A 57,671-nucleotide genomic window follows, 5' to 3' on the forward strand; every position below is an offset into this window, starting at 1 on the left:
GATGCTGACGCTGATGCCGATGCCGATGCTGACGCTGATGCCGATGCCGATGCTGACGCTGATGCCGATGCCGATGCTGACGCTGATGCCGATGCTGACGCTGATGCCGATGCCGATGCTGATGCCGATGCCGATGCTGACGCTGATGCCGATGCCGATGCCGACGCTGATGCCGATGCCGACGCTGATGCTGATGCTGACGCTGATGCCGATGCTGACGCTGATGCCGATGCTGACGCTGATGCCGATGCTGACGCTGATGCCGATGCTGACGCTGATGCCGATGCCGATGCTGACGCTGATGCCGATGCTGACGCTGATGCCGACGCTGACGCTGATGCCGATGCCGACGCTGATGCCGATGCCGACGCTGATGCTGATGCTGACGCTGATGCCGATGCTGATGCTGATGCTGACGCTGATGCCGATGCTGATGCTGACGCTGATGCCGATGCTGATGCTGACGCTGATGCTGACGCTGATGCTGATGCTGACGCTGATGCCGATGCTGATGCTGACGCTGATGCCGATGCTGATGCTGATGCTGACGCTGATGCCGATGCTGACGCTGATGCCGATGCTGATGCCGATGCTGACGCTGATGCCGATGCTGATGCCGATGCTGATGCTGATGCTGATGCTGATCTCGAGCCGACCGACGACGTGGCGTCAGCTGGTGTGACTATCCTGCCGACCGTCACGGAGGATGTATCGCTGGGCGACGCAAGTTATGTTGCTATCGTCAACCTGCTTAATATCGACCTGCAGGTCATAGCTGATGCAATCGAATTTGAGGTCGATACTGGTCACACGCAGGATTTGCAATTTGACTTCAGCGGAATCCTCAATGTCGGCGTGCTCGGAAACTACAATCTCGTTCTGCAAAAATGGGATGCGGTAACTGAGCAGTGGACTGGCATTGATGGCCAAGGTGAATCGACACCCTTGTCCCTGTCTCTTCTGGGAGGGACCAGCGGAACCGTTACTGGGCTTGAACCCGGCGAATACCGCGCCTTTATGGGGTATAATGATGGCACTTTGCTCGGCGTTGGTGTCGGCGGTACTTTGACGCTGAATGCAACTGATTATGACTTCACCGAAATTGCCGGATATGAAGCTGTTCCGGCAACTGGCAATGTCCTTATCAACGACAATGTGCCGGTTGGCACGACGGTGCAAAGTGTTGATGGTACAACGATTGATCCGGGCGGAACGACGATCCAGGGTGACTTTGGTCAATTGACCATTCTGCCGAACGGCACGTTCACCTATACCCCAACTGCTAGCGGTGCGGGGATAGGTAAAGTCGACACGTTCGAGTACACGCTGGTCGATGCTGATGGAAAAACAGGCACTGCGACACTGAATGTCCAGATTGGCAGCGACAGTGTAACCCTCGCCTGGGATGGAGCCGATCCGAGCCAGGCAGCAACGTTTGAATTCTCCGCCACTGGCGACGATGCAAGTGCATCTGTTGTCTGGGAAAATGTCACAAACGATGCATTCTTCGATGATAGTGAAGACGTGCTAATCAGCCTTCTCCAGCCAACAACAACATATAACAGTCAAGCATTTGTCGTCACCGACAGCATGGATGTTTCCGGCACCATTGTTCTATCGGTAATCGCTGCGGCACTATCCAACGGCGAAATTGCTCTCCAAAGGGAGGTAAGCCCAGGAAACTGGCAGAATGTGCAGAGCGCACCCTTCAGCATCCTTGTTGGATTGCTTGGACCTATTGCCACAATCGATCTTTCGACAGTCGATTTTACTGCTGGAAACTATCGAGTTCATGCAACGTTGTCAGGGGTTGGTGTCGGTGTTCAGACCTCCCTTACGACAAATGTCGATGTCACCTATACCGATCAGTTCGAAATCGGGAGTGCGACTGGCGATACGGGTAACCTGCTGACCAATGACGATTTGGGCTCGGCCTTCACGTCATTCCAGATCTTTGACGGAACGAGTTATGTCAAAGTGACCGGCGCTATGAACATAGTGGGAGATTACGGCACGCTTACCGTAAACTCTGACGGGAGTTATAGTTATGTGCCGGACCCGACCCTGACGCACTTCACCGATGTTCAGACGGATACGTTTGAATATCAGTTGGTGCATCCTACAGGGCCTGTGGAACAATCATCTCTGGTTGTCACCGTCGAGCCATCTGGCGCTGGTGTTCCAGTCCAGACAATGATGATGTTTGTTGCAGACGATATTGGCGGGCTCGACCAAATCGATGCAACCCATGACGACGGTTCTTCCTCACATGCACCCACGGACAGTCATGACGATCTGTCACAGCTCATCGATGATACTGGCGATGACCTGACTATTCCTCTCGAGGGACTGGATGCGCTGTCTGCTCCGGATGATTCGGATGCTGACCTGACCACCGTCGAAGAGCGTGTGGACATGATCGATACTCCGGATCCGGTAGATTTGCCCTTTGATCCCCTCGGGCATCTCGCCACCGAAGACGACTGGAACTCTCATAACTCGCACGTAGTCTGAAAGAACTGAAGCGGCAGGTTGGCACCAACAGTCCACCTGCCGCGCAAGAGGAGCATTGATGTCTCTTTCCGATGGACAAACGGAATCCCCCCCGGACACCAACGCACCCGGCCTCGATATCGCGGGCTGGAATGAAGCTTTCCAATATGTGGCACGCCATTATGGCGTGCCTTTTTCTCCCGGTGCGGCCAAACAGCTTATCGAGACGCTGCATAATAACGGGACAGAAGAATGCCTGACCCGGATGGCAGGCAAAATGGGGCTGCGCATCAAACGGGCAGCACCGACCTCCAACCTGCTGACAAGCTGGCGACTGCCGACGATCCTGCAATTTGCGGATGGTGCAGTCGGTGTTGTCACGGCACTTTCTGCCAGCCAGGAGGTTTCCGTTGTCTTTAGCGGCGATGGTGGTTGCGCCACGACCCTGCCTCTCGACATCGTTCTGTCGCATAGTGATTTTGCCGTTGTGGCACGCCCGCAACGCGGCACAGTGGATGAACGGGTCGATAGTTACATTGCCCCGCATCGCGAACACTGGTTCCGCACCATTGCCTTCAAGGACTTAGGCGCCTACAGCCATGTCATGCTGGCGTCTCTGGTTGCCAATGTCTTGGCATTGGGAGGCGTGATGTTTTCCATGCAGGTTTATGACCGGGTGGTGCCATCAAAGTCATTCAACACGCTTTATGTGCTGTTTATCGGCGTGCTTCTTGCCGCCCTCTTTGATTTCATAATGCGGCGGCTGCGCACCCGCATTATCGATATTGTCGGCAAACGGACTGACATGCGCATATCGGATCTTGTTTTCGGTCATGCTCTTCGTGTGAAGAACCAGGCTCGTCCGACATCGACAGGCACATTCATCGCCCAGTTGCGTGATCTGGAACAGGTGCGTGAACTTCTGACCTCGACGACGGTGGCCGCGGTCGCTGACCTGCCGTTCTTTTTGCTGTTCCTGTTCATTTTCTGGATGATCGGCGGACCACTGGTATTCATTCCGATAACAGCCCTGGTTCTCCTGTTGCTGCCGGGCCTTCTTGTCCAGGGCAAACTGCGGGCGGCAGCCAATGAAGCCATGCGTGAATCCTCGTTGCGCAATGCCATGCTGGTCGAGGCGGTGCAGGGCATCGAAGATATCAAAACCCTGCAGGCCGAAGATCATTTCCAGCAGCGCTGGAACCATTACAATGCAGTTTCGGCTGAAGGTCAGCTTCGTTTGCGTTCCATCACCAACGGTCTCGCCGCGTGGAGCCATTCTATCCAGACAGGAACATTTGCCGCCGTGGTTTTTGTCGGTGCACCGATCGTAATGGAGGGTGACATGACGACCGGCTCTTTGGTTGCCTGCTCCATTCTCGGCTCACGCATGATGGCGCCAATGGCGCAACTAACTCAAATCCTTGGCAGATTTCAGCAGGCACGGGTCGGCCTCAAAAGCATCGACGCCATCCTGCAAATGCCCTCTGACCATCCGGCGACCGAAACACGCGTCAGCGCGCCAAATCTGCGCGGGGCTTACCGGATCAAGGGTGCTGTTTTCCATTATGGTGCTGGAGCCGGAAAGCCGGCGCTTGTCATTGGTGACCTTGCCATTGCCGCTGGCGAGAAAGTCGCGGTGCTGGGCAAAAACGGTGCAGGAAAATCCACACTTCTGATGGCGATGTCCGCCATGATCGAACCAGCTGCCGGAGAAATCTTGCTGGACGATCTGGCACTGTCGCAAATCGATCCATCCGATGTCCGCCGCCATGTCGGCCTTCTGACGCAGGATACCAGGTTATTTCACGGTACTATCCGTGAAAATGTGACTTTGGGTGCCCTGCATGCGCCTGAAACTGCTTTGCTTGAGGTGTTGGCAATGACAGGCGCCGATGACTTCGTACGGAAGCTGCCGCGCGGGCTTGATCATCCTATCCTTGAAGGTGGCCGGGGTCTTTCCGGTGGTCAAAAGCAGGCTTTGCTGCTGGCGCGCCTGCTCATTCGCGATCCCGCCGTCGTGCTCCTTGATGAACCAACGGCTGCAATGGATGAGGCGACGGAACGTCAGTTCATTGCACGCTTCCAGACCTGGAGTGCAGGACGGACAGTGGTCGTTGCCACCCACCGCATGCGTGTCCTTGATCTGGTCCAGCGCATTGTGGTGGTTGAGGGCGGTCAGGTTGCACTCGATGACAGCAAGGAAGAGGTTCTCAACACTTTGCGCGGCGTAACCAAGGTGGTTCCCCCGAAGGACAATCGCGCCAAGACTACCGGTAGCGTTGGTAGCAACGCAGTCGCAGGTTTTCCACTCAAGACCGTCAAGGAGGCATGAATGGCGACAATCGACGATCGTGATTTTCCCGGTCAGGGTGGATGGGCTTTCGGTGACGATGACGGACGAAAACTGAGCCGTTCGACCCGGGTGGTACAGATTTTTGTTCTCCTGCTGATCGCCATGTTGGTCTGGGCCTATTTCGCAACACTGGACGAGGTTTCCAGCGGTGACGGCCGCGTAGTTCCTACCAGCCGCGAGCAGGTCATCCAGTCGCTGGAGGGCGGCATTCTCGCAAAGCTGCTTGTGCGGGAGGACCAGGTGGTTGAACCTGGGCAGATTCTTGCCCAGCTCGACCCCACCAGAAGTGAATCGGATGTTGAAGAAACCGCGGCAAAATATCGTGCCGCACTGGCAGCTTCCGCGCGGCTTGATGCCGAAGTCAACGGCACGGCACTTGCATTTTCACCGGCATTGGACGCTTATCCTTCACTGATTGCCGCCGAGACCGAACTTTACAATGCGCGTAGCCAGTCGCTTGAACAGTCCCTGCATTGGGTGGAAGAATCGCTTGAACTGGTGCGCAGTGAGCTGAAGCTTAACGAGGAGCTGCGGGTCGTGGGGGCGGCAAGCAACGTGGAAGTTATCCGTCTGCGCAGGCAGATCGTTGAACTGGAGCTCAAGAAGGTCGAAGTCAGATCAGAATATCTTGTGCGCGCACGGGAGGAACTGGCCAAGATGAATGGCGAGGTGAATTCGCTCTCACCTGTCGTGACCGGTCGGACCGACAGTCTTTCCCGCCTGACCCGTCGTTCTCCAGTACGGGGTATCGTCAAGAATATCGAAGTTTCGACGATTGGTGGTGTGATACCGCCTAACGGCAAGCTGATGGATATCATTCCGCTGGGGGACGAGCTTCTTGTCGAAGCCCGTATTTCGCCACGTGACATTGCCTACATCCACCCCGGTCAGCGCGCGAGCGTTAAGGTCAGCGCGTATGATTACGCGATTTACGGCAGTCTCGACGGGCAGGTAACCACCATTTCGCCCGACACGATCCAAGACGAGGTTGATCGCACGATTTATTATTACCGCGTCTTCATCAAGACCGAAAAAGATGCGCTTGTGAATGCCGACGGCCGGGAACTTCCGATCGTGCCGGGTATGGTCGCAACTGTCGACATTCATACCGGGGCAAAGACCGTGCTGGAATATCTTATCAAACCTTTCAACAAGGCTCGGGAGGCGCTGCGTGAACGTTGATATAGAGGCGGTATTGCCGATAACGCCGCAGGATATGACAGAGCGGCTTTCCAGCGTCAGGTCGTATTTGCGCGGCCGAATTCACCCGCTGAAAAGACCGTTCCCGGCTGTAACTCTGTTTTTTTCCGTTTCGGATGGTGACAAAAAGGCGCGCGTGATCAATGCCTCCGGGCCATCGCTGGAATCGGCATGGCAAAAAGGCATTGAGCAGCTTTTAAACGTCATGAAGGCGAACGGCATCAAGGGGCGCTGGCTTCGTGTGGACTGGGTTGATGTTGCGGAGGCAACAACCTGGTCACGATTGAAAGCGTTGCTTGATCAGGTCAAGCGTAACTATTTTCGCTTTGGCATCGCACTTGATACGGATTTGCGATTTACGTTCACGGAACAGGAATTGAACGCGAACGCGATGCTTTATGGTGGCAACACCATTGACCATGCTGTACTCAATGAGAAAAATTTCAGTCTCTATGCCCGTACACGGTATCACGTACTCCCCGAACTGCGTTTTGCGGATGACCAGTCTGTCTATCTTTTCCAGACGAAGGGTGTCTTCTGCGATGAGGCTGGCAGGCTGCACCAGCTGGATGGAACCGGCCTTGAGGCAGGACGACGTAAAATTGAAAAGATTGACGGCGGCATAGCACTGTCGCTGATCCGCGATTCATCGACCTATCTAGCCGGACAGGTCAAGCCAGATGGTTCCTTTGTTTATGGATATCACGCCTGCTTTGATCGGCGGATTGACGCTTACAATGCGCTGCGCCACGCCAGCACGACCTATGCGATGATAGAGGCTTGGGAAGTGACGCGTGACCCAAAGCTCAAGGATGCGATCGACCGTGCCCTGACATATCTGGCTCAAATGTTGATAAAACCTGCTGTCCTTCCCGATGGGGCTGACGCTGCCTTTCTCGTTGAGGCCGACGGCGAGATCAAGCTGGGCGGCAACGCCGTCGCGATACTGGCATTTGTGAAATACATGACAGTCATGGGCAATCATGACTGGCTGGAATTGGCGGAGGGGCTGGCGCTTGGCATCCGCCACATGCAGAACGCCAAGACCGGTGCATTTGTCCACGTGCTGAATTTTCCGGATCTGAGCGTCAAGCAGCGGTATCGCACCATCTATTACGACGGTGAGGCGGCTTTCGGATTAATGCGTCTTTATGCTTTGACCGGAGACACAGTGTGGCTGGCGACGGTGGAGAAGGCTTTTGAACACTTCATAGCCAAGGAGCACTGGAAACATCACGATCATTGGCTTGGTTACTGCGTCAATGAATTGACCCGTTATAAGCCGGAGGAGCGGTATTTTCGTTTCGCCATCCGCAACATTGCCGGTTATCTCGGCTTTGTTGAAAACCGCATCACTACCTTTCCGACACTGCTGGAACTGATGATGGCGGCGCGACAGACCTTGTCACGGATCGCGGCGGAGCCACAGTTGCAGCGGTTGCTTGGCGATATCGATTTGGTGCATTTCGAGCGGGCGCTCGAAAAACGGGCGCAGCACCTGCTCAATGGGCATTTCTGGCCAGAAATGGCGATGTATTACGGCAATCCCAACCGCATTTCCGGCTCATTCTTCATCCGCCATCACGCTTTCCGGGTGCGGATTGATGATGTGGAGCATTACCTCTCCGGCTTTGTCGCCTATCGCAGCTACCTGCGGGAACGGGCAGCTTTTCGTGAACTGGTTCGCCAATCTGCAGCAGCCAAACGTCGCTCTTTACCCGTTCTGGAAACACCCAAGGTCCCGCTTCCCGATGGGCAGTGGACCGCTGCTCATGTCGAGGCCGCAACCGGTGGCCGGTGGCTTCGTCAACCGCCTGAGGGCTGGACGGCCAATGGACTTTGTATCTTCGCGCCAGCGATGCAGCCGGGTGCACTTGTTCTGGTGCGCAGCGCAGATGGGGAAACGGGCGTTGCCGTTGCCAATCTTCACGGCCTACCTTCCCCGGCGGGCCTTATTACAACGGATGCTACACTGGCGCAGCTTTATCCGGGTCCGGTCCTGCATGTAGAAGATGGTTCGCGTGCCATCCTTGATATGGGCGATTATGCGCGCCGTCAGATGACAGGTAATGTCGTTGGTGTAACCGGCAGTGCTGGCAAGACAACTGTCGTTGCCATGCTTGCACATGCACTCTCGGCCTGGGGCGATGTTGGCAAAAGTCATCACAATGCCAATCTGCCTGCCGGTGTTGGCTGGAATCTGGCCTCCATGGCCTGGAACACGCCACATGTGGTTCTGGAACTGGCGGTTGGCAAAATGGCGGTAAGCGCCCGCATGGCGCGGCCGCGGGTCGCCATTTTCACCAACGTTCTGCCGGCTCATTTGGGTCGGAATAGCACGGTCGCCGATATTGCCAGAACAAAAAGCGGGATTTTTCTTGGCATGTATCCCGGCGACGTCGCCGTGCTCAACCGGGATATGCTGGAATGGGATACGGTGCATGATGCTGCGCGCAAACGCGGGCTCGATATCATGACCTACGGGACCACTGACGACTGCGCATTTCAACTGATCCGCTATAACGCCGCCGATGGTCTGACCCATGCCCGTATTGAGGGGCGTGAGATCAGCTACCGTGTCGGTGCGGTTGGCCAGCATATGGCCTTAAACAGTCTCGCCGTGCTGGCCGCAGTGGCGTCGCTCGGCCATCCGCTGCAACCGGCCATCGCGCAGCTTGAAAGCTTTGCGGCACTGCCTGGTCGTGGCGAAGAGATTTGCCTGTCACTCAACGGTCGCCGTCTGACGGTGATTGACGATGCTTATAATGCCAATCCCGGCTCGATGCGCGCGGCGCTGGATCGTTTGAACGATCACGGTGATGGCCGCCGCCGGGTTGCCGTGTTGGGCGAAATGGCAGAGCTGGGTCCCGGTGCTGCAAGCTATCATACCGAACTTGCGGTATCGCTGCGAGAGAGCTCGATCAATCAGGTCTATGTTGCCGGTGATCTCTACAGTGAGTTCTGGGACGAACTGTCCCCGGAACTGAAAGGCGCCTATGTGCACTCGCGGCAGGTTCTCAAGGACATTTTGCGGGAAAAATTGCAAGACGGAGACGTCGTGCTGGTCAAGGGCTCACATAGTGCGGGCATGCATGAGCTGGTTGCCTGGCTGAAGAAAAGCGCTGACGGCAGCGCCGCTGCCTGACTTCGCAGGTCGTGGAAATTGACCGCTACTTGAACTGTTCCAGATCCATCTCGTTTACGGCGCGGCGAATATCGACCTGCGATTGCCCCTGAGCCAGCAGCGCGGCTGCAAGACGGCCGTGCTGGGCGAGTAGATGGCGCTGACGATCCGTGGCCTGAGCGTAGATATGGTGCGGCTCGAAACCAGCTGCGCGCAAACGTCTGACGTAATAAAGCTGGCTAAAAAACGGCACGACCCGGTCTTCCGGGTCCGATATGATATAAATATCCGGCCGTGGTTCTGTCGTGATTTTGTCGATTTCCTCAATGAGATCGTAAAAGCCGGATGCATCATAGAGAAGCTTCCCGGGCAGTTTGCGGCGTCGTTCCCAGAAATCAGAAACCTGTTTCACGGACACCAGACCGGATGTGATAACAACAGACGAAACATCATCCCGTTTGTTGAGAAGGCCCGCCACGATCTGCCCCCCGGCGGAATGACCGCTTAAAATGAAGGATGATACCCGGTGCCGTTGTTTGATCAGGTCCAGCGCATGTCCCATCAGGGCAATTTCACGCGGTTGACGACGATTGTTGTGATCACCAGAGGAGCCGTATATGCCAGGCCTCGCCATGAAGATCACCGGATGCCCGGCTTTTTGTGCCCATTCCGCCATGTCAGTCGCAATGGTCGCCGGTGATTGCCGCATATAGGATTCGGTTATGAACCGAACCCCTTTGGCACTGCGCAACATCACGTCACCGCCGAAATAAACCAGCACCTTCTGGTTCTCGCCATCCGCCAGCGCATGCGGATAATAACGAATGCAATCCCCTTGGCCATCGACCTCAACCCAAAGACCGTAGGGAATATCGCTGCAAGCTTTCTCCGTTGTGAAGGAGCCGTTGAGCGCCTCGGTCGGGTCAAAGCTTTGCTGGTCGTTAAAAACGGTCAGCTGGCGCGGTTTGGGTAATTCAAACGGTCCCAGACGCGGTGCATCCGCCAGCGCAGAATGCGATGCCCCGGGGATAGCCAGAGCCAGCAGAGCCCAGCGAATGATCCACCAGGCGAGTCTTGGTTGTTGGGTGTTCAATGACGTACTCCGCTCATGACTTCATTCGCTATGCTGATGACAATCGAGTGAGTTTCTTCGCCATCACACCAGATACCGCCCGTCTCTTGCAAGCCTGTTTGTGCATGAAGCTTAACGTGGTGGTAACGGCGCCGGTCGCATCGCGGTCACGGGTAGACAGGAGCTGTCAAAATCCTTTCACAGCTGCGGGTGTGGTGTTTCTGTCCCGTCCATGCCATAGGGGTGCGCACAATTCAGAAGGCCATTCCGTTTCATGATCCGCATCGAAAATATCAGCAAGTCCGCCAGCCATCGTATCCTCTATATCGAAGCGTCTGCTGCGCTCAATCGCGGCGAGAAGATTGGTCTTGTTGGCCCGAACGGAGCAGGCAAAACGACGCTGTTTCGTATGATCACCGGTGAGGAACAGCCGGATGAAGGTCAGGTTGCTGTCGAAAAAGGCATGACAGTCGGTTACTTCGATCAGGATGTCGGTGAAATGGCAGGCCGGTCCGTGGTCGCTGAGGTTATGGAGGGTGCTGGCCCTGTCAGCGTCATTGCAGCCGAACTGCGCGAACTTGAAGCGGCGATGTCCGATCCTGACCGCATGGATGAGATGGATGCGATTATCGAGCGCTACGGTGAAGTTCAGGCACGTTACGAAGAGCTGGATGGATATGCCCTGGAAGGCCGCGCCCGTGAAGTTTTGGCGGGCCTCAGCTTTTCGCAGGAAATGATGGATGGCGACGTCGGCAAATTGTCCGGTGGCTGGAAGATGCGCGTGGCACTGGCCCGTATTCTGCTGATGCGCCCTGATGTCATGCTGCTGGACGAACCTTCGAACCATCTTGATATCGAAAGCCTGATCTGGCTGGAATCCTTCTTGAAGACCTATGAGGGTGCGCTTTTGATGACCTCGCACGACCGCGAGTTCATGAACCGTATCGTCAACAAGATCATCGAAATCGATGCGGGTTCGCTGAATACCTATTCTGGCGACTACACGTTTTATGAAGGCCAGCGCGAGCAGAACGAAAAACAGCAGCAGGCCCAGTTTGAGCGCCAGCAGGCGATGCTCGCCAAGGAAATCAAGTTTATCGAACGCTTCAAGGCGCGTGCGTCACATGCTTCGCAGGTACAAAGCCGCGTGAAGAAGCTGGACAAGATCGACCGCGTGGAACCACCACGTCGTCGCCAATCGGTGGCGTTTGACTTCCTTCCCGCGCCCCGCTCGGGCGATGATGTTGTGAACCTCAAGGGTGTTCACAAGGCCTATGGCAGCCGTACTATCTACGAAGGGTTGGACTTCATGATCCGCCGCAAGGAGCGGTGGTGCATCATGGGCGTCAATGGTGCCGGGAAATCCACGCTGTTGAAGCTGGTGACCGGATCGACCGAGCCGGATCAGGGCGCGGTGAATTTGGGGGCTAGCGTCAAACTTGGTTATTTCGCGCAGCACTCTATGGATTTGCTGGAGGGTGAACTGACCATTCTGCAATGGCTGGAACAGAAATTTCCAAAGGCCGGACAGGCTCCACTGCGGGCACTTTGCGGCTGTTTTGGTTTCTCTGGTGATGATGTGGAAAAGCGCTGCCGCATTCTTTCAGGCGGTGAAAAAGCTCGCCTTGTCATGGCGGCCATGCTGTTTGATCCTCCAAACTTCCTGGTTCTCGACGAACCGACCAACCACCTTGATCTTGATACCAAGGAAATGCTGATCAAGGCACTGGCTGCCTACGAAGGTACCATGCTGTTTGTTTCGCACGATCGCCGTTTTCTTGCTGCCCTGTCGAACCGGGTGCTGGAGCTCACCGCTGATGGTATTCGTCAATACGGCGGCGGCTATACGGAATATGTCGAACGTACCGGCCATGAGGCACCGGGCCTGAGCAGTTGATTATTCAGGATGATCTTGGAACGTCGCTGTCACAACCGCTTTTCTCCTGCAATGCTCGCCATTGCCTCTACCAAGGAGCAGCAAGGTACTCGCTTTTGAAGCCAGCTCTTTGACTGCAATTTAGGTGTGCATGCTCAAACTTTGATGACGTCGTTTCTCGTTGTCATCAGGCATGTTTCCCTCCCGCCTGCCATGCGGCGAAGCGGGAGGGGTATTGCAGATGGAGTGATCAGGCGCGGCGGCTTGTCATTCCAAGCAGGTGGTAGAGTGCAATTGCACCGATCGTTGCAGTCCCGATGCCATCAAGCGTGAAGCCTGCGACCTGTAGCTTGAAATTGCCTGCGCCGAGAACCAGTGCGACACCAACAGTGATCAGGTTGCGTGGTTCGGAAAAATCGACCTTGTTTTCCACCCAGATACGGCCCGCAGTCGCGGCAATCAGACCGAAAACAACAATCGAGAGACCACCGATCACAGGACCGGGAATCGTCTGGATCAGCGCGCCGAATTTCGGGGAAAAGCCAAGAATGATGGCGACTGCCGCAGCAACCAGGAAAACAAGCGTCGAGAAGATCCGGGTTACCGCCATGACGCCCATGTTCTCAGCATAGGTAGTCATGCCGGTGCCGCCAAAGGCGCCGGAAAACATCGTTGCAATACCGTCACCGATAAAGGCGCGACCAAGGTAGGGGTCAAGATCGCGATCGGTCATTGCGCCGATTGCCTTGATATGTCCGAGGTTTTCCGCAACCAGAATGATCACGACCGGGGCAATCAGTGTGATTGCCGAAGCCGAGAAGGTTGGTGCGGTGAAATGAGGCCAGCCGAACCATGCGGCCGCCGCAACGCCGGAAAAATCAACCGGTGCGCCAAAGCCGAGCCCGTTGGTGACCACCATATAGGCGATATAGGCCACCGCACCACCGATCAGGATTGGCAGGCGGCGCGCCATGCCCGGCGCATAAACCGCGACGACGCCGACGGCAACAAAGGTTGTAATGGCAATCCAGCGGGAAAGCTGGTCACCATCGGGGCTTGCGAGTCCGGAACCAGAGGCGTTTGATACGGCAATCGGCGCGAGAACCAGTCCGATGGCAGCCACAATTGCACCCGTCAGAACTGGTGGCATCAGCCGCTCGATCCAGCGATGGCCAACAAACATTACCAGCAGGCCGATCAGGGTATAAAGTGCGCCTGCGGCAATGATGCCGCCAAGGGCCAGCGAAATGTCCGGGTTAACCGCCCCGGCGGCTGCGCCAGTTGCAACCAGCACCGGGCCGATGAATGCGAAGGACGAACCGAGATAGCTCGGCACCCGGCCACCCACGGCAATGAAGAAAATCAGCGTCGAAATGCCGGAAAACAGGATCGATACGTTTGGATCGAACCCCATGAGAATAGGTGCCAGGACAGTGGAACCAAACATGGCCACAACATGCTGAAAACCAAGCACAACTGTTTGCCCGGTCGGCAGCCTCTCATCGGGCAGAATGCGCCCTTCCGTCTTCAGTCGCCAACGTGGAAAATACCCGCCAGTCTCGCTCATTGCTCGCCCCGCTCTGTTTGATGCGCGCCGTGCAACCGCACGCAGATCATCCGCAGCAGGTCGCAGGCGTGAAGTAAAATTACCATTGTCTCGATATGTGACGGTGCTGGCGTCGATTCGACGCACCCGCACCGGATGTTCTTGATAATGATATTGGGCGCGACTGTCATCGGCTTGGATAAATTACCCACAACGCCGAAGTATAATAGGCAGGAAGCTGGGCGCCGCGTCTTTTGCACGCGTCAGCAAGGCAACCAAGCTTGCCGTTCGGGCAGTCTACCCGGCCGTTGTAGGCCAGGTAATTATTGATATCGGTCGTTTTAAACGACGATACTTGGGGGCAAACAGTCAGGCTGTGGCGCTGACCTGTTCTGGTTTGACCTTGTGGATGAGGTTCATGATCGCTTCACTCATGCGTTCATAAACGCCGTCGTTTTCGATTGCGCCTTGCACCTTGTAATTATCCATCACTACAATCCGGTCTGCCAGCGCGACCATTTCCGGCATGTCACTGGTGATGACAATGACGGCGGTGCCATTATTGGCAAGTTCACGCAACAAATCGTGCAGATAGGCTTTGGTCTTGATGTCGATGCCGACGGAGGGCTCATCAATGATCAGGACCTTGATGCCGGCGGCAAGCCATTTGGCGACACTGATCTTCTGCTGGTTGCCACCGGACAGGTTGCCAACCGTTTGTGCTAGGCTTGGTGTTTTGACTTCCAGCCTTTCGAGGAATGGGACAACGGCCTTGTGGATCTTGGCGTCGGACAGGCTTCCGAACAGGCCGGACAAACGTTTCCAGACGACAATGCCAGCATTGGCGAGGACCGAATGCGGCAACAGCAGGCCTTCCGTCTTGCGGTCTTCGCTGACGTAGCCCAAACCATATCGGTGAATAGCATCGCCGACCGAAGAGATGCGGGCAACCTGCCCATCGATCAGCACTTCGCCGCTGGTGACCGGAATTCGTCCCATGATCGATTTGGCGAGTTCGCTGCGTCCGGCTCCGATCAGGCCGTAAAGGCCGAGAATTTCACCCTTGCGGACTGTCAGGTCGACATTGCTATGACCGATGGCTGTCGACACGTCTTTCAGCTCAAGGGCCACCGGGTTGGTTGACGTGTCGCGCTTTTGCCAGCCGCCAGCGCTTTCGTTGCGGCCAATCATGAAACGCACGAGATCCTGACGACCAAGACCTTCGAGTGATTGGCTCTGGCAGGCATTGACGCCATCACGCAGCACGGTAACGCGGTCGCAAATCTCCAGAACTTCTTCCAGCTTGTGACTGACGAAAACCAGACTGACGCCATTGTCCCGCAATCTGCGCAAAACCGTAAACAGCGTTTTCGTTTCATTTGATGTTAGTGATGCTGTCGGCTCATCCAGCAGGAGAACGCGGCTTTGTAAGGACAGGGCTTTGGCAATTTCGACGAGCTGCATCTGTGCAACGGACAGGTCCATGACTGGTGTTGCCGGATCGATGTCGAATTCCAGTGCATCCAGCCATTTGCGTGCCGAACGGTTTAGTTCGGCATAATCAATTGGCTTGAGCGCGTGACGGGTTGTTTGTTCGAGGTGAATGTTTTCGGCAATCGAAAACCGCGGAATGAGATTGCGTTCCTGGTGAACAACGCCAATTCCTTTTGCCACGGCATCGCGCGTGCTGGAGAACTGGGCGTCCTGTCCGTTGACGAGAAGCTGGCCAGATGTTGGGCGATGAACGCCGGTGATCACCTTGATCAGTGTCGATTTGCCAGCACCATTTTCCCCAAGCAGGGCATGTATCGAGCCCGGCATAAGGGAAAGGGACACGCCGTCCAACGCCTTCACACCCGGAAAACGTTTTTCGATATTGATAGCTTCGAATACGGGAGTGACGGTCATTGTCATGCCTTTCTCGACACGGGGGCCGTGCCGCGCAGCTTGTTGACGCCAACGGCCGCAAGAATGAGTGCTCCCAACACGACCTGAACAAGGAACGGGTCGATTGAAAACAGCACCAATGCCTGAGTGATCAGCGCAACCACGACAACACCGAGGAAGGTGGCTGCAACGCTGACATGACCGCCCGCCAGAACTGCACCGCCAATGACCGGTGCGGCAAAAGACAGGATAAGCCAGTCATCACCAATCGACGGCTGTCCGATCTGCAGACGTGCGACCAGCAGCATGCCAGCACAGGCGGCAAGCAGACCCGAGATCGAGTGTGCAACGACCACGACGGTGCGGACCGAAATGCCGGACAGGGAAGCTGCGTGTTCGTTACCGCCGACAGCCAGAATGAAACGACCGATTGGGAGACGATTGAGCAGATACCAAAGGCCGATGGCGACGATGATAGTTGGCAGTGCCAGCATGGGTATTGCGCCAAACAATGTCATGGAACCAAGTTCCTTGACGCTGTCAGGAATGCCGTAAAACGGCTGGGCACGGGTAATACCGAGGTTGATGCCCTTGTAAATGGACAGTGTCGCAAGCGTGATCACGAAGGCGGATATGCCGGTGATGCTGATCAATACACCGTTGAGCATGCCGCAGAGGACGCCGATCCCAAGCGCGAGAACGGCTGCAATCGGGGCTGGAAGCCCCCATATTTCCATCAGTCCGGCAAAGGAGATTGCCGCAAGACCGCCAATTGCACCAACTGACAGGTTCATCTGTCCGATGGCGATGATGATCATCTGCGAAAACCCGATCAAGGCATTGATGGAAATGGCCAGCAGCAGTGTCTGAATGTTGAAGGATGACAGGAAGTTCGGGCTGAAGCTACGGATCACGATAATCGCAATCACCGTTGCAAGCAGCGGTCCGAACCAGTCTGCTTTGGCGAGGCGGGAAAGTTTGAAATTTGTCATCGATCGTACCTCAGGCAAGGTTATGATAGGCAAGGTAGCTGCGACGCGCCTTGTCCATGAACACTGCGACGAGAAGGAGAAGACCAAGGAAGGTCTGTACCCAGAAATCACCGATCTGAAGCAGTAGAAGGCCACCGGTCAACAACGTGACGAGGGCGGCACCCAGGCAAGTCCCTAAAACAGGTGCCTTGCCGCCGTTCAGCAGCGCGCCACCCAGCACAGGGCCGAGGAAAGCTGGCAGCAACCAGTCCTGCCCCAGCTGACCAGCCATCGATGGAATGGCGGCACCATTGCGGGCAATGAGCATCAATGCGGCGATTGCGGCGAGGGACCCCGACAGCATGTGGCACAGCACGGTGATGCGACCAACACGAACGCCGGACAGCTCTGCAGCTTCCGGGCGCGCACCTGCGGCCAACATTTCACGGCCGAGAACACTGCGGTGATAAAGCCAGGTCAGCGCAATGGCGACGGCGATGGTTATCAGCAGCAGTGGCGAGAAGTAGGTGAAAAATTTCATTTTGCCGAAGGCGGCAAATTCAGGCGGGAAATTGCGATAGGCTTCTGCTCTGGTCAGGAACACCATGACACCGAAGAATATGCTCATGGTGGCCAGGGTAATGATGAAGCTGTGCAAGCCGGTGCGAACAACGGTGAAACCATTGACGAAACCAAGCGCGGCACCCAGACCAATACCGCTCACGATGGCCAATGGCCATGGAAGTTGCAGGATCTCGATGGCGTAACCGGTAAACATGGCGGCACAAACGCCGATGGCGCCAACCGCGAGGCTCAATCCGCCGGTGACGATCACCGTCATCATGGACAGACCGATCATGATGTTGACAGCAGTGTTACGACCAAGCGTGAAAAGATTGAACGGGCTAAGGAAACCCTTCGTCGTCAGGCTGAAAACAAGGACGAAGATGGCGATCAGCAAGATCAACCCGAATTCGTTGGAGACAAAAATACTGGTGCGGGACGTTCCCGTGCCGAAGGCTGGACGGCTTGTGCCGACTTCTGAGGGTGCTGGAATTTGTTGTGATGACATGGGTGTTCCTTCGAATTCCGGTCGTGGGGACAAGGCGCAAACGCCTATGCCGGACGGGGCAGATCAGACGACGCTCCGTCGACGCAAGGAAGAGGCTTCGAGAAGCCTCTTCCCCCTTCGAACTCAAAAGTCTTAGTTGCAGCTCAGATAGGTGGCGTCGAAGCTTTCGAGCAGCTTCTTGGTTTCGTCACGCATCGAATTGACATAGCTATCAACCTGGCTGGCATCGATGAAGGCGGTGCCGGAATCGATGAATTTGCTGGTCAGTGCGTTGGTCTTGAATGGCGCGTCTGCTTTGACCGTGCAACCCGAGCGTAGCTTGTTGACGGCGTAGGAGCCGACATAAGCCTGACCATACGGGTTCTGCAGCATGGTGCCGTCGACGAAGCCGTCTTTGATGGCCTGAAGCACAACCTGGTCATGGTCGATACCAACCATCTTGATGCGCTTGTCGCCGATTTTGCGCAGCGCATTGGCGGCAACGACTGATGGTACCCAGGCAGTTGCGATAACGCCGTCTACTTCGCTGGCATGCGCTGCGAGGTAAGCATTGATCTTTTCTTCAGCCGGTTCCGGCGCGTCAATGTCGGCAATAACCTGCACGACTTCATTGCCGGTTTCTTCCGCAGCCTTCTTCACTGCGTCGATACGCAGCTGCGTATTTGGGTCAACCAGGAAGCCGGTGAGGTGCAGGATGCGCTTTTTGCCTGGCCCCAGGATGCGGGCCAGTTCCTTGGTGCCGATATAGGCCGAGTTACCGGTGTCGGTACCCAGGCAGAAGGCTGCAGATGATGGATCTTTAAAGCAGCCGCCAGCCGCGATCACTGTTGCATCGTTGGATGTCAGCTCTTCTGCTGTCGAAACGGATCCAACCGGGTCGCCCGGGAAGATCACGAAGCCATTATATCCTTGTGAAAGGAGGCTTTCGAGCAACTGGTTCTGCTGGGCGAGTTCCCATTTCTGCGGCACCTTGTAGTCAGCCGACTGCAGGCCGAATTCTTTTACAGCATCAGCGCCGCCCTGTTCCCAGGCCGCGAAATAAGGGTGTGGGCCTCCCGGCACCAGTGCAACAGTCGTGTCGCTTGCCTGTGCGATACCCGTCAGGCCGACACTCATTCCCAATGCAGTCACAGCCGCAAAGCTACGCAATCCATTCAACATGAGTTTCCTCCTCATTGTGTTGAAACCTCCTCAACTCTGTCAGGTGTCTGATTAAGCGCCCAAAATGCGGGCTGCTCCCAACTAGCCACTTGCAAGAACGGCTTGGACACTATAATACTTGTATACAAGCTGCAAATGGAATCTTTGCGGCCATCGTTTTTCAGGATGAGGTGAGATGAAGCGCACTTTGACCGAGTTGCCGCAGATGGTTGATCAAGGCTCCGTGCAGAGCGTAACCCTGGAATCTGCCGGTCTGGAAGGGCTTGAGCTGGTTCTGGATCGTCAACGTTCCGCCTCGGATCAGGTTCATGCTGCGTTGCGTCGCGCCATCATCGAAGTCCGCCTTGCGCCTGGCAGTCCAATCAGCGAAAACTCGATTTGTCGGCAGTTTGCCATCTCTCGCACACCTGTGCGCGCCGCTATCCAGAGATTGTCCGAGGAAGGGCTGGTGGATGTTTATCCGCAGGTCGGCAGCTTCGTGGCGCCGATCCGGCTAGCTGGTCTTCAGGACAGCCATTTTGTCCGGCGCTCGCTGGAAATTGCGCTGCTGCGCGAAGTTCTGCCGTTATGGACGTCGGAAATGAGCCGCGCGATGCGTCAGTTGATCCGTGAACAAGAGCAATTTATCGCCGCAGGTGACGGTGATGGATTTTTCCGCGCCGATGAGGAGTTTCACCACCTTCTGGGCACCTTTACCGGTCGCGAGGGGGTTTGGCAGGCCGTGCTGAGTGCCAAGGTTACGCTGACGCGTTTCCATCGCCTGTGGCAGACGGCCGAGCGTCTGCCGGATGTTATCGCTGAACATCTGGCAATTGTGGACGCACTTGATCGTGGCGATGGTGCTGCCGCCGAGCAGGCGCTTGTCACGCATCTTGATATGATTTTCGTCATTTTCGGACGGATGTCTGAGCAGCAAAGAAAAAATCTGGCCGTTTGATAACGGCAAGTGGAGGGGAGTTTCAATGGAATTGAAGGGCAGGATCGCACTGGTGACCGGTGCGGGAGGTGGTATTGGCCGCGCTATCGTAAAAGCGCTGGCTGCGGCGGGAGCCCATGTGCTCGCGGTCGATCGTGATGCCGCTGCAATCGAACAATTGGGCCCGATTTGTGAGCCTGTTGTCGTTGACCTCTCGGACCCTGCCGCCATTCAGCATGCGATGAAGGGTGTGCTTGAGCGCCATGGTCGCGTGGATGTTCTCGTCAACAATGCCGGCATACTTTCGCCAAACAAACTTGCGGGTACCACGCTGGAGGAATGGCATCGGTTGATGGCCATCAATCTGGATGCTGCCCTTCTGCTGACGCAGGCAACCATTCCCGCGATGAAAGAAAATGGTTGGGGACGCGTCATCAACATCTCGTCATATGCCTGGAAATCCGGTGGTCTTACTGCGGGAACGGGTTATGCGGTGTCCAAGGCGGCACTTGTCGGTCTGACCTATTCCACGGCCCGCGAGTTGGCCTCTGCTGGCATTACCTCCAATGCCATTGCGCCAGCTTACGTCGTTTCGCCCATGATCATGGAACAATTGTCGGAAGAAGATCGCAATCGCCAGCTTGCACAGATCCCGGTTGGTCGCCTGTGTGAACCTGAAGAGGTTGCCCATGCCGTGCGGTTCCTCGCATCACCTCTGTCCGGTTTCATGACCGGGGTGGTGATCGATATGAACGGCGGTTTGCAGTTCGGCTGAGCAGGCGTGTCCGCTGCTAAAGCGGGCCTGCACTCGCCGTCAGGACATAATCTTGTTATTGTAGATTGGAATTACAGTGCCGGGAAACCGTCTCTCACAAACAGCGCTTGCCACCCTGCCAGCCGATATCTCGGTTCCTGGCTATGACCGGTCGAAGGTAACACCGGGTATTGTTCATCTCGGTGTTGGCGCTTTCCACCGCGCACATCAGGCGGTCTTTGTTGATGATTGCCTTGGACGTGGTGAGACGGATTGGGGCATTGTCGCCGCTTCGATGCGCAGTGCCGACACGCGTGATGCGCTCGCACCGCAGGACAATCTCTATACCTATTGCGAACGCAACGGGCAGACCGTGACTTACCGGGTTATCGGCTCAATCCTCGAAATTCTGGTGTCACCAGAAGATCCGTCAAAACTGATCGACCGGCTTAGCGATCCTCGTGTGCGTATCGTAACCCTGACCGTGACGGAGAAAGGCTATCTCGCCAATCTGTCCGAGCGGACCTTGCTGCGCAGCCATCAGGATGTGCAGAACGATCTAGACGCTACCAAGGCACCGCGCTCGATCTATGGAGTGCTGATCGCCGCCTTCAGACGTCGCCGTGCCGAAGGTGCCGTACCACTGACACTCGTCTCCTGTGACAACCTGCCATCTAATGGCAAGGTGCTGAAAGCGCTGTTGGTGGAGTTCGCGGGTCTGACCGATTCAGATCTCGCAGATTACATAGCGCAGAATGTATCCTGCCCTTGCGTGATGGTAGACCGCATCGTGCCAGCGACCACGGATCAGGATCGTGCTGCAGTAAACCAGGCGCTCGGCGTGGACGACGCCTGGCCAGTTGTTGCAGAGCCCTATTTCCGATGGGTCATCGAGGATCATTTTCCGCATGGTCGCCCCGAGCTAGAAGCCTCAGGCGTCGAATTTGTCGACGATGTCCAACCCTACGAGCACATGAAGCTCCGGATGCTCAACGGGGCTCATACAGCGATTGCCGCCATTGGCCAAATCACTGGACTCGAAACGGTTGCCGATGTCTACGCAGATCCGCGTGTGCGCCGGTTCATCGATCGGTACTGGAGCGAAATAGACCCGACACTGCCATCGCATCTCAATGGTGCGACCTATGTCGGTGGTCTGCGTCAGCGTTTTGCCAATCCTTCGCTGCGGCACAAGGCGGTGCAGATTGCGTCCGATGCCTCGCAGAAGGTGCCGCAACGCATATTGTCGCCACTTGCTGAACTAATTGATCAGGGCAGACCGCATGGTGCGGTGCTGATCGCCGCTGCCTTGTGGATCTGCTCCTGCACGACCAAAAACGAAAATGGTGAGCCGATCATCATCAACGATCCGGCATTCAACCAGTTGCCGGTTGTCGATCAACAGGCGCTGCCGACCGAACAGGTCGTCGAACATTTCCTGAAGTTCGATCATGTTTTCTCAGCTGAGTGGAGAACCAGATCCGGCTTGACCGAGGCGCTGGCTGCTGCGTGCCACGCCATTAAGACACACGGTGCGCTTCGCGCCATTGAAGATATTGCCTAAGGGAGGAATTCATGCAGGAAACTTGGCGCTGGTACGGCCCGAACGATCCGATCACGCTCGAACATGTCCGCCAAACCGGTGCTACCGGCGTGGTGACGGCGCTTCACGAGATTCCCGATGGTACATCCTGGCCGCTTGAAGAAATCATCAAACGCAAGGAGATGATCGAGGCGGCCGGTCTTGAGTGGAGCGTTTGCGAATCCATTCCGATGGAGCAATGCGTAAAACGCGGTGACGGAGATGCGCCCAAGGCGATCGCCCGCTGGAAAGAAACCCTAGCCAATCTCGGTCGTGCCGGTATCCCCACCGTTTGCTACAACTTCATGCCTGTGGTTGACTGGACACGTACCGACCTTCGCTGGCGCACCGAACGTGGCACTGGACTGGCCCTGCGTTTCGAGATGACTGATTTCGTTGCCTATGACGTATTCATCCTCAAGCGTCCCAATGCTGCTGAAAGCTATGATGCCAACGTCGTTGCACGTGCCGAACAGCGGGCAAAAGCGATGAGTGATGATGAAAAACTGCTGCTGGAGCGCAATATCATCGCCGGCCTGCCGGGCGGTGCACTTGTGCAGACGCGGCAATCCATCAATAGGCTCTTGGAATCCTTCGGCGGTATCGATGCCGTTACAATGCAGAGCAACTTGCTGGCCTTCCTGAAAGAAGTGGTGCCTGTTGCAGAGGAACATGGTGTTTATCTCGGCATTCACCCGGATGACCCGCCATTCTCGCTTTTCGGTCTGCCGCGTGTTGTATCGACGCCGCAAGATGTTCGCAGCATCCTGTCTGCCGTCGACAGCCCTTACAACGGTATCACACTGTGCACCGGGTCTTACGGTTCACGTCCTGATAATGACCTGGTTGCCATGGCGACGGAATTTGCACCGCGTATCAACTTTGCGCATCTGCGCAATGTTACCGTCGAGGCGGATGGTTCGTTCTTTGAAGACGACCATCTGGATGGTAGTACCGACATGGTGGGTGTTGTCGAGGCGTTGTTGCGTGAGGAACGCCGTCGCGCGGCAGCCGGTGATACCCGCCGCGCAATTCCACTGCGCCCAGACCACGGGCATCTGCTCGGTGACGATATCGATAAGAAGACCAACCCCGGTTACTCCTATATCGGCCGCGTTAAGGGCCTGGGTGAGCTTCGTGGCGCGATCCGCGCAATTGAGCGCCAACTCGACAAAGAGGGGGCGGCGGCATGATCGGGCGGCCACTTGGAAACACAGGCCTTGAACTCAGTACATTTTCGTTCGGAGCCGCCGGTATCGGCAACCTCTACCGCGAAGTATCGCGTGAAGATACCATGGCCACGCTGGAAACGGCGTGGGAGGCTGGTATTCGTTATTTCGACACGGCCCCGCATTACGGACACGGCCTTTCGGAGCGTCGGCTGGGCGACTTTTTACGCGACAAACCCAAGGGGTCCTATGTCCTGTCGAGCAAGGTCGGCCGGTTGCTGAAGCCCGTCGCAGAGGAGGACATTCCCGATCACGGGTTTGTCCGTCCTTTGCCGTTCGCGGTGGTCCATGACTATACCTATGACGGTATCATGCGGTCCTATCAGGACAGCCTTGCCCGTCTCGGGTTGAATGGCATTGATATTCTTTACATCCACGATCTCGAAGCGACCACGCTCGGTGCGGATTATGATCGCCATTTTGCAGATTTTGTCGAAGGTGGTGCACGGGCGCTTGAGGAACTCAAGGCAAGCGGCGCAATCAAGGCCATTGGCCTTGGCGTGAACGAGGTGCCAGCCTGCCTCAACCTTCTTGCGCGGGTGCCGCTGGATGTCATCTTGCTTGCTGGTCGTTACACGCTGCTTGACCGTTCTGCAGAAGCCGAGTTGCTGGCGCGTTGCGAGGAAACCGGGACGCGTCTTGTGATCGGTGGCGTTTTCAACTCTGGCATTCTTGCGACCGGTGCCCGGCCGGGCGCTACCTTCAATTACGTCGAGGCATCGCCCGATGTGATGGAAAAAGTGCAGGCTATGGAAGTGGTTGCGCAGTCGGCCGGTACGACGCTTGCTGCCGCCGCCTTGCATTTTCCGCTGCGCAATTCGCTGGTGGTGAGCGTACTGATTGGCACGGCAAAACCTTCCAGCCTTCTGCGTAATGTTGAACTTTTCGACCAGACCATCGCAGAGACGGCTTGGGCGCAATTTGAAGAGCATACGATCGGTACGGAGGGGTAAATGGCAACAGAGCTGATCGATACACATCAGCATCTTATCCTGCGTGGCGATCTCGGTTACGCATGGACTGAAGAGGTCCCGGCCATTGCGTCCGGCACTTTTGACCAGAATGTCTACGCTGAGCAAGCTGCAGGCTGCAACATCACCGCCACCATCTTCATGGAAAGTGGCGTGGATGACGTTGATTACCAGAGCGAGGCGCGGCTGGTGTCAAGACTGGTCGGATCGGGTTATCCCAAAATGCTGGGTGTGATCGCCAGTTGCCGTCCTGAAACCGATGAGGGTTTTGATGCCTGGCTGGAAGAATGCGGTGACCTCAACGTGGTGGGTTTCCGTCGTATTCTTCAGGTCATGCCGGATGATCTCAGCCGCAGCGAAACCTATCGGCGCAATGTTCGCAAGATTGGCAAGGCCGGGTATCCCGTCGATCTCTGTTTCGATGGACGGCAGCTATCGATCGCCTACGATCTGGTTCGTGCTGATCCCGATACCGTGTTCATCCTCGACCATTGCGGCAGGCCGGATATTGCTAGCGGTGACTTCGCAGCCTGGCGTCAGGAGATGATCAAGCTTTCTGAATTGCCGAACTTCTGGGTGAAGCTTTCCGGTTTGCCGACATATTGCCATCCGTCCGGTTCGAAGATCGATGATGTCAAACCTTACAGCGACACTGTCCTCGAACTGTTTGGCCCGAGCCGTATGGTGTGGGGTGGTGATTGGCCGGTCATTGATGTCGGTGGCGGTTTGGCCAACTGGGTCAACATCACAACAGAACTGTTGTCAGGCCTGTCGGCCGACGAGCGGCAATTGATCGGCACGCTCAACGCGAAACAAGTTTATTTGGGCAAGCGCTGATCAATAACGACATCTGATGCCGCGTCCCAGAGGCTTTGGACTGTCGTAACATGGGGTGCGCGAGCAACGGCTTGCGTGCCCCATTGCCTATAGCGTCAACAGAAACCGTTGAGCTTGAGGATCTTGTGTGCGTCGATGGCTGCACGCAGATCGTCTTCCGAGTTGCGGTTACCCTGATTGGCATCGGGATGATGCATTTTCAGTTTTTGTTTGTAGCGAAGCCTGATTTCTTCAGGCGTTGCATCCTCTGACAGTCCAAGCGTTTCGAAAGCCTTTGCTTCCAGCACCTTCAACTTGCGCTGCTTAAGTTGAGCTTTTTCACGCTGACGCTGTTCCGCATCCTTGCGGGCATTGATGGTTTTGGCAGAGCCGGAACGGGCGGATGACGGCAGCGGAGCTTCCGACGGTTTGTTGACGGGTGTGCCAAAGGTGCGGCGACGGCCTGTCGCTGCTTCCTTCTGGTACCGCGCGACGACGGGGTCGGACAGTTCAACTGCGAAGTTATATCCGCTGTTATATTCCTTGGTGTGCTTCGGACAGAACAACAGGTAGAGTCCTTCGCCGTCCCTGCCAACGGGGGCACGGTGCGCGCCTTCGTTTTCGCAGCCGTCCCATTGGCACTTCGGGCCAAGCGGCTTGCTTGATGCAGCCTTGGTTTTTTTGGTTGACCTTAAGCCGACGAAAATTTTTGAATCAGATGTCATGAGCGCCTTATAAGTTGACTGGGATCAACTGATCAAGAAAACAGCGCGTGACATCCATCTATTTTGTTAAAATCATGTGAACCGTTGCAAATTGTCCCATGCACCATGTGCCGATCTGGAATATCCGCTCATAGAACAGCAACAAATGTAAAAAGCCCGGCGCGGCGGCCGGGCTTCGAACTGGTATTTAGTGGTGATGCTCAGGCATGTCCTTGAGCTGATCTTTTGTCCATGCCGTCACGGCGTGAATGTCACCGTCCTCGTCGCGCATGAAATCCAGATCGCTGAGCGGAACCGCAACAGGTTTTGCACCGATGCCGAGGAAGCCGCCGACGTCGATGATGGCCTTACCGCCTGCGCCTACACCGTGAATGTGGTCGACCTTGCCAACCTTGTGATCGTCAGCACCGTAGACTGTCGCGCCTTCCAAAACTGCTGGCGTGAGTTCAGTGGTCGTGAGACGAACGTGATTAGTGTGATCCATGGTCGTTTTCTCCTCTTGTTTGGAGTTAGAAAAACGTCCATGCGGGCCATCGGTTCCAAAAGTTTTCGCGTAGCCGCAGACACTAAAGGTTACGATAACCGTTATAATGTCTGTTGCACGGTCACCGTTTGATGGAAAAATTAACCGGAACTGTCGGTCTGTTTCAGGCAAATCCTGCGGATAAAAAACGTGCGACGGAGACGACAGCGTGTCGTCTCCATCCTTGTACACTCGGCTCTCATCATCAACGCTCACGGCAAAACTGCTGTCAAAAAAGTATCGGTTTAATTTTCGCCATGATGTAGATGCCTTGAATTTCAGGGGTTATGGTCTTGTTAATGATGAAATTTGCAAATTGGAGGTTTGCAGATTTTGCCGCAGACATTGTGCGCTCGGTGGGAGGAAACGCTGTGCAACCCGATCTGGAACTGGTCCATATCCGCAAAGGCGAAAGCTTCGCCGCGTGGAGACACGGCTATCCGTTTCGCACGGTTCGCTGGCACTATCACCCTGAATATGAAATTCATCTGGTTGTTGCGACCTCAGGTCGTTTTTACATCGGTGACCACATCGGTCGCTTTGAACCTGGTCAGTTGATCATGACCGGCCCCAATCTGCCTCAAAACTGGATTTCCGATATCGAGCCTGACGAAATCGTGCCTGCCCGCTCGCTGGTTCTTCAGTTCCCGCAGAAATTTGTCGACGACAGTGTTGCCGGCATGGCGGAGATGGAAGCCATTGCACCGCTTCTAGAGCGCAGCCATCGCGGCCTGCTGTTCGACAACGTCACGAGTGACAAGGTGCGCCCTTTGATCGAGAAATTGATCGAGACACGCGGCATCATGCGGTTGGCACTGTTTTGGGAAATCCTTGATGTCCTGGCAAATGCGCCCGAACCGGAAGTGCTGGCCAGTCTGAGCTATGAACTGGACCTGTCGAATATCAATGAAAGCGGCATTAACAGGGCCATCGCGCACCTGCGTGAACATCTGACCGACGATATTGATGAGCGCGATCTCGCTGACATGGTTGGGCACACCGCCAGTTCCTTTTCACGGGCTTTCAAACGCCATACCGGAACAACGCTAGTTCGTTACAAGAACCAGCTGCGTGTCGATTTGGCCTGTCTGACACTGTTGACGCGTCCCGAAGTCAAGATTGCCCAAATCTGCTACGAGATCGGCTTTTCCAATATTTCGAATTTCAACCGGCATTTCCAGAACCTGAAGGGAATGTCGCCTTCGCAATTCCGCGCGACCTTTAAAGCCAACGGAGCATTTAAAGCCGCCGGATAAGCGCCACGATCCATATCCCGTACCGGGACAATAGAATTCGGAAAGCATGGTGCTTTCCGGAAACGGCCGGGCTTTGCCTGCCGTTCAAAGGGAGGAAAAACTGACATGAAAAGAGCTTTGACAGCATTGTCGATCGCCACCGTCGCGCTGACCGCGGTGCCTGCCTTGGCGCAGGACGCCAAGTTGAAGATCGGCATGACATTTCAGGAAATGAACAACCCTTATTTCGTCTCGATGAAGGAAGCGCTGGACGAGGCAGCGAAATCCCTCGGTGCGCAGGTTATAGTGACAGATGCCGCCCATGACGTTGCCAAGCAGATTTCCGACGTTGAAGACATGTTGCAGCAGAAGATCGACATTCTGCTTCTCAACCCGACAGACTCGGCCGGCGTGGAGGCCGCCGTCAATGCAGCCAAGGCACAGAATGTGGTTGTTGTTGCCGTTGATGCCAATGCCAACGGCCCGGTTGATACATTCGTTGGTTCCAAGAACAAGGATGCCGGTTACCAGTCTTGCCAGGCTCTCGGCAAGGCGCTGAACGGCGAAGGCGAAGTCGCAATTCTCGACGGTATCCCGGTTATTCCGATCCTGCAGCGCGTGGAAGGTTGCAAGGAAGCGCTTGCCGAATTCAAGGACATCAAGCTGGTCGATACGCAGAACGGTCGTCAGGATCGCTCGATTGCACTCGGCGTTGTCGAAAACATGTTGCAGGCACGTCCAAACCTCAAGGGTATCTTCTCGGTCAACGACGGTGGTGCCATGGGCGCACTTGCCGCCATCCAGGGCTCGGGCCGCGACGTCAAGCTGACCTCGGTTGATGGTGCACCGGAAGCCGTCAAGGCGATTGCCGAAGGTACGCCATTCATCCAGACCACCGCACAGTTTCCGCGTGACCAGATCCGCGTAGGCCTTGCCATGGCGCTGGCACAGAAGTGGGGTGCGCGCGTCGTGCCGAAGGAAGTGCCAATCGACGTCCGTCCAGTCACCAAAGAAAACGCTGCCGACTTCAGTTGGTAAGCGCCTCCCGAGCGCCCTCGCCGGAGACGGCGGGGGCGACTTTTCCAATCAAACACGGGAGGAACAGATGCTACAGCTGAACGGCATCAAAAAAAGCTTTGGCAGGATCGAGGTTCTGCATGGGGTGGATCTCACCGTGCAGGCGGGTGAAGTTCACGCGCTACTGGGTGAAAACGGTGCTGGTAAATCGACACTGATGAAAATCCTGTGTGGGATTGTGAAACCCAGTGAAGGCGAAATCCGCATCAACGGCGAGGTTCGCCATTTCAGTGATTATAATGAAGCGATCGATGCCGGTATCGGTGTGGTTTTTCAGGAGTTTTCGCTCGTTCCTTATTTGAACGCGGTCGAAAACATGTTTCTGGCGCGCGAGCTCAGCAACGGGCTTGGTTTCATGAAACGATCGGCGATGCGCAAGCGCGCCGCCGAAATCATGAAACAACTCGGTATCTCCATTCCATTGAATGTGCCAATCCGCAATTTGTCGGTTGCCGAACAGCAGTTTGTAGAGATTGCCAAGGCACTGGCACTCGACGCCCGTATTCTTGTGCTCGACGAACCAACAGCGACGCTGACGCCGGCCGAAGTCGAACATCTGTTTCACGTCATGCGCAGCCTTCGAAAACAGGGTGTCGCGATCATCTTCATTTCGCACCATCTCGAAGAAATTTTCGAGATTTGCGACCGCATCACTGTGTTGCGGGACGGTGAATTTGTGGCCTCCTGTGCTGTCAGCGACGTCAATCAGGCACAGCTGGTCGAAATGATGGTTGGTCGCCGGATCGAAAACAGCTTCCCGCCAAAACCTGTCATTCCTGCCGATGCCAAGACTGTTCTTGAGGTGGAAGAGGTCAAGCTCACCAGAAGCGGACCGGTTTCCAGTTTTCACCTCAAGGCAGGAGAAATCCTCGGTTTTGCCGGTCTGGTAGGTTCGGGTCGTACCGAAACAGTTCTGGCGATGCTTGGTGCCTATCGGGCCGCGCGCTGCAAACTGTTGATCAACGGTGTCGAGATACGGTTTGCCGATCCGTCCCAGGCACTGGAGGCGGGTATCGGTCTGCTTCCTGAAAGTCGCAAGGAGCAGGGGCTGATCACCAGTTTCCCGATCATGCACAATGTCTCGCTGAACAATTACGGCAAATACCTGATCGGCCACTTCTTCATCAACCGCTCGCGTGAACTTGCCGATACTCGCACTGCCATGCAGAGGGTGCGTGTGAAGGCGTCAAGCCCGCATGCGCGCGTCGATACACTGTCCGGTGGCAACCAGCAGAAAGTGGTGATCGCCCGCTGGATCAACCACAACATGAAGGTGTTGATTTTTGACGAGCCGACCCGCGGCATTGATGTTGGCGCCAAAACCGAAATTTACCAGCTCATGCGCGAATTCACCGCCCGTGGCTATTCCATCATCATGATTTCGTCGGAACTGCCTGAAGTGATCGGCATGTCCGACCGGGTCTGTGTTTTCCGCTCAGGCGGGATTGTCGCAACGCTTGAAGGCGATGCGATCACCTCTGAGCAGATCATGACCCATGCAACAACCGGGAGGACACAACATGTCGCATGACGCGGACGCTCTTACAGGCGCTCAGGCGGAGGCCTCTGCCACGCCGATCTGGAAGACCATCATACAGTCGCCTTTGGCCTTGCCACTGGCTGGCTTGATCGTCGTTTCGATCCTGATGGGTTTCGCCTCAGATAACTTCTTTTCCGTTTCCAACATTCTCAATGTCTTGAGACAGGTATCGATCGTCGCCATTCTGGCGGTTGGCATGACATTTGTCATCTTAACCGGCGGTATCGACCTGTCGGTCGGAGCACTGATGGCGCTTGCCGGCACCATGGCGGCGGGGCTGATGGTACATTTCGGCATGCCAGGCTGGGCCGGACTGCTGTCCGGCGTCGCTATTGCCATCGGGCTTGGCCTTTTCAACGGAATTCTGGTGGCATGGGGCCGCATGCCGGCCATCATCGTCACTCTCGCCACCATGGGTATCGCCCGTGGAGCTGGGCTTATCTATTCCGGCGGCTACCCGATCTCGGGCCTGCCATCGTGGATTTCCTGGTTCGGCGTCGGTCGTGTTGGTATTATTCCGGTTCCTGTCATCGCCATGGTCATCATCTACGCATTGGCGTGGCTGCTGCTGGAGCGGACTGCATTTGGTCGCCATGTCTATGCCATTGGTGGCAATGAAACGGCAGCACGACTGTCGGGCGTCAAGATTGGTCGCATCAAAATTGCGGTTTACTCGATTTCCGGCCTCACGGCGGGACTTGCAGCCATCATTCTGACCGGGCGCCTGATGTCGGGCCAGCCCAATGCCGGCGTTGGTTTCGAGCTCGATGCCATTGCGGCCGTGGTGCTCGGCGGCACTGCAATTGCCGGTGGCCGGGGTTTCATCCTCGGTACGCTGATTGGTGCTGTCCTGCTCGGCATCCTCAACAACGGCCTCAATCTGATGGGTATCAACCCCTATCTGCAGGACATCATCCGTGGCTTCATCATCCTGCTCGCTATCTACATCGCCCGCGAATGGCGCTGACGAAATCTCAACAGCTTTTCATAACGTTAGGAGAATAATATGGCTCAATCACTGCAAGGCAAAATCGCGGTTATAACAGGCGCCGCTTCCGGCATCGGTCTGGCAACGACCGAGAAGCTTCTGGCCAATGGCTGCACGGTCGTCATGGTCGACTGGAACGAAAAAGCGCTCAACGACCTGGTCGCCAAGCTAGGTAAAAATGCCATTCCTCAGGTCACCAACTTGCTGGATGCCGACAGTTGCGCTGCGATGGTTCCCGAAATCCTCGAGAAGGTCGATCATATCGACATTCTCTATTGCAATGCCGGAACCTACATCGGTGGCGACCTGACAGAGACCTCAGCCGACGAAATCGACCGCATGCTCAACCTCAATGTCAATGCCGTGATGAAGAATGTGCATGCAGTTGTACCGCATATGAGTGCGCGCAAAACCGGTGACATCATTGTCACCAGCTCGATTGCCGGCCATTTCCCGACCTATTGGGAACCGGTCTATGCCGGTTCGAAATGGGCTGTGACCTGCTTCGTTCAGACCATGCGCCGCCAGCTCATTCCGCATGGCATTCGTGTGGCCCAGGTTTCCCCCGGGCCCGTTCTCTCGGCCCTGCTTGCTGACTGGCCGGAAGAAAACCTGCGCAAGGCCAAGGAATCCGGCAGCATCATTGAAGCGAGCGAAGTTGCAGATGCTGTGGAATACATGCTTACCCGCAACCGCAACGTCACGATCCGCGATATGTTGGTCTTGCCGACCAACTTTGACCGGGTTTGAGTCTGGTCGGACTAGTTTGCCGAGCCGTGCTTTGAACAGCACGGCTGGCTGTTTCACTCCGGCGAGGGATAGGATCGTATGAGCAGTTACTTTATCGGTGTCGATGTTGGCACAGGTTCGGCACGCGCTGGCGTGTTTGATGCGGTTGGCACGCTTTTGGCCTCCGCCAAACACGACATCCTTATCTTTCGCAATGATCATGGGCATGTCGAGCAGTCGAGCGCCCAGATTTGGGATGCGGTGTGTACGGCTGTTCGTGATGCCGTCACATCGGCGGCGATCGATCCCTCGGCCGTGGCCGGGATCGGATTTGATGCGACCTGCTCACTGGTGGTGCGGGGCGCATCCAACGGAGTGGGCGATCCTGCGCATCCTGAACGCGATATCATCGTGTGGATGGATCATCGCGCGCTTGAACAGGCACGGCGGATCAATGCCACAGGACATATGGTTCTGTCTTATGTCGGCGGTGTTATCTCTCCGGAAATGCAGACGCCGAAACTGCTTTGGCTGAAGGAACATCTGCCTGAGGTGTATTCCAGTGCCAAGCACTTCTTTGACCTGACGGATTTTCTGACCTGGAAATCGACCGGTGCATTGGAGCGATCTTCCTGCACCGTGACCTGCAAATGGACCTATCTGGCGCATGAGGACAGGTGGGACGAGACCTATTTCCGTACGATAGGGCTGGATGACCTTCCTGATGACGGTTTTCGCCGGATTGGTCAAAGTGTCGTGCACCCGGGAACGCCATTGGGCAACGGCCTGAACCAGGAAGCGGCTGATGCGATGGGACTGCGCGCTGGCATTGCTGTCGGGGCAGGATTAATTGACGCCCATGCCGGTGGCGTTGGGACTGTGGCGGCAAAAGGTGGCTTGCAGGATGCATCATCCTGCCTTGGTTACGTGTTTGGCACATCGTCCTGCACCATGACAACGACTGCCGAGCCGACATTTGTGCCGGGTGTCTGGGGCCCGTATTTTTCCGCCATGGTGCCCGGCATGTGGCTGAATGAAGGTGGTCAGTCGGCCGCCGGTGCGGCCATCGATCAGTTATTGAGCCTGCATCCCTACGCGGGCAAGGCGTCGCAGGAGGCAAAACAGGATGGTACCAGCTTGGCGCCATGGCTTGCGGCGCGGGTGCTGGCTGGCGTCGACAGACCGTCAGATGCGGTAAATCTTGCCGGACAGTTGCAGGTAGTCCCAGAATTCCTCGGCAATCGCGCACCTTTTGCCGATCCATATGCACGCGCCGTTGTGATGGGGCTTGGCATGGAAAGCGGTGCGGACAATCTTGCCGCACTTTACATCGCCGGGCTTTGCGGGCTTGGTTATGGACTGCGCCAGATCATCGAAACGCAGGCCCAAAACGGCGTCTCCGTTTCCACGATCTCTGTTTCCGGCGGGGCGGGAACACATCCGCTAACCCGGCAGATTCTCGCTGACGCAACGGGAATTCCCATTGAGGTCACGGCCTGCTCTGAGCCGGTTTTGCTGGGCGCAGCCATGCTGGCGGCCGTTGCCACCAAACTCTACCCCGATTTGCAGGCCGCAATGCCCGCCATGTCCACTGTGGCTGGGCGTAGCGAGCCGGTGCGTGATGCGGCGCGGGCGCTGCACGAGGCACGTTACCAAGCATTTCTGAGAATACAGACACTCGCCCGTGAGGTGCGAAAAGACATTGAGCCATTGTTGCCCGCAGCCTCGGGCTAAGTGGCAGGCACATATATCAGGGAGGAACCAGCATGCAGTTTTCAGGGACATCGGTCATCATCACGGGCGCGGGCAAAGGCATCGGTCGGGCTTGCGCCCGTATCATGGCTGAACGCGGTGCCGAAGTCATCGCCCTTAGCCGCACCACGTCGGATCTCGACAGTCTGCGTGACGAGATTGGAGGTCGTTCGATTACGGTTGATCTGGCTGACCCGGCTGCAACGCGCAAGGCTATGGCGGAGGCCGGCACTGCTGACTTCCTGATCAACAGTGCCGGTATCAATGTTCTCGAAACAAGCTTTGACATGACCGAAGCGGGCTATGAGGCGGTGATGGGCATCAATTTGAGGGCGGCCCTGATCACCAGTCAGGAGTTTGGCCGTGCCCGCCGTGCTGTTGGCGGTGGCGGTGCGATTGTCAACATAACCTCGATTGCCGGACATCGCGGTTTTAACGAACACTTGTGTTACGCAGCCTCCAAGGCCGGTCTTGAAGGTGCAACACGGGTGTTGGCCAAGGAGTTTGGCCCTTATGGCATAAGGGTCAATTCCGTTGCGCCAACCATCACTCTGACAGAACTTGCAATGGCTGCCTGGAGCGATCCGGAAAAGTCTGCACCGATGATGGTGCGTCATCCGATCGGCCGTTTTGCCGAGGCCGATGACGTTGCCCGCACCATCGCCACGCTGCTTTCGCCCGATACGGCCATGGTCAATGGTGCCGTTATCAATGTCGATGGCGGTTTTCTCGCCGTTTGAGGGACTGCTCAATCGTTGAGGCGTGGCGCTGATCGTAGCTACCGCCTCAACGACGTCAGGCTTAGCTGCTGTGCAAGGTTTGAGAGGGTGTGAGTGGGAAAATCAATTTGATCGAGGTGCCCTGTCCAAGGGTTGAGTGGATACGGGCCTCTCCGCCACTTTGGCGAACAAAACCATAAACCATTGCCAAGCCAAGGCCCGCTCCACCATGTTCTTCACGGGTTGTGAAATAGGGCTCAAAAGCCTTGTCGACCGCTTCGGGTGTCATTCCGATGCCTTCATCGGTCACATCAATGATCAGTACATCTTTTTCCGATGAAGCGCCGATAGAGATCAGGCCACCCTTTGGCATTGCTGCGGCGGCATTCAGGCAAAGATTGAGGATCGACTGCTCAAGAAGGGCAGGGTCAAGCGGAATGGTTGGCAATTCCTCGTTGATATGAAGTGTAATATGGCATTTCGATCCAACAGCAATCTCCAGAATATCCGCCATGCCACGCAGCAAGCTGGCGACGTCGATGTGCTGCGCGTGGATCGGTTGTTGGCTGCCGACCGTCAACATGCTCGAGGCAAGTGAGCGCCCGCGGTCGGCGGCTTTGCGAATACGGGTGATATGGCGTTTCTGACGGTCATTGAAACCGGCCTCGCGTTCCAGCAGGCCGAGACTGCCCGTTATGATGCCGATCATGTTTCCGACTTCGTGACTGACCTGATGGGTCATACGCATGATGCCATCCAGTCGCTGGGCCTTTACGGCTTCTGCTTCCTGGCGGTCCAGAGCGGTGACATCACGCGCCAGCATGACGATGCCGCCGTCCGGCTGGCGTGAGAGTGAGATTTCAATGACCTGCCCGTCAACGCGATGCCGGATAAAGATGCGGTCTATCAACGCGCCGCGGTCACTATCTGATGGCAACAAGGACGGATCGATTTCCGGAATGGGCTCGACAAAACGCCGTAACGGTAACTTGCGTGAGGAACCTGAGCGGCCAACAAGCTCGATAATCCGGCGGTTCATGGTAATCGGCCGGCCGCTCGGGTCAAACAGCGCGATGCCTTCATTCATGTTGCGGAAGGTTGAGCGGATGGTTCGGGCCGCAGCCTCTGCGGTGCGGCGCAGCCGTGAGACACGATCAACGCTGTCATGAAACGCGCGAAATGCGTCGAGCAGCTGAATCAGTTCCGTTTCCGGCCCGCGATAGGATGGCGGGCCAACATCCTTATCACCCTTGGCCAGCGCGTTCATACCATTCGACAGCGTGACGATGCCGCGTGAGACACGCATGACCGAGCGAATGGAGAAAACCGCCATGACCAGCACTAGGAAGGACGCAAGCGCGACGATGACCAGCAGACGGCTGAGCGCATCGGACGTGGAAAGCAAATCCTCGTTCAGGCCACGGGCAATTGCATCGCTTTGGGTTTCGGTGGCGTGGGAAAGGTCACGCGACACGGTGTGAAGTTTGGCGACCGAGGCGCGTATTGCAAACATTTCAAGGAGATACTGAGTCTGTGCCTTGAAGACGCGCTCATAATGCAGCAGTTCGAAGGCGGCAAGGCGTTGGCCCGGATATCCTTCCTGACGGGCAGTTGTTTCCGAGACATAACGACGGCGCAGTTCGCCGAGCTGGAAAAGGCTGTCAGAGGTTGAGGCGGCTTGCACGATGCCGTTCATGCGTTGGCGCAGATTGGGGTCTAGAATGCCTTTGCCGGTGGCGATTTCGCCAAGTGCGGCGGCAGCATCTGCCTTGTGAACCTGCGCTGCATCAGCATCCTTGACCAGATCGAGCGTCTGTGTGCGAATTTGCTGCAAGAGTTCCGCAATTCGGTCGCTGGCAAACCCCGGAATGCGTCGCTCGTCCTCTTTCGGTGTTATCATGGAGAGCAGGCTGTCGACCTGCTGCACCACCGAGCGGCTTTCGCTGGATACCCGGTAGGGCGAGGCGGCGTTCATCAAGAAGGGTGCGCTTGACACCAGATCCGACACCTGCCGCGAAACTAGCGATACCTTGCCGAGGCTGGAAAATGCCTGCACACCGTAAGCGGCCATCTCATCACGGGCCCTTTGCAAACCATATATGGCGATTGCCGAGAGGCTGAAGACCAGAACGCAGATAAACACAATCGCAAAAGGCAGGCGGAACGCAATCGACGACAGAAATGAACGATTGATCACGGGGACAGCTCGGCTTCGTCGGTATGCAGCACATAACCCTTGCCGCGTCTGGTCTTGATGTGGCGCGGCAAGTCCGGGTTTCGTTCGATCTTGCGGCGCAAGCGCAGAACCAGCACATCGACATTGCGGTCAATGTAGCGGTCGCTTTCTGAGCCCAGGCGGTCGAGGATTTGTGTGCGACTGACCGGCTGGTTCGGTGTTTCCGCCAGGATTTCAAGCAGCGCAAATTCCGCTGTTGTCAATGTCTTGCTGCGATCGACAAGACACACGGCCTGATGGGCGTCATGATCAAAAACCCAATCCCCGAGATGCAGGGCCGAGCGACTGTGATCGCGTTCGCTGTCTTTTTCGTGTTTCAACGATGGAATGGTCCTGCGCAACACCGCCTTGATGCGCGCAGTCAGTTCGATTGGCTCGAAGGGTTTCACCACATAGTCGTCGGCGGCGGTTTCGAGGCCAAGCACCCTGTCAATGGCGCTGCCCGCTGCCGTTACCATGACAATGCCGATATCGACCTTTGTACGCAATCGCTGGGCAAAGGTCCGACCGGATGTGCCGGGCAGGTTATGGTCCACCAGCACGAGCTGCATGGTGTCCGTTGCCAAAATTGCGTCCGCTTCCTCGGCAGATCGCGCGCAGGTCGGCACCCAACCCTCAGCCTCGACCAGATCGGCAATAAGTTCGGACATGTCTGGATCGTCCTCGACGATCAGAATCTTTACCTTCTGATTGAGCACTGCGTATTCCTCCCGCAGCTATCATAAGCACGCTCTTTGCGATCTTCAAAGCTTCGGTGATTATCGGAAATGTCATATTTGTAACAAATGTCATGTTGTTGGGCGCTTTGGTGAAAGATTGGTAACCATTCTTCGATTGCGACGGCGGCAGTATCTGACATGCTATATGCGGAGATTGGAACGGGGAGGTTCCAAGCAGGGAGGCTCAATTGAGAGCAGTGACCGCTTTTGCGGCAAGCATGGTCGTATGGCTGTGCGGCGCAGGCCATGGCATGGCCCAGTCGAAGTTGAACGTCCTGTGCGGCGTCGACGAGGCTTGGTGTGTGACCATGCAAAAAGCATTCGAAAGCAAGATGGGTGTCGAGATTTCGGTGGTTCGCAAGAGCACTGGCGAAATTCTCGATCAGATCCGCGCCGAACGTGCACATCCGACCATAGACGTGTGGTGGGGCGGTACTGGCGATACCCATTTGCAGGCCAGCTCGGAAGGTTTGCTCGAAGAATACCACCCCGCCAACCCGAATGACCTGTTGCCCTGGGCACAGAATTTTTATGCGATGTCAGGGTCGCGCTCCGCCGGAATTTATGCCGGTGCGTTGGGCTTTGCTTACAATACAGAACTGCTGGCTGAAGCGGGGCTGCCAGCGCCGACCTGCTGGAAAGATCTGGCAAAGGATATTTATCGCGGCCATATCCAATCGGGAAATCCGAATTCGTCGGGCACGGCGTTTACCTTGCTTGCCACGCTTGTGCAGCTGTTTGGAGAGGACGAAGCCTTCAGCTTCATGGCAAAACTTGATCGCAACGTCGTTGCCTACACCAAGGCAGGTTCAGCTCCGGTCAAGGCAGCCGCCCGGGGAGACGTGTTGATCGGAATTTCCTTCATGCATGATGCGGTGACGCAGAAGATTGAAGGGTTTCCGCTGGCCATCGTCGCGCCCTGTGAAGGGACCGGATATGAGATTGGTGCGGCCAGCATCATCAAGGGCGCGGCCAATCTGGCTCTTGCACGTGCCTTTGTCGACTACGCCTTGAGCCCGGAAGGGCAGGCAACCGGTTTTAGCGCCGGTCAAAACCAGGTGCCATCCAATGCCAAGGCAAGCCTGCCGCTGACGGCGCCAGACATATCGATGATCAAGATGGTGGATTATGACTTTGCCACCTTCGGTCTGCCAGAAGAACGAAGTCGGCTGTTAGCCCGCTTCGACAATGAAATCCACCCGACGCAATAGGGTCGGCAATTCAAACAACAAAAACAAATAGCGCAGCACTGCAAGTGCTGCGAACGGCAGCGCCATGTTCAAACGCTGTCCCCCATTCAGACGCAAGCTATAGGAGGATACCCATGCGACTGACTATACTGACCAGCCTGCTTTTTGCCGGTACTGCACTTGCCACCACCGGCGCTCAGGCCGCAGGCGAGCTTAACCTGATTTGCTCGGCTGACGTTGTTATCTGTGAGCAGATGAAGGGCGACTTCGAGAAGTCCCATGACATCAAGGTCAACATGGTGCGCCTGTCGTCGGGCGAAACCTATGCCAAGGTTCGTGCAGAAGCGCGCAACCCGAAGACCGATATCTGGTGGGCCGGTACCGGCGATCCGCATATGCAGGCTGCATCTGAAAACCTGACGCTGGAATACAAATCGCCAATGCTTGACCAGTTGCAGGATTGGGCCGTGAAACAGGCAGAAAGCACCGGTTACAAGACAGTTGGCGTTTACGCCGGTGCGCTCGGTTGGGGCTACAACACAGAAATCTTCAAGTCCAAGGGCTACAAGGAGCCGCTGTGCTGGGCCGATCTTCTGGCACCGGAACTGAAGGGCGAAATCCAGATCGCCAACCCCAATTCCTCCGGCACAGCCTACACGGCACTCGCTTCACTGGTGCAGATCATGGGTGAAGACCAGGCCATCGACTATCTGAAGAAGCTCAACGCCAATATCTCGCAATACACCAAGTCGGGTTCTGCACCGGTCAAGGCGGCTGCGCGTGGCGAGACTGCGGTTGGTATCGTCTTCATGCATGATGCGGTGGCGCAGACGGCAGAAGGCTTCCCGGTCAAGTCGATCGCGCCATGTGAAGGTACCGGTTATGAGATCGGCTCCATGTCGATCATCAAGGGTGCCCGCAACCTCGACAATGCAAAGGTCTGGTACGACTGGGCGCTGCAGCCGGACGTGCAGTCTCGTATGAAGGATGCCAAGTCCTTCCAGTTGCCGTCCAACAAGACGGCCGAAGTGCCGAAGGAAGCGCCGAAGTTCGAGGATATCAAGCTGATTGACTACGACTTCAAGACCTATGGCGACCCTGTCAAGCGCAAGGCTCTCTTGGAGCGTTGGGATCGTGAAGTCGGCGCTGTCGCCAACTGATCCGAGACGTGACGGCCGATACCCCGACCTTTGGTTCGGGTATCGGCCTCAAGTTCATTCATCAGCATAAAAATAGCGAGGTTGGCCATGACGCGTGGCAATCGCAGGCTGGACGTTGTCCTGATGCTTGGGGCAGTGGCCCTGTTTCTTCTCCCCTGGTACCGCATCGAAGGCGGCTTCTACAGTTTTCGCTGGTTTTCGGAGTTCTTCTCCGCGTCCAGTAACGCGCCGGGTGTTCTGCAAATTCTTGTCTACGGCAAGCCGTGGCTGATTGGTATTGCGCTGATCTTCCTTGGTGCATGTGCTGTCAGGCCAATCGCCGATCCAATGCGACGCGGCAAGTTGCTGGCATGGATCGGTGCGATAGGTCTGTTGTTCCTTAGCCTACAGGGACTGGCGATCGGTTTTACCGGCTGGACATGGACCATCAGCGAGACCCTGTTTGGCCAGCTGGCTGATGGTCAGCCGTCGATTGGTGCGGGTGGCGTCTTGATGTCGCTGGTCTTTGTGCTGTTGTTTGCTTTCGGTCTTGCCGAACGCGGCGTGATGAAGGGTGATGCCTTTGTCGTCGGTTCGATTTCGGTGCTGGTTTTCCTCGTTACCGTCTTCGTGTTCTATCCGATTGGCAGCATGCTGATTGCCTCGGTTCAGGACTTTGACGGTTCGTTTAATGCCGATGGTTTTATCCGCAATATCCAGGATCCAGGTATCTGGAGCCTCGGCTGTGTGCTCGGTGAAGAACGCTGCGGCGTCGCGTGGCGGACATTGTTCCTCGCTTTGATGACTGCGTTTGGCTCGACGGTGCTTGGGCTTGGTTTTGCGCTGGTCGCAACCCGCACCCGTTTTCCGTTCAAGAAGGGGCTGCGCCTGCTGACGGTGTTGCCGATCATCACGCCACCCTTTGTGATCGGTCTTGCGCTGACGCTTCTGTTTGGCCGCGCCGGTGTTGTCACGCAGGGACTGTCTGATCTTTTTGGCATAGAGCCGGGTCGATGGCTTTATGGCCTGACCGGCATCTGGATTGCCCAGGTTCTGTCCTTTACCCCCATTTCATTCCTCGTGCTGATTGGCGTTGTTGAGGGTGTAAGCCCATCGATGGAAGAAGCGTCGCAGACGCTGCGGGCCGATCGCTGGCGTACCTTTTGGCGCGTGTCGCTGCCGCTGATGAAGCCTGGCCTCGCTAACGCCTTCCTCATTGGTTTCATCGAAAGTATGGCTGATTTTGGCAATCCGCTTGTGCTGGGTGGAAGCCATGGTGTTTTGTCGACTGAAATATTCTTTGCGGTGGTCGGTTCGCAGAATGACCCGTCACGCGCGGCTGTTCTGGCTATCATCCTGCTGTGCTTCACACTATCGGCTTTCCTTGCCCAGCGTTTCTGGCTTTCGGGCAAAAATTTCGCGACGGTTACCGGAAAGGGCGACAGTGGTGCCCACATTGCCCTGCCGCGCGGCCTGTCGATTGGTGTACACGCGGTTGTCGTTCCGTGGATGCTGTTCACCATCGTTGTTTACGGCATGATTCTGGTCGGTGGTTTTGTGAAGACCTGGGGTCTCGATAACTCTCTGACCTTTGCACACTATATCCGTGCCTTCTCGGTCAGTTTTGCAAACGGCTCCATCGCCTGGACAGGTGTCGCCTGGAATTCGTTCTGGACGACAATGGAGATTGCGTTGATTTCGGCGCCGCTGACTGCTGCTGTCGGCCTGCTGACAGCCTATATCATCGTCAGACAGAAATTTGCCGGTCGCAATATCTTTGAATTTGCCCTGATGATGAGCTTTGCCATTCCCGGTACGGTCATTGGCGTTAGCTATATCATGGCTTTCAACCTGCCTCCGGTGGAGTTGACCGGTTCGGCTCTGGTGCTGATTGCCTGCTTTGTTTTCCGTAACATGCCGGTTGGCGTGCGCGGCGGCATTGCAGCGATGAGCCAGCTCGACAAGAGCCTTGATGAAGCGTCGCTGACGTTGCGGGCCGACAGTTTCCGCACCATTAGAAAGGTCATCCTGCCATTGCTGCGTCCGGCCATCACGGCGGCGCTGGTCTACTCCTTCGTGCGTGCGATCACCTCGATCAGCGCCGTGATTTTCCTCGTCAGCGCGGAATACAACATGGCAACCTCCTACATCGTCGGTCTCGTCGAGAACGGTGAATACGGCGTGGCCATTGCCTACTCCTCAATGCTCATCGTGGTGATGATCACGGTCATTACCGGCTTCCAGCTGCTGGTCGGCGAGCGTCGTTTGCGACGTGAAAACCGTATCGCAGGCCTGCAGCCAGCAAACTCCGTTCCTCTGTCTCAGGAGAAAACAGCATGATTTCCGTAAAACCCGGTTCCGTTACCTTTCAAAATGTTCGCAAGACCTTTGGTTCCTTCGTTGCCATTCAAGACCTATCCCTCACCATTGAGCCGGGAACGCTGGTGACACTGCTTGGTCCATCCGGTTGCGGCAAAACGACAACGCTGCGCATGCTGGCGGGTCTTGAACACCCGACCGCCGGACGCATCTTGATTGGCGGCAAGGATGTCACCATGCTGCCTGCCAATGAACGTGACGTTTCCATGGTCTTCCAGTCCTATGCCCTGTTCCCGCATATGACCGCGCTCGACAATGTCGCTTATGGCCTGCAATCCTCAGGGTTACGTAAAGCAGAGGCGCGGGAAAAGGCTGAAGAAGGCCTGAAACTGGTTGGTCTTGCGGGTATGGGTCACCGTCTTCCCGCCGAGCTTTCAGGCGGTCAGCAACAGCGTGTTGCTGTTGCCCGCGCGCTGGTGCTTGAACCACAGGTGCTGCTGCTTGATGAGCCACTTTCCAACCTTGATGCGCGTCTGCGCCGCCGGGTCCGTACTGAAATTCGTGAGCTGCAGCAGCGTCTGGGTTTCACGGCGGTTTACGTGACGCATGATCAGGACGAGGCGCTGGCGGTCTCCGACCGCATCATCGTGATGAAAGATGGCGAGATCGCACAATCGGGCTCGCCACGCGAACTTTATGAAGCGCCAGCCTCATCCTTCATTGCCGACTTTATGGGCGAAGCGAATGTCATTGGTTGCGAAGTGGTTGGTATCGAAGGTCCAAATGCGCTGATCCGGGTCGGTGGTGTCGATCATCGTATACCGGCTCGTGATGCAAAAACCGGAACGGCACAACTGGCTGTTCGCCCCGGTTCTATTTCGATCGGGCAACCCGGCGGTCAAGGGTTGGCCGGTCGGGTGCTGCACAGCGCATATCTGGGCGGTCATGTCGAATATGAAGTCGAGACGGATGTCGGCACGCTGTTCATCATCGATCATGCGGTTGAAACCAGCCTTCCGCCGGCCAGTGATGTGACGCTCGGGTTCAAAAGCCGCGGCATTGCCTTGATCCAATCTTGAATTCAACCAAGTGCATAGGAATGATGAAATGACCAAGCATGATATCGGCCTCGATCAACGCTTCGAACTGGCGAAGTCTCTGGCCGCAGAAGCGGGCGCCTTGGCGCTCGATTACTTCAACAAGCGCGATACGCTTGTTGTCGAGACCAAACGCGATCTTCAGGACGTCGTGTCGATTGCCGACCGTAATGTCGAAACCTTTCTACGTGAAAGGGTGCTCGCGGCCATTCCGGAAGACAGCTTTCTGGGTGAAGAATTTGGTCTGCAGGACGGAACATCGGGTTACACCTGGGTGGTTGATCCGATCGATGGCACGGCGCCCTTTGTCAACGGCTTGCCAACATGGTGTGTATCGATTGCCGTGTTGCGTGGTGGTGTGCCAGTGATCGGTGTCATTCAGGTGCCTTGCATGAACGAAACCTACGCCGCAGCAGATGGCATGGGTGCGACGTTAAACGGTAAATCGCTCGAACTTGATCCAAGCCGCACCATCCAGAATTCAATGACCGGTATCAGTTCCAACACCATGGTGACGCCGGAACTGGTTGGCTCGATCATCACCGATCTGCTCGCCCGTGGCGGCAGTTTTATCCGCAACGGTTCGGGTGCCCTGATGCTGGCCTATGTCGCGGCCGGACGCCTCGTGGGATACTACGAACCTTATATGCGCGCCTGGGACTGCATGGCCGGTTTTTGCCTCGTGAAAGAAGCCGGTGGCCGCTTTATGCCATTCCCGGCAGAAGGTGAAGCGCTGCTGAGCGGCCATCCGGTTCTGGCTGGCAATGTCTCTGCCTATGATGAGCTGATAGCGCTGCACAACACGTGCTACGTCACGCCCGCTGCAGCCGTTGCGTAGGGCCAGGAACGGGAGATAGTCATTCACAGGATTGGCGATATCAAGCGCTGCTGCTTGCTTGCAATCAATGAACACGTGTGCAATATTGCACGCGTGTTCAAATCGATTTGATGGTGATCTCGTGGAAAGCTTGCATTACGCCGATACGCTTCAGGCTCGCGCCGATCTCTGCCGTGCGGTCATCCGCTCCGCCGGAGAGCTGGTTCTTAAGGGTTTTCATGGTGAGGCCGAGCGCAGTGTTTCGATGAAGGGTCCACAGGATTTTCTCACCGTGACGGATGCTGCTTCCGAGGCGCATATCCGCAGCATGATTGAAAAACATTTCCCGGATGATACCTTCTTTGGTGAAGAGGGTGGCGGAAATATCGGTGCCAAGGTCTGGGTCGTGGACCCTGTCGACGGGACTGCCAACTTTGCGCGGGGCATCCCGCATTTCTGCATTTCGATTGCCTATGTTGAAGATGGTCGAACAGAAATTGGGGCCATCTACAACCCGGCGCTAGACGAGCTTTATTTCGCCGTTCGCGGCGAAGGCGCGACACTCAATGGCAAGCCGATCAGTGCATCCGGAACCCAGCGTTTCGATGCCGCGTCCATCGAAATGGGATGGTCGACACGGGTATCCAACGATACCTATCTCGGTGTCGTCAAAAATCTGCTCGATATGGGGACCAATGTCCGACGTGCCGGATCAGGCGCACTTGCTCTGGCCTATGTCGCGGATGGCCGGTCAGACGGTTATCTTGAGCTACATATGAATTCCTGGGACTGCCTTGCCGGACTGCTGTTGGTCAGTGAGGCTGGAGGCGATGTCTGCCCGTTCTTGGAAATTGGCAGCCTTCGTGATGGCGGGGCAGTTCTGGCCGCCGCGCGTGGCGTCGCAGCAGGCGTAAGCAAGGCATCCGCCATTCCGCTGGCGGTGGTTGAAGCGAGCGGCGCGAGACCGGTTTCGTCGGTCGCCTGAATAAATTTGCAGTGATGAATGACGGCGCAAGCGCCGGTATGGAGGAATGGATTATGGACGGACCGGTTTATGCAAGACCCGCAATCAGCAAGATTGCCGAAGGTCTCGGGCCGCACAATGCCACGCTTTATATCGGTGGTAGTGATGGCGCGCGCGATATTGGTCTGCTGCGGCGCCACGGCATTACCACGGTTGTCAATTGCGCCGTCAATCTGGACATCAATCTGGTGCGGGGCGCCGACGAGGACGGTGATCTTCTCGCCACAGGTTACGGCGATATCCGTTATTACAAACTTGGCCTGATCGACGGGGAGGGAAGCCCGGATACGATGATGCTGGGTGCCTACTACATTCTGGATGGGGCTCTGCGCCAGACCATGCCGAAACGGGCGACCTATCCGTTCCCCGATGGCGGCAATGTACTCGTCAATTGCCGTAGTGGTCGCAGCCGGTCGGTGTCTCTGGTGGCGTTGTTTCTCCATAAACAACAGCCTGAACTTTATCCGACGCTTGATGATGCCGTTGCAGCCATCCGTGAGCGCCGCGAATTGCGTCCGGACGAATGGTTTGAAACCCCGAAGCCGAGCCTTTATGAAGCGGCGCGCCGCGCATCCGACTGGATTGATCTCGTCGAAGGCCGAAAGAAGGCTTGATCATGGGTGCAAGACATTTTTCGCCGGTCGCTGTTATCGCAGACGCACATTTTCATGATACGTCGGCAGATTTTGGATTTACCGGTATCAATGTGGATGGCCAGCAACTGACCATGCGAAGCTGGTCAGATACACGCCAATCGACCCGCGTTTTTAACGAAAGCGCTGACGCGCTGCGCGCTGCCCTCGATCAGGTGGCTGCCCGCAACATCCGGCATGTTGTGCTGCTTGGCGATTATACCGATGATGGCCAGCGTGCCACAACGGAAACGTTGCGCGGTTTGCTACAGGACCATACCCATACCCATGGCACCGCCTTTTACGCCCTGCCGGGCAACCACGACATTTTTGGTCCACAAGGTCGCCATCATCAAAAGGAATTCTTAGGGGAGACGGGGCACAGCCTGTCGATAACAAGCAATCCGGCCGTGATTGATGACGGTGTGGCATTCAGCGATGCCATGTATTGTGAAGGATATCCGTCGGGTCTGAACCCGATGGCGGCATTCGGTTATTTTCGTCGTCCGGAATATCTGCACTGGGAGACACCCTTCGGCACAAGCGATGCTGCCGACGACCGGGTTTATACCGTGACCTCGCCTGATGGCAGCAATGTCTATCGCCTGATGGACGCCTCCTATCTTGTTGAACCGGAGCCGGGCCTTTGGTTGTTGATGATTGACGCCAACGTATTTGAACCGCTGGACGGGCAGTTCGAGCGTGGCGAGGAGGCTGCCTTTACCGACAGCACATCTGGCGGCTGGAATGCGATGCTCAGGTCCAAACGCTTCATTCTGAATTGGATTGCTGATGTCAGCCAACGGGCAAAGCAGCAGGGCAAGACGCTTATGGCGTTCTCGCATTACCCGGCGCTCGATCCGTTTGACGGAGCTTCCGGTGCCGAGGCGGTATTATTCGGCGAAACCAATGTCGTACGGCGCACGCCTGTGAAGGCTGTCGAGGATGCATTGCTCGCCGCTGGCGTCACGGTTCATTTCAGTGGCCATCTGCATGTGGAAGGTGTGACGAGACGAGGAGCCTCCGGCCGGAGCCTGACCAATGTTGCGGTCCCGTCACTGGTGGCTTTTCCGCCAGCCTTCAAGGTTGTACATGCCTCGATGACTGAGGTTGCGGTTGAAACCGTTGAAATGTCAGACTTGCCCGTCAACGATCTCCTATCGCAAGGATATGGTCGAGAGACCGATATCCGCGGCGAACAGCGTGATCTGGCCTTTACCGCCGGTCACTATGGTGACTTCCTGCGACAGCACAAACGCGCTTTGGTGCGGCATCGTTATTTCGTCAAGGAATGGCCCGCAGATATAGTTGCGGCAATCGGCAACAGGCCCGTCTGGGATGTGATCTCCTCGCTTGGTGTCACGGACGAGACTATGCCTATTCGATTTGATGGCTTGGCTGATCTGCCGATGTTTGAATTGATTGCAGATTGGTACTGTCTGCGACAGGGCGCGTCGCTGGCCTTGTCGCATATCGAGCCGGAAAGGTTGATGCTTTACCGTTCGCTGGCATCGAGGTTCGGGCGGGCTCCCGGAGTTCATGACGGCTCTCTCTCGAGTTTCCTTGGGATATTCTTCGGGGCTCTCGGGCTTTTTCTTGATCGTGCCGAAGGAGGAGCGCAGAATCTGGTTCTGTCGATCCCGACGGTTGGCGACGTCGTGCCGGCATAATTGTCGATATGAGGTGAGTGCATGGAATCGGCCATCGTAAGCATCAACCTGTTTGGCGCAGTCGCTCTGCTGCTCTTTGGTCTGCGTCAGATTAAGGACGGCATGTCTAGAGCGCTGGGTGCAAAGTTGCGGACCGGCCTTGCTGCCGGCACACGAAGCGGCCCTCGTTCATTTGCTGCCGGTTTCCTTGCAACCGTTGCGCTGCAAAGCTCGACAGCCACCGCCCTGATGGTCGCATCCTTCGTTGAGAAGGACATGATCGTGCCAGCAATGGCGCAGATCGTCATGCTTGGTGCAAACATTGGAACAGCGACCACGGCGTGGATCGTTGCCTTGGGTCTCGGTTGGTTGTCGCCGCTGCTGATCCTGGCCGGTGTCGTGTTGATGCGCATGACCTCTTCAGCCAAGCAGGGCGCTGGCACGGCGCTTGTGGGTGTCGGTCTCATGCTCTTGTCGCTGCATTTGCTGTCTGCGGCCACCGATCCGCTGCGTCAGTCGCCAGTACTCAATCTTTTCATCACCATGCTGGGTAATGCCTGGCCGGTTGCTTTGATGTTTTCAGCAGGTCTTGCTGTGCTGGCGTCGTCCAGCCTCGCGGTCGTTATTCTGATCCTGTCTTTGGCTGCGAGCGGCAGTATCGATTCCAGTCTGGTGATTGTGCTGGTGCTTGGCGCTAATCTCGGCGGTGCCGTGCCGCCAGTTCTGGCGACCATGAAGGCATCGATTGCCGCAAGGCGTGTGACGATTGGCAACCTCATCATTCGCGCCATTGGTTGCGCCGTTGCCATGCCACTTGCCGGTTATGGTGCCGCGATTTTGGAACTTCCCTATTTTTCGCACCAGCAGCTCGCAGTTGATGCGCATCTTCTGTTCAACATTGCCGTGGCGCTGATTGCCTGGCCATTGTCACCGTTCATTTTGCGACTGACAGCGGCCATCCTGCCGGACAAAAAAACCGGCGATGATCATCGCAGCTTCCTTGATAGTCATGATCTCGACCAGCCGGTTGCAGCTCTTGCCGGTGCCAGCCGCGAAGTGATGCTGGTTGGCGATCTGGTTGAGCGCATGTTGCGTCAGGCTGCAGAAGCAATGCGCCGTAACGACCTTTCGCAACTGAGTGAAATCAGTGCACTTGAAGGGCGCGTCGACCGAATTCAGCATGAAATCAAGGTGTTCGTGTCGCGGGTCGGGCAAGGGCAGTTGAGCGATGAGGATTATCGTCGTTCAATGGATATCGTTGAATATGCAATCAATCTTGAGCATATCGGCGACATCATCGAAAAGGGCATCCGGCCGGAAATTGCCAAGAAGGTTAGCCTTGGTTTGACCTTCTCTGAAGACGGCCAGCAGGAATTGCTGCGCCTGTTCACCATCACGCTCGACAATCTGCGCATGGCCCAGACGGTTTTTTCGACGAAAAATTCTGAACTGGCGCGCCGTCTCGTCGAAGTGAAGGAAGATGTTCGTCGACTGGAAAAGCAGTCATCCGCCCGCCATTTGCAGCGCCTGCGGGACGGCAGGGCCGACAGTATCCAGACGAGTTCTCTGCATCTCGATTTGTTGCGAGACCTCAAGCGCATCAATGCCCATGTCGTGGCGGTGGCGCTTCCCATTCTCGATGATAGCGGCCTGCTTAACGAAAGCCGTATCCGGCAAGTCAATTAACGCATGAAAGCCAGTTAACGGGCGGTTGTCCGCTCCACCATGCTGACCGGTACGACCTGCAATCTGGTTTCCGGTTCGTCGCTGTCGAGCGCGGTCAGGACCTTTTCAGTCAGCGCATCAAAGGACTGGGCGATGGTGGTGAGCTGATAACTTTTCCAGCCGGCCTGGGGGATGTCGTCAAAACCGACAACCGAAAGATCCTGCGGTACGCGGCGCTTCATTTCCAATCGGGCGGCGTCGAGGAAACCGAGCGCCAGCAGGTCGGTGACGCAGAATGCGCCATCTATATCCTTGTCTTTCAGCAATTCACAACCGGCCTGATAACCGCTGTCATAACTGGTTGGACCGTTAGACCAACTGACAACTTCAATGTCTTCGCTGTCCATCCGTTTGGTAAAGGCCTTGGCGCGGCGAAGCTGTGCCGGGGTCTGGCTGCCACTGGTGACGACGGCAACTTTTTTGCATTTCGCAGCCCGCAGCCGCATTGCCGCCAGATCGGCGCCGTGTGAATCGTCACTGAGAACGATATTGGTGTCGGTGCGGTCCACGCTCTGGTTGATCAGGATAAGACGCACGCCATTGGCAATACATTCATCCACGATCGAGGCCGGTGGTTCACCTGACAGTACAACGATTGCCTGCGCACGGAACTCAAAAAGCAGTTCGATCAGCGGTGCGATATCTTTGCGTGCATCAGCGGCGTTCAAAAGAAGGCACTGTGAACCACGACGCAAAAGCGCAAGGCTTAAAGCATCGAGTTGTTTGGAAATGAACGGCGAACTGAGATTGGCACCGACCACACCAATGAGATTGGAACGATCATTGTTCAAACCCTGCGCCAGACGATTGACGCGGTAGCCAAGATCTTGCGCCGCTTTCAGAACCTTCTTGCGCACCGCTTTCGACACGCTGCCGCCCGGGGTGAATGTTCGTGATACGGCCGAGCGAGATACGCCAGCCCGTTTTGCCACTTCTTCCGCCGTTACAAAGCCTCGGGCCATGCATTCCCCCTGATATTTTTCACTTCATCACAGGCCACAAAGTTGGGGTTTTTCCAATCCCCAAAATGTCGAAACACGCGTTTGTGGTGCGAGAATTTCTCGTAACGCGTGGTCCGGCACGTCCATTGTGACGTCTCTGTTCAACTCTGTCACAGACACGCGTGATGTCATTTTTATCTGACGGGCTTTCCCTCTGATCACGTGTGCAATAAATATCCAAAATATACATAAAATAATCAAGCAAAATCAATTAATTATAATATTGATCACGTGTGCAATTTTATCATTGACAAAACCTTCATGAGGATTGATCATCCAACCATAGTCGAAGGCAGTGGGGCTCAAAATCCATGCCTTGGATAAGCAGGAGCGCCCCTGATTGGGCGTTCACCAAGGCTGACGGGTCGGGAGTCCCGTCGGGAGGATTGAATACATTGCTGATGCCCACAGTGCCCAAAATCGTATTTACGCGATTTGGGTGGAGGGATTTTGCGCGCTTTTCATCGAGTGGCGCATGACATCGCAATGGAAGGCCTGGGGAGGAATGATGGCTCTTCTAAGTGACACAAACAAAGCCGATGCGGTGGAGCAACGCGCCATAGGTTCACCTTCAGCGTGGCAGGCTTGGCGCTATCGGCTGAAGATTGCGCTGCGAGAGCCGACGACATTGATCGGCGTTTTGACCGCCTTGCTGTTCACCTATCTGATTGTCGTGCCGATCATATCGATCGTGCTGGATTCTGTGCGGGTGCAGTTTGGTCATGAGCGTCGGCTTGGCAAGGATGTCGGCGATCTCACGATGTATTATCTCGACCGCTCGTTTTTCTCGCCGGTCGCAACGGACCTGTTCTGGCGGCCGCTGGCCAACACGCTGACAGTGGCGCTAGGCGCAATTTCCCTGTCGCTGGTAATTGGCACCGTGCTGGCTTGGCTGATCAGCCGCACTGACATGTTTGGCCGTCGCTGGTTCGCGACTGCGCTGATCGTGCCTTACATGTTGCCTGCATGGACATTCGCGCTGGCCTGGACAACCCTGTTCAAAAACCGCACCGTGGGTGGCCAGCCGGGCTGGTTTGAGGCCATGGGCCTAACCCCGCCGGACTGGGTTGCCTATGGGCGTTTTCCAATCACCATCATTCTGGCCCTGCATTACACGCCGTTTGTCATCCTGCTGTTTGGTTCTGCCTTGCGCCGGTTTGACTCGCAGCTTGAAGACTCGGCCCGTATTCTCGGTGCGCGTCGTTATCAGGTTGCCATCCAGATCATCATGCCGTTGATGCGCCCGGCGCTTCTGTCATCGATGGTGCTGATTTTTGCAAAGTGCCTTGGCGAGTTTGGTGTGCCCTACGTTCTGGGTCTGCCAGTGAAGTTCGAAGTGCTGTCAACGTCGTTGTTCCGCAGTATCGCCTCGCGCCAGACGGGTGTTGCCGGTGTGGTTGCCGCATCGATCATGTTGATCGGTATCATCACCTTGATGATTGATGCACGGCTGGTGCGGGAAGCACGTCGTTTCGTGACGATCGGTTCCAAGGGATCAATGAACCGCCAGAACCGCCTCGGCAAACTTCGCCTTCCGGCAACCGGGTTTGCTGCGGCCGTCTTTATCTTGAGCGTTGGCATGCCGTTGCTCACGCTGGTTCTGTCGACTGTCATGAAGGTGCCTGCGCGTTTCACCTTCGACAACTTCACCCTCGATTACTGGATCGGCACCAACCTGCACACGGTTGCGCTGCAGACAGGCGTGCTATTGAGCCCTGATCTGTGGGCGGCTGCCAAAAACACCATGATGATCGTTGGTTTCGCATCACTGACTTCAGGTGTGCTTGGTCTGCTGGTCGGTTATGTGGTTATCCGTACACCAGTGCGCAGTCTGTCGGTCTATTTGCGTCAGGTAACCTTCCTGCCATATCTGGTCCCGGGCATTGCCTTTGCGGCGGCCTATCTGTCGCTGTTTGCGGTACCGCGTGGTCCAATGCCTGCGCTTTATGGCACGGTGACCATCCTGATACTGGCGCTGATTGCTGATCAGATGCCCTATGCGTCGCGTGCCGGTATTTCCGCCATGACGCAGCTGGGCAAGGATCCGGAAGAAGCGGCACAGGTTGCTGGTGCTGGCTGGTTCCGCCGCATGATCTCCATCGTGATTCCGATTCAGAAGGGCTCACTGGTTACCGGCGTGCTGCTGCCCTTCATCTCGGGCATCAAGGGCCTCAGCCTCTTCGTGATCCTGGCGGTACCGAGCACTGATGTTCTGACCACCTTTTCCCTGCGACTGGTCGACTACCACTACACCCAGGCAGCCAATGCCGTGGTGTTGATCATTGCCGCAATTGCCTATTTCGGCACGCTGTTGGCCCAGAAGCTGACACGCACAAATCTTGCAGAAGGACTTGGAAGCTAATGCCTACAATCAACCTGCGCGGCGCGCAGAAAAACTATGGTGTGAACTCCGCAAACGCGGTTGCCGATCTTGATCTGGAAATCCGCGACGGCGAATTCATGTGCCTGCTCGGTCCTTCTGGCTGCGGCAAGACCACGACCCTTCGCATGATTGCGGGGCTGGAAAACCTGTCGGGTGGCGAGATCAGGGTAGGAGAACGGGTGGTCGACTCCGTACAACAGGGCGTCTTTGTACCACCGGAAAAGCGTGAAATGGGTCTGGTGTTCCAGAGCTATGCGCTGTGGCCGCACCTGACGATCGAGCGCAATACCGATTTTGGTTTGAGACTGCGCAACTTGCCGAAGGCCGAACGCGAAGCGCGGGTAGAGCGCGTCATGCAGGCTCTCGATATTGCCAAGTATCGTGATCGTTACCCGTCGCAGCTGTCCGGTGGTCAGCAACAGCGTGTTGCGCTGGCTCGTATGCTGGCGGTCAATCCGGGCGTGCTTTTGCTCGATGAGCCATTGTCCAACCTTGATGCGCGCCTGCGACTTGAAATGCGTGCTGAGCTGAAACGTCTGCACAACGAGTTCAAGACGACGATTGTTTTCGTGACCCATGACCAGTGGGAAGCGATGACACTGGCAACGACGATTGCTGTGATGAACGAAGGCACATTGCAGCAGATGGGTACACCAAACGATATCTATGATCGTCCGGCAAACCGTTTCGTTGCCGAATTCGTCGGTAGCCCGCCAATTAATATTCTGACCTTCGGCAAACCGGGCGTGTCTGACATTGCCGACAAGGCCGAAGCCTATTTCGCGAAGAATTACCCGAAACTGCGCGGCATCGGTTCGGTTGGTATCCGGCCGGAAGCGCTGGAATACACCTCAAAACAGAAGTCTGTGCCGGAAAACAATTTCGGCGTGGAGATGACCGTTACTGGCGTACTGCCAACCGGTGGCAGCTGGATCCTCGAATTGAAGAGCCAGAACCACACGCTGTTTTTGACGACGCATGCCCTGCCACGGATCGACAGCGGCGAGCGGGTATTTGTGCACGCGCCGCTGGAAGCCCTGCATGTCTTCGACGCGGATGGGCGTCGGGTCAACGAGGCGGACACGGTGCTGAGGAAGAATAGTTACAACTGAAATTCACTGATCATTGGGGCGCTTGCTGGAGGAGAAGCAGTATGAAGCGTAACGTGAAGGGATGCATGGGCCGTTTTTTGTTAACGGCCGCGGTTTTGACAACGCTGGGGGGCGTGGTGAAGGCGGAGGAGCCTTTTAACCTCGATGCCCTGGTTGAGGCCGCAAAAAAAGAAAAGCCGATCACTGTCTATGACAGCACCGGCAAGATTGTCGAAATGGCTGCAAACTTTGCCAAAAAATACGGACTTTCCGCCGAAGGTTCGAAGGTCAAGGCAACAGCACAGCTTGAGATGATCATTCGTGAGGCGCGTGCCAACAATATTCAGGGCGACGTGTCGATTATCAGCGATGCTCCAGCCGCCATGGCGCAGCTGATACCTCAAGGATTTGCGGAAAGCTGGCTGCCACCGGATCTCGCAGACAAGATCCCTGCAGAATACCAGTCGCCGTTGACCGTGGTGAACAGCGCCAATGTATGGGCCTACAACACTGAACTGTTCGACAAATGCCCTGTCACCAACATCTGGGAGCTGACCGAGCCAAAGTGGAAGGGCAAGGTTGCTATGCAGGACCCGCTCGGCAAGGCTTCCTACGTCGACTGGTTCAACCAGATGGCCAAACACGGCGATGACAAGGTCGCAGCCGCTTACAAGGAATTCTACGGCAAAGACCTTGAAAAGGGCGAGGAAACGGCAACGGCAGCTTGGATCAAGGCGCTCGCAGCGAATGCTCCGCTTCTGACCGACGCCGATGCGGCGGCTGCAGATGCGGTGGGTGCACCGGGCCAGTCTGAGCCATTCATGGGGCTGATCAGCTCTGCCAAGTTCCGCGACAATGCCGACAAGGACATGAAACTCGGCCTCTGCAAGGATTTGAAACCATGGCTCGGCTGGCTTTATCCCGGCGTTGGCCTGATCACCAAGGGCACGGACAGTCCGAACGCTGCCAAGCTTTTCATGCATTACGTGATGACTGCTGAAGGCATCGCACCGCAGGCAATCGACGGAAAGATGTCCACCAACCGTGATGTCAGCCTGCCTTCGGACGAGCCTTCCGGCATTGGCGCGGTTCTTGATCAGGTGCTGCCGTACAGCATGGCAAGCGCTCTCGAAGATTGGGATGCGCGCGAGGACTGGCAGGATTTCTGGCGGATGAATTACCGAAAATGAATGGCGATGTGGAGTTGATATCATGACCCAAACCAAACGAACCAAGCTTGATCGGCGCAAATCGGCGGTATCCGCCGTTGCACTGCTGGTTGCAACAGCTCTCAGTGGCGCGGCCCATGCTGAAGATGCCTTTAATCTTGACGCGCTGATCGATGCGGCTAAAAAGGAACCACCGATCACCGTTTATGCTGTCACCGGCAAAATCGTTGATACCGCGAAGTCTTTCACCGAAAAGTATGGTGTTCAGGCCAGCGGCAAAAAGGTGAACGAAGCAACGCAGATCGAACTGATGATCCGCGAGCACCAAGCCGGTAATATCGTTGGTGACGTCAGTGTCGCCACCGATGTGGCCTCCGCCATGGGCGAGTTGCTGCCACAGGGTATCGTTAGCAGCTGGACGCCACCGGATCTGACGAACGACATTTCCAAAAAGCTGCGCGATCCGCTTGTTGTCGTCTCAGACCCTCATGTGTGGACATATAACACCGAAAAATACGACAAGTGCCCGGTCAGCAATATCTGGCAACTGACGGAACCGCAGTGGAAGGGCAAGCTTGCTATGCTCGACCTCTTCGACAAGCCGCTTTATGCCGACTGGTTCAACCAGATCGAGACCCATCACGATGAGGATGTCGCCAAGGCCTATGAAGCGCTTTACGGCAAACCGCTTGATACGACCAATCAGACGGCGACGGCCTCCTGGGTGAAGGCATTTGCGGAAAATGCGCCGCTATTGTCGGATTCTTCGACCGTGGCAGAAGCTGCCGGGGCGCCGGGACAGGCCGAACCTTTCTTCGTGATCACGTCCACGGCAAAATACCGTGACAATGAATCCAAGGGCCTGAAGCTTGGTCTTTGCACTGGCGTACAGCCCTTTACCGGCTTTCTGTATCCCGGTTTTGGTCTGATTGCAGGCCAGACGAAAAGCCCCAACGCCGCAAAACTCTTTGTACGCTACCTGATGACTGAAGAGGGCATCGCTCCGCAAATCGCCGACGGCAAGATATCGGGCAACTCGAAGATTGGCCTGCCAGCAGATGAGCCATCGGGCATCGCCAAGCATCTCGACGAGCTGATGGCATTTGATGCGAGCACCGCTGCTGAGGACCTGGACAAGCGTGAAAGCTGGCAGGATTTCTGGCGGGTCAACTACAAAAAATGAAGCACGGGGCAGGCGGGAGGCCTGCCCTATTTTCCTTGGGAGGGGAAGTCATGCGCAATGGAAAGCATATGATGCGGGTGCTGCTGGCCACCAGCCTTTTGGCGGGTGTCTCAGCGGGATCTTTGCGGGCCGAAGAAGCCTTTGATCTCGATGCTCTGGTCGCTGCGGCCAAGCAGGAAAAACCAATCAACATCTACGACAGCACAGGCAAGATCGTCGAGATGGCCGAGAACTTCAGCAACAAATATGGGCTGAAGGTGACCGGCATGAAGGTGTCTGCCAATAGCCAGCTCGAAATGATTATTCGTGAAAGCCAATCCAGCAATGTGCAGGGTGATGTGGTGCTGATCACCGACGCACCGGCTGCCCTTGCGCAGCTTTTGCCGGAAGGTTTTGTCGAGAATTATCTGCCCGGCGATATGGCGTCAAAAATTCCTGAGGAGTTTCAGGACCCATTGGCCATTTCGACCAATGCCAACGTCTGGGCCTACAATACCGAGGCTTACGACAAGTGCCCGGTCAGCAATATCTGGGAACTGACGGAGACAAAGTGGAAGGGCAAGGTTGCTCTGGTCGATCCGCTTACCAAGGGCACCTACACCGATTGGTTCAACCAGCTTGAAACACACGGCAACGACAAGGTCGCCGCCGCTTACAAAGCGCATTTCGGCAAGGATCTGGAAACGTCAGAGAAAAGCGCCGCTGCCGCATGGATCAAGGCACTGGCACAAAATGCGCCACTTGCCACCGATGGCGACGACCCGGTGGCTGAAGCCGTTGGTGCTGCTGGCCAGAAAGAACCGTTCATTGGGCTGCTAAGCTCTGCCAAGTTTCGCGATAATGGAGACAAGGGATATAAGCTCGGCGTGTGTGCCGACCTCGATCCGTGGGTGGGCTGGACCTACATCAAGCTTGGTCTGATTGCCTCCAAAACGAAAAGCCCCAACACCGCCAAGCTCTTTGTCCATTACATTCTGACGGAAGAAGGCATTACACCGCAGATGAAGGACGGGAAAATCCCGACCAATACCGACATCAAGGTGCCGGATGATGAGCCATCGGGTCTTGCAAAGGTCGCCGATAAGCTACTCGGCTATCGTTCGGCAACCGGCCTCGACGACTTTGATCGTCGTGAAGAGTGGCAGGACTTCTGGCGGGTCAATTACAAGAAGTAACGTTGTCCGGCGCGGTTTTGGCCGCGCCGGCTTTTCCATCGCAAAGAGGTAAAACATACATGTCGACCGACAAGAATTCCACCAGCCCGCAGCCTGCTTCAGAGGATGCACTTGCCCGATCCCGACGATTGATGGAGCTTGCGAAATCAGCGGCACTTGCAGTTCGTGCGCCGCTTCTGGAGGCTTTTCGGTCGAACATGACGATTGATTACAAAGTCGATCTGCATGACATTGTGACAGTCCATGACAAACGGGCCGAGGCGACGATCCGTGCCTTCATTCTGGAGCGTGAGCCTAATTCGGCGATCATGGGTGAGGAAGGTGGCCAGATCGGTTCAGGTGACATCCAGTGGTATGTCGACCCGATTGATGGCACCGCAAATTTTGCCCGCGGTCTGGCATTCTGGTGCGTATCGATTGCAGCTGTCATTGACGGTGAGGTGGTTGCCGGCGCGATACTGGACCCGATGGCAGATCTGATGTTTGCCGCCGATCTTGAATTTGCCTATCTCAATGATGAGGCGATCCGTTCCCGTTCGGTTGCCGATGAGGCCAAGGCAACCCTGATTACCGGTTATCCGGTTTCGCGTGACTTCCGTCTGGACGGCAAGGAGGTAGCTCTCGCCAATTTTGGGGTGCTGGTAGAGACCTTTTCGACGCTGCGTCGTCCGGGCAGTGCAGCCCTCAGTATCGCCCATGTCGCAGTCGGTTGGGCTGATGCCGCCACCGGGTTTGGGGTCAATGCCTGGGACGTGGCAGCGGCCACGCTTATTCTCAAAAATGCCGGTGGCCAGTATGAGCCGCTGACGCT

At 56.1% G+C, this 57,671-nt stretch carries 45 protein-coding genes (1 of these 45 running past the window's edge); 34 read left to right on the plus strand and 11 right to left on the minus strand.

Annotated features, from left to right (window positions below):
• The 5 genes from M2418_RS19285 to M2418_RS19305 all read left to right on the plus strand — a co-directional run.
• The coding region (locus tag M2418_RS19285) for a hypothetical protein (RefSeq protein ID WP_259148652.1) at positions 1-682 on the plus strand (682 nt) is incomplete at its 5' end.
• The gene (locus M2418_RS19290) at positions 664-2,514 is read left to right on the plus strand and encodes an Ig-like domain-containing protein (protein ID WP_259148653.1); all 1,851 of its coding nucleotides are present in this window, start codon (positions 664-666) and stop codon (positions 2,512-2,514) included. The genes M2418_RS19285 and M2418_RS19290, both read left to right, overlap by 19 nt.
• A 58-nt stretch (positions 2,515-2,572) precedes the next feature.
• The gene (locus tag M2418_RS19295; RefSeq protein WP_250984365.1) at positions 2,573-4,825 is read left to right on the plus strand and encodes a type I secretion system permease/ATPase; all 2,253 of its coding nucleotides are present in this window, start codon (positions 2,573-2,575) and stop codon (positions 4,823-4,825) included.
• Entirely contained in the window at positions 4,826-6,028 is a 1,203-nt protein-coding gene (locus M2418_RS19300; protein WP_259148654.1) for an HlyD family efflux transporter periplasmic adaptor subunit, read from the plus strand.
• Positions 6,018-9,191, plus strand: coding sequence for a Mur ligase family protein (locus M2418_RS19305; RefSeq protein ID WP_259148655.1), 3,174 nt, complete (start codon positions 6,018-6,020; stop codon positions 9,189-9,191). The genes M2418_RS19300 and M2418_RS19305 overlap by 11 nt, the downstream gene beginning before the upstream one ends.
• Positions 9,192-9,216: 25 nt before the next feature.
• On the opposite strand, the gene M2418_RS19310 is transcribed toward M2418_RS19305, so the two are convergent.
• On the minus strand, positions 9,217-10,263 hold the full coding sequence (locus M2418_RS19310; RefSeq protein ID WP_259148656.1) for a S9 family peptidase: 1,047 nt from the start codon (positions 10,261-10,263) through the stop codon (positions 9,217-9,219).
• 253 nt (positions 10,264-10,516) lie between these two features.
• Between M2418_RS19310 and M2418_RS19315 the strand changes: the two genes are divergently transcribed.
• Entirely contained in the window at positions 10,517-12,139 is a 1,623-nt protein-coding gene (locus M2418_RS19315; RefSeq protein WP_259148657.1) for an ABC-F family ATP-binding cassette domain-containing protein, read from the plus strand.
• Positions 12,140-12,368: 229 nt separating this feature from the next.
• Here the strand turns inward: M2418_RS19315 and M2418_RS19320 are convergent, their stop codons facing one another.
• From M2418_RS19320 to M2418_RS19340, 5 genes are all read right to left on the minus strand, one after another.
• Complete coding sequence (locus tag M2418_RS19320) at positions 12,369-13,685, minus strand: solute carrier family 23 protein (RefSeq protein ID WP_259148658.1); 1,317 nt, start codon at positions 13,683-13,685, stop codon at positions 12,369-12,371.
• A 348-nt stretch (positions 13,686-14,033) separates the two neighbouring features.
• Positions 14,034-15,572, minus strand: coding sequence for a sugar ABC transporter ATP-binding protein (locus M2418_RS19325; RefSeq protein ID WP_310503221.1), 1,539 nt, complete (start codon positions 15,570-15,572; stop codon positions 14,034-14,036).
• A gap of 2 nt (positions 15,573-15,574) precedes the next feature.
• Complete coding sequence (locus tag M2418_RS19330; RefSeq protein ID WP_259148660.1) at positions 15,575-16,543, minus strand: ABC transporter permease; 969 nt, start codon at positions 16,541-16,543, stop codon at positions 15,575-15,577.
• Positions 16,544-16,553: 10 nt separating this feature from the next.
• On the minus strand, positions 16,554-17,594 hold the full coding sequence (locus M2418_RS19335; protein WP_259148661.1) for an ABC transporter permease: 1,041 nt from the start codon (positions 17,592-17,594) through the stop codon (positions 16,554-16,556).
• A gap of 132 nt (positions 17,595-17,726) precedes the next feature.
• On the minus strand, positions 17,727-18,755 hold the full coding sequence (locus M2418_RS19340) for a sugar ABC transporter substrate-binding protein (protein WP_259148662.1): 1,029 nt from the start codon (positions 18,753-18,755) through the stop codon (positions 17,727-17,729).
• Positions 18,756-18,930: 175 nt separating this feature from the next.
• Between M2418_RS19340 and M2418_RS19345 the strand changes: the two genes are divergently transcribed.
• The 6 genes from M2418_RS19345 (at position 18,931) to M2418_RS19370 (ending at position 25,044) form a co-directional block, all read left to right on the plus strand.
• Positions 18,931-19,692: a GntR family transcriptional regulator gene (locus tag M2418_RS19345; RefSeq protein ID WP_259148663.1), complete on the plus strand. Its 762-nt coding sequence runs from the start codon at positions 18,931-18,933 to the stop codon at positions 19,690-19,692.
• Positions 19,693-19,717: 25 nt separating this feature from the next.
• Complete coding sequence (locus tag M2418_RS19350) at positions 19,718-20,446, plus strand: SDR family NAD(P)-dependent oxidoreductase (protein WP_259148664.1); 729 nt, start codon at positions 19,718-19,720, stop codon at positions 20,444-20,446.
• A 76-nt stretch (positions 20,447-20,522) separates the two neighbouring features.
• Entirely contained in the window at positions 20,523-21,989 is a 1,467-nt protein-coding gene (locus M2418_RS19355; RefSeq protein WP_259148665.1) for a mannitol dehydrogenase family protein, read from the plus strand.
• Positions 21,990-22,000: 11 nt separating this feature from the next.
• Complete coding sequence (gene uxuA, locus M2418_RS19360) at positions 22,001-23,200, plus strand: mannonate dehydratase (protein WP_259148666.1); 1,200 nt, start codon at positions 22,001-22,003, stop codon at positions 23,198-23,200.
• Positions 23,197-24,189 (plus strand): aldo/keto reductase, encoded by a 993-nt coding sequence (locus M2418_RS19365; protein ID WP_259148667.1) that lies wholly within the window; start codon positions 23,197-23,199, stop codon positions 24,187-24,189. The genes uxuA and M2418_RS19365 overlap by 4 nt, the downstream gene beginning before the upstream one ends.
• Positions 24,190-25,044, plus strand: coding sequence for an amidohydrolase (locus M2418_RS19370; RefSeq protein ID WP_259148668.1), 855 nt, complete (start codon positions 24,190-24,192; stop codon positions 25,042-25,044). It begins immediately after the preceding gene.
• A gap of 95 nt (positions 25,045-25,139) precedes the next feature.
• Here the strand turns inward: M2418_RS19370 and M2418_RS19375 are convergent, their stop codons facing one another.
• Entirely contained in the window at positions 25,140-25,748 is a 609-nt protein-coding gene (locus M2418_RS19375) for a J domain-containing protein (RefSeq protein WP_259148669.1), read from the minus strand.
• Positions 25,749-25,935: 187 nt separating this feature from the next.
• Complete coding sequence (locus tag M2418_RS19380) at positions 25,936-26,232, minus strand: PRC-barrel domain-containing protein (RefSeq protein ID WP_192489871.1); 297 nt, start codon at positions 26,230-26,232, stop codon at positions 25,936-25,938.
• 410 nt (positions 26,233-26,642) lie between these two features.
• On the opposite strand from M2418_RS19380, the gene M2418_RS19385 reads away from it, so the two are divergent.
• From M2418_RS19385 to M2418_RS19415, 7 genes are all read left to right on the plus strand, one after another.
• Positions 26,643-27,527 (plus strand): AraC family transcriptional regulator, encoded by an 885-nt coding sequence (locus M2418_RS19385; protein ID WP_192489869.1) that lies wholly within the window; start codon positions 26,643-26,645, stop codon positions 27,525-27,527.
• Between the two features lie 105 nt (positions 27,528-27,632).
• Entirely contained in the window at positions 27,633-28,544 is a 912-nt protein-coding gene (locus M2418_RS19390; protein WP_259148670.1) for an ABC transporter substrate-binding protein, read from the plus strand.
• 67 nt (positions 28,545-28,611) lie between these two features.
• A complete protein-coding gene (locus M2418_RS19395; RefSeq protein ID WP_259148671.1) occupies positions 28,612-30,114 on the plus strand; it encodes a sugar ABC transporter ATP-binding protein in 1,503 nt (500 codons plus the stop codon).
• Positions 30,104-31,090 (plus strand): ABC transporter permease, encoded by a 987-nt coding sequence (locus M2418_RS19400; protein ID WP_192489866.1) that lies wholly within the window; start codon positions 30,104-30,106, stop codon positions 31,088-31,090. Before M2418_RS19395 ends, M2418_RS19400 begins: the two co-directional genes overlap by 11 nt.
• A 39-nt stretch (positions 31,091-31,129) precedes the next feature.
• Entirely contained in the window at positions 31,130-31,861 is a 732-nt protein-coding gene (locus tag M2418_RS19405) for an SDR family oxidoreductase (protein WP_259148672.1), read from the plus strand.
• A gap of 78 nt (positions 31,862-31,939) precedes the next feature.
• On the plus strand, positions 31,940-33,574 hold the full coding sequence (locus M2418_RS19410) for an FGGY-family carbohydrate kinase (RefSeq protein ID WP_259148673.1): 1,635 nt from the start codon (positions 31,940-31,942) through the stop codon (positions 33,572-33,574).
• Between the two features lie 32 nt (positions 33,575-33,606).
• Positions 33,607-34,332, plus strand: coding sequence for an SDR family oxidoreductase (locus M2418_RS19415; RefSeq protein WP_259148674.1), 726 nt, complete (start codon positions 33,607-33,609; stop codon positions 34,330-34,332).
• Between the two features lie 61 nt (positions 34,333-34,393).
• Here M2418_RS19415 and M2418_RS19420 read toward each other — a convergent pair whose 3' ends face one another.
• Entirely contained in the window at positions 34,394-36,508 is a 2,115-nt protein-coding gene (locus M2418_RS19420) for a PAS domain-containing sensor histidine kinase (RefSeq protein WP_259148675.1), read from the minus strand.
• A complete protein-coding gene (locus tag M2418_RS19425; RefSeq protein WP_192489858.1) occupies positions 36,505-37,245 on the minus strand; it encodes a response regulator transcription factor in 741 nt (246 codons plus the stop codon). The genes M2418_RS19420 and M2418_RS19425 overlap by 4 nt, the downstream gene beginning before the upstream one ends.
• A gap of 239 nt (positions 37,246-37,484) precedes the next feature.
• On the opposite strand from M2418_RS19425, the gene M2418_RS19430 reads away from it, so the two are divergent.
• From M2418_RS19430 to M2418_RS19470, 9 genes are all read left to right on the plus strand, one after another.
• A complete protein-coding gene (locus M2418_RS19430) occupies positions 37,485-38,477 on the plus strand; it encodes an ABC transporter substrate-binding protein (RefSeq protein WP_259148892.1) in 993 nt (330 codons plus the stop codon).
• A gap of 113 nt (positions 38,478-38,590) precedes the next feature.
• Positions 38,591-39,616 carry an ABC transporter substrate-binding protein gene (locus M2418_RS19435; RefSeq protein WP_259148676.1) on the plus strand — a complete coding sequence of 342 codons (1,026 nt, stop codon included), beginning with the start codon at positions 38,591-38,593 and terminating at the stop codon, positions 39,614-39,616.
• 87 nt (positions 39,617-39,703) lie between these two features.
• The gene (locus M2418_RS19440; protein ID WP_259148677.1) at positions 39,704-41,935 is read left to right on the plus strand and encodes an iron ABC transporter permease; all 2,232 of its coding nucleotides are present in this window, start codon (positions 39,704-39,706) and stop codon (positions 41,933-41,935) included.
• On the plus strand, positions 41,932-42,993 hold the full coding sequence (locus M2418_RS19445; RefSeq protein ID WP_250984393.1) for an ABC transporter ATP-binding protein: 1,062 nt from the start codon (positions 41,932-41,934) through the stop codon (positions 42,991-42,993). Before M2418_RS19440 ends, M2418_RS19445 begins: the two co-directional genes overlap by 4 nt.
• Positions 42,994-43,021: 28 nt before the next feature.
• On the plus strand, positions 43,022-43,849 hold the full coding sequence (locus tag M2418_RS19450; protein ID WP_259148678.1) for an inositol monophosphatase: 828 nt from the start codon (positions 43,022-43,024) through the stop codon (positions 43,847-43,849).
• Between the two features lie 121 nt (positions 43,850-43,970).
• Complete coding sequence (locus M2418_RS19455; RefSeq protein ID WP_259148679.1) at positions 43,971-44,813, plus strand: inositol monophosphatase family protein; 843 nt, start codon at positions 43,971-43,973, stop codon at positions 44,811-44,813.
• Between the two features lie 53 nt (positions 44,814-44,866).
• Positions 44,867-45,466: a dual specificity protein phosphatase gene (locus M2418_RS19460; protein WP_192489853.1), complete on the plus strand. Its 600-nt coding sequence runs from the start codon at positions 44,867-44,869 to the stop codon at positions 45,464-45,466.
• A gap of 2 nt (positions 45,467-45,468) precedes the next feature.
• Positions 45,469-47,154 (plus strand): metallophosphoesterase, encoded by a 1,686-nt coding sequence (locus M2418_RS19465; RefSeq protein ID WP_259148680.1) that lies wholly within the window; start codon positions 45,469-45,471, stop codon positions 47,152-47,154.
• 21 nt (positions 47,155-47,175) lie between these two features.
• Entirely contained in the window at positions 47,176-48,819 is a 1,644-nt protein-coding gene (locus M2418_RS19470; protein ID WP_250984398.1) for a Na/Pi cotransporter family protein, read from the plus strand.
• 14 nt (positions 48,820-48,833) lie between these two features.
• Here M2418_RS19470 and M2418_RS19475 read toward each other — a convergent pair whose 3' ends face one another.
• The gene (locus M2418_RS19475; RefSeq protein ID WP_250984399.1) at positions 48,834-49,820 is read right to left on the minus strand and encodes a LacI family DNA-binding transcriptional regulator; all 987 of its coding nucleotides are present in this window, start codon (positions 49,818-49,820) and stop codon (positions 48,834-48,836) included.
• Between the two features lie 547 nt (positions 49,821-50,367).
• On the opposite strand from M2418_RS19475, the gene M2418_RS19480 reads away from it, so the two are divergent.
• The 6 genes in view from M2418_RS19480 to M2418_RS19505 are tightly spaced (at most 59 nt apart) and all read left to right on the plus strand, a layout consistent with a single transcriptional unit that may run on beyond the window.
• Entirely contained in the window at positions 50,368-52,221 is a 1,854-nt protein-coding gene (locus M2418_RS19480; protein ID WP_259148894.1) for an iron ABC transporter permease, read from the plus strand.
• Positions 52,221-53,354, plus strand: coding sequence for an ABC transporter ATP-binding protein (locus M2418_RS19485; protein ID WP_259148681.1), 1,134 nt, complete (start codon positions 52,221-52,223; stop codon positions 53,352-53,354). Before M2418_RS19480 ends, M2418_RS19485 begins: the two co-directional genes overlap by 1 nt.
• 41 nt (positions 53,355-53,395) lie before the next feature.
• Positions 53,396-54,523, plus strand: coding sequence for an ABC transporter substrate-binding protein (locus M2418_RS19490; protein WP_250984401.1), 1,128 nt, complete (start codon positions 53,396-53,398; stop codon positions 54,521-54,523).
• Positions 54,524-54,545: 22 nt separating this feature from the next.
• Complete coding sequence (locus M2418_RS19495; protein WP_250984402.1) at positions 54,546-55,685, plus strand: ABC transporter substrate-binding protein; 1,140 nt, start codon at positions 54,546-54,548, stop codon at positions 55,683-55,685.
• Between the two features lie 50 nt (positions 55,686-55,735).
• Positions 55,736-56,860, plus strand: coding sequence for an ABC transporter substrate-binding protein (locus tag M2418_RS19500; protein WP_405049452.1), 1,125 nt, complete (start codon positions 55,736-55,738; stop codon positions 56,858-56,860).
• Positions 56,861-56,919: 59 nt separating this feature from the next.
• On the plus strand, positions 56,920-57,671 hold the 5' portion of the coding sequence (locus M2418_RS19505; protein WP_250984403.1) for an inositol monophosphatase family protein. Its footprint extends 160 nt past the window's final position; the window shows 752 of its 912 coding nt (coding positions 1-752); it begins with the start codon at positions 56,920-56,922; its stop codon lies beyond the right edge, outside the window.

The organism is Rhizobium sp. BIGb0125 (assembly GCF_024810055.1).
GTDB lineage: Bacteria > Pseudomonadota > Alphaproteobacteria > Rhizobiales > Rhizobiaceae > Agrobacterium.

Excerpts from the sequence above, each read along its gene's own strand:
- M2418_RS19295 (WP_250984365.1), top strand. The coding sequence starts at position 2,573 with ATGTCTCTTTCCGATGGACAAACGGAATCCCCCCCGGACACCAACGCA.
- M2418_RS19300 (WP_259148654.1), top strand. The coding sequence starts at position 4,826 with ATGGCGACAATCGACGATCGTGATTTTCCCGGTCAGGGTGGATGGGCT.
- M2418_RS19315 (WP_259148657.1), top strand. The coding sequence starts at position 10,517 with ATGATCCGCATCGAAAATATCAGCAAGTCCGCCAGCCATCGTATCCTC.
- M2418_RS19320 (WP_259148658.1), bottom strand. The coding sequence starts at position 13,685 with ATGAGCGAGACTGGCGGGTATTTTCCACGTTGGCGACTGAAGACGGAA.
- M2418_RS19325 (WP_310503221.1), bottom strand. The coding sequence starts at position 15,572 with ATGACCGTCACTCCCGTATTCGAAGCTATCAATATCGAAAAACGTTTT.
- M2418_RS19330 (WP_259148660.1), bottom strand. The coding sequence starts at position 16,543 with ATGACAAATTTCAAACTTTCCCGCCTCGCCAAAGCAGACTGGTTCGGA.
- M2418_RS19335 (WP_259148661.1), bottom strand. The coding sequence starts at position 17,594 with ATGTCATCACAACAAATTCCAGCACCCTCAGAAGTCGGCACAAGCCGT.
- M2418_RS19340 (WP_259148662.1), bottom strand. The coding sequence starts at position 18,755 with ATGTTGAATGGATTGCGTAGCTTTGCGGCTGTGACTGCATTGGGAATG.
- M2418_RS19345 (WP_259148663.1), top strand. The coding sequence starts at position 18,931 with ATGAAGCGCACTTTGACCGAGTTGCCGCAGATGGTTGATCAAGGCTCC.
- M2418_RS19350 (WP_259148664.1), top strand. The coding sequence starts at position 19,718 with ATGGAATTGAAGGGCAGGATCGCACTGGTGACCGGTGCGGGAGGTGGT.
- uxuA (WP_259148666.1), top strand. The coding sequence starts at position 22,001 with ATGCAGGAAACTTGGCGCTGGTACGGCCCGAACGATCCGATCACGCTC.
- M2418_RS19365 (WP_259148667.1), top strand. The coding sequence starts at position 23,197 with ATGATCGGGCGGCCACTTGGAAACACAGGCCTTGAACTCAGTACATTT.
- M2418_RS19370 (WP_259148668.1), top strand. The coding sequence starts at position 24,190 with ATGGCAACAGAGCTGATCGATACACATCAGCATCTTATCCTGCGTGGC.
- M2418_RS19375 (WP_259148669.1), bottom strand. The coding sequence starts at position 25,748 with ATGACATCTGATTCAAAAATTTTCGTCGGCTTAAGGTCAACCAAAAAA.
- M2418_RS19380 (WP_192489871.1), bottom strand. The coding sequence starts at position 26,232 with ATGGATCACACTAATCACGTTCGTCTCACGACCACTGAACTCACGCCA.
- M2418_RS19390 (WP_259148670.1), top strand. The coding sequence starts at position 27,633 with ATGAAAAGAGCTTTGACAGCATTGTCGATCGCCACCGTCGCGCTGACC.
- M2418_RS19395 (WP_259148671.1), top strand. The coding sequence starts at position 28,612 with ATGCTACAGCTGAACGGCATCAAAAAAAGCTTTGGCAGGATCGAGGTT.
- M2418_RS19400 (WP_192489866.1), top strand. The coding sequence starts at position 30,104 with ATGTCGCATGACGCGGACGCTCTTACAGGCGCTCAGGCGGAGGCCTCT.
- M2418_RS19405 (WP_259148672.1), top strand. The coding sequence starts at position 31,130 with ATGGCTCAATCACTGCAAGGCAAAATCGCGGTTATAACAGGCGCCGCT.
- M2418_RS19410 (WP_259148673.1), top strand. The coding sequence starts at position 31,940 with ATGAGCAGTTACTTTATCGGTGTCGATGTTGGCACAGGTTCGGCACGC.
- M2418_RS19415 (WP_259148674.1), top strand. The coding sequence starts at position 33,607 with ATGCAGTTTTCAGGGACATCGGTCATCATCACGGGCGCGGGCAAAGGC.
- M2418_RS19430 (WP_259148892.1), top strand. The coding sequence starts at position 37,485 with ATGGTCGTATGGCTGTGCGGCGCAGGCCATGGCATGGCCCAGTCGAAG.
- M2418_RS19435 (WP_259148676.1), top strand. The coding sequence starts at position 38,591 with ATGCGACTGACTATACTGACCAGCCTGCTTTTTGCCGGTACTGCACTT.
- M2418_RS19440 (WP_259148677.1), top strand. The coding sequence starts at position 39,704 with ATGACGCGTGGCAATCGCAGGCTGGACGTTGTCCTGATGCTTGGGGCA.
- M2418_RS19445 (WP_250984393.1), top strand. The coding sequence starts at position 41,932 with ATGATTTCCGTAAAACCCGGTTCCGTTACCTTTCAAAATGTTCGCAAG.
- M2418_RS19450 (WP_259148678.1), top strand. The coding sequence starts at position 43,022 with ATGACCAAGCATGATATCGGCCTCGATCAACGCTTCGAACTGGCGAAG.
- M2418_RS19460 (WP_192489853.1), top strand. The coding sequence starts at position 44,867 with ATGGACGGACCGGTTTATGCAAGACCCGCAATCAGCAAGATTGCCGAA.
- M2418_RS19465 (WP_259148680.1), top strand. The coding sequence starts at position 45,469 with ATGGGTGCAAGACATTTTTCGCCGGTCGCTGTTATCGCAGACGCACAT.
- M2418_RS19470 (WP_250984398.1), top strand. The coding sequence starts at position 47,176 with ATGGAATCGGCCATCGTAAGCATCAACCTGTTTGGCGCAGTCGCTCTG.
- M2418_RS19475 (WP_250984399.1), bottom strand. The coding sequence starts at position 49,820 with ATGGCCCGAGGCTTTGTAACGGCGGAAGAAGTGGCAAAACGGGCTGGC.
- M2418_RS19480 (WP_259148894.1), top strand. The coding sequence starts at position 50,368 with ATGGCTCTTCTAAGTGACACAAACAAAGCCGATGCGGTGGAGCAACGC.
- M2418_RS19485 (WP_259148681.1), top strand. The coding sequence starts at position 52,221 with ATGCCTACAATCAACCTGCGCGGCGCGCAGAAAAACTATGGTGTGAAC.
- M2418_RS19490 (WP_250984401.1), top strand. The coding sequence starts at position 53,396 with ATGAAGCGTAACGTGAAGGGATGCATGGGCCGTTTTTTGTTAACGGCC.
- M2418_RS19495 (WP_250984402.1), top strand. The coding sequence starts at position 54,546 with ATGACCCAAACCAAACGAACCAAGCTTGATCGGCGCAAATCGGCGGTA.
- M2418_RS19500 (WP_405049452.1), top strand. The coding sequence starts at position 55,736 with ATGCGCAATGGAAAGCATATGATGCGGGTGCTGCTGGCCACCAGCCTT.